This window comes from Micromonospora sp. CNZ286 (assembly GCF_014207755.1).
The window spans coordinates 56,137-110,508 of the sequence record NZ_JACHIZ010000001.1; the positions used below are offsets into that span (position 1 = coordinate 56,137).

Below are 54,372 nucleotides of genomic sequence, written 5' to 3' on the forward strand. Positions count from 1 at the left end.
CGGGCTGAACTGGAGGTTGTCCGCGCCGCTGACGTTGTAGACGACGGCGACCGGGCCGATGACCATCGGCAGGTTGAGCGCCTGGCCGCCGGTGCACTTGGCGTCGGCCTGCGGCTGCTCCTCCGGCTTGAGGGCGGAGTCCGAGCCGGCGAAGTCGGCGGTGCCGGCGATGAAGGCCTGGATGCCGGCGCCCGAGCCGCTCGGCTCGTAGTTGATCGTGGTGCCGGCGCACTTCTGCTGGTAAGCCTTGATCCACTCGGCCATGGCGTTCTTCTGGGCGGAGGAGCCCTGCGCGTTCAGCGTGCCCGTCGCGCAGTCCACCGCGGCGGCGGAACCGGAGGCGGAGGCACCGGCCGGCTCGTTGTTGTCCGAGCCGCAGGCGCTGAGACCGAGAACCGCGGTAAGAGCGAGACAGGCGATGGCGCCGTGCCGCTGGAGCTTCACTTGAGGGGTTTCCCTTCACGTCTTTGGTCAGGTCGCCCGGAGTGCCGGGGGCCGGCGCTGACCGGCTGACACGAAAGGTAGGAGGGCCAGGTGGACGGTTCGCCGGACGTAAGTGAACGCGCGGTGAACACGTTCAGCCGACGAGGTGGCCATACGCTGAGGAGGGGTTGTCCATTTCGTGAACTAGCAGCCCGCTATCGCCTTTGTGGCGAATTTCCGGGGCCGGCGAGCGCTCAGCCGAGCTGGTAGTTGACGTGCGCGGACCAGTGCGCGAAGCCCAGCCGCTCGTAGAGCGCCACAGCGGCGGTGTTGCTCTCGTCCACGTAGAGCATCACCCGGTCCAGCCCGCGCTCGTCGCGCAGGTGGGTCAGGCCCGCGGCGGTGAGCACCCGGCCCAGCCCGCCCCGGTGCGCGGACGGGTCGACGCCGAGCACGTAGACCTCGCCGATGCGGGCCGAGCCCTGCTGCTCGTGCACCTTGGTCCAGTGGAAGCCGAGCAGCCGCCCGGTGGCGGAGTCGACGGCGAGCAGGAATCCGGCCCTGTCGAACCACGGCTCGGCGATGCGGACGCGCAGGTCGTCGAGCGTCCACTTGCCCTGCTCCGGGTGCTGGGCGAAGGCGGCGTTGTTCACCGCCAGCCAGGCCTCGTCGTCCTCGCCGGGGCGGAACGCGCGCAGCGTCACACCCTCCGGTACGACCGGTGCCGGCAGCTCGGCGGTGAGCGGACGGCGCATCTGCCAGAGCACCCGCGCCCGGGAGAAGCCCAGGTCGACGGCCAGTGCGGCGGCCGACGGGTGGTCGCCGTGCGCCCAGGCGCGCAGCGGTCCGGACGCGGCGGCCACCACGCCACGGGCCAGCGCCCGGCCGGAGCCACGCCGCCGGTACGCCGGGTGCACGACCATCTCCACGCCGACTCCCTCGGCCGGGGCGGTGGTGTCGAGGTGCGCGTACCCGGTGAGGGTGCCCTCGGTGGTCCGGGCGGTGAGGTGCACGGCGGGCGCCTCGGGGTCGCGCAGCCGCAGCAGCACGTGCTCGTCGAGCGGGTCGGCGCCGTCGGCGTCACCGGCGGCGCGGGCCAGCGCCAGCACCTCGGCGACCTCGTCCGGCGTCAGCCGGTCCGCCCGGTCGATCCCGTCCGGCGTCAGCCGGTCCGCCCGGTCGATCCCGTCGGCCCCGGGACCACTCGTCGGCTCGGTGCTGCTCATCTGAGTCACGGTAGCGGCCGGCGGGCCGCGGTTCCCGTCGGACGACGACGGCGATCGGTGGCGCTCGTCACGGGCTGCCGACGGGCAGCGCCTCCAGCTCGAACCGGGCCAGCAGTTCGGGCAGGAGTTGCTGCAACGCGCTGACGGTGCCGGACCGGTCCCCGCCCGCGTCGTGCATGAGCACGATCGCGCCGGGCCCCATCTGCGAGCGGACCATCGCCTCGATGGTGGTGGCGTCCGGCGCCTTCCAGTCCGACGGGTCCACACTCCAGTGCAGCGGGGTGAGACTCAGGTCGGCGCAGGCCGACATGACGGACGGCGTCCAGGCCCCGCCGGGCTGGCGGTAGTACGCGATCCGCGCGTCGGGCGCGGCGGCCAGGATCGCGTCGTTCGTGCGCAGCAGGTCGGCCCGGATCGTCGCCGGGGATCGCTTGCCCAGGTTGACGTCGTGGTTCCAGGAGTGGTTGCACAGCGTGTGGCCCTCGGCCACGATCGACCGGACCAGGTCCGGGTGGGCCTCGACGTTCTCGCCGACGACGCAGAAGGTCGCCCGTACGCCGTACTGGGCCAGCAGTGCGAGTACCTGCGGTGTCCAGCGGGGGTCGGGGCCGTCGTCGAAGGTGAGCGCGACCTGGGACGAGCCGGTGGCGACCAGGGCGCCGTACGGGCCGTCGCCGCCGGGCTCGACCGGTGCGGCGTCCGGCGCGGCGTCGGGGCTCGGCCGTGGGCTGGCCGTGCCGCCCGGGAAGTCGGTGCTGGGTGGCTGCTCGCCGTAGCGCGGCCCGTTGAGCGTGGTGGCGACTCCGGCGGCCGACGGATGCGGGTCGGGCACCAGGCTGCGGCCCAGCGCGAACGCGGATCCGAGCAGGCCGGCCAGTACGACTGTCACGAGCCCGGCGGCGCGCAGCGTGGAGCCCCGCATCAGCGGCACCGGCCGTTCGTCGCCCCCGTGGTCACCGCACGCACCGTCGCCCCCTTAACCCGACAATTCCGGCAGCCAGAATATGGCTGACTGATCGGGCAAAAAGGGCATATAAGAAAAGTGCCCTCTAGCGGGGTGGGGCGTGGGCGGTCAGACCGGCAGCGGGGCGGGCTCCGGCTCCGGCAGCGAGCGCGACGGCGGGACGACGAACTTGTAGCCCACCTGGCGGACGGTTCCGATCATCGACTCGTACTCCGAGCCGAGCTTGGCGCGCAGCCGCCGCACGTGCACGTCCACCGTCCGGGTGCCGCCGAAGTAGTCGTAGCCCCAGACCTCGCGCAGCAACTGGTCCCGGGTGAACACCCGCCCCGGGTGCTGGGCCAGGAACTTCAACAGCTCGAACTCCTTGTACGTGAGGTCGAGCGGCCGGCCCTTCAGCTTGGCGGCGTACGTGTCCGGGTCGATGTTCAGCTCGCCGGCCCGGATCGAGCCGCCGGCGCCGGCGGTGGCGTTGCTGAGCCGGCCGACCGCGAGCCGCAGCCGGGCCTCCACCTCGGCCGGCCCGGCGCCGGCCAGGATCACGTCGTCGACGCCCCAGTCCGCGTTGAGCGCGATCAGCCCGGCCTCGGTGACGACCGCGACGAGCGGTACGCCGAGCCCGGTGGCGTGCAGCATCCGGCAGGTGGCCCGCGCCTCGCTCAGCTCGGAGCGGGCGTCCACCAGGACGGCGTCCGGGGTCGGGCCGGAGACCAGCGTGCGGACGTCGCGGGGTGCGGTGCGAACCGAGTGCGGCAGCAGGTCGAGTGCCGGCAACACCGCCGACGGCTCACCGGCCCGCGCGGTCACGAGCAGCAGGAGCTCCACGATCACCTCCGTCCCGGCGGCCTTCCGGCCGCGCGCGACCAGCGACACGCCCGGGTGCGGGCGGCACTGTGAACTTGCGTGGGTCCCGGCGTCGTCGACGGGCGGGTAACGGCCTGAGCGTAACCGATGGACCGGCCGTCACCTTCGCGCGATTTACCGTTTGCCCTTTCTGCCCTCGATCGCGGCGCAGGTTTTAACGTCGTCGAAACCGGGACCTCCGCCGAGCCGCCCGGGTCTGGCACGATCGGGGCGTGTTTCCCTCCACCTCGCGCGACACCGGTCGTGAACCGTGGGCCGACGACCCGTCCGCCGGGCCGTCCGGCCCCGCCCGTGGCTACCCGCCCGCCCCGCGTACCGGCCCCGCCGACGAGGAGGGCGAGCGGCCGGAGCGCAAGGGCCCGCGCCGGCTGCGCAAGGGCGGTCCCGGCCGGCGTCCCGACGACGAGTCCGACGAGGAGCCCGAGGAGGAGGTGCCTCCGGTCCCGGTCCGCCGCCCCCTGGCGCTCACCGTCGCCGGCTTCGCCGCGCTGCTCGGCGTCGGCCTGGTGCTCGGCGCGCAGACCTCGGGCCCCGGGCACCGGCTTCCGTTCGCGGCGATCATCTTCGGCGTCCAGCTCCTGTTCGTGCTGGCCTGGACGATGGCCATGCGACCGCCCGCACTGCTCGTCGTCGCGCTCGTCAGCGCCGCGACGGCGGTGATCGCCGACGTCGCCGCCGTGCAGTCGGACATCGCCGGCCTGGCCCCGCTCGGCTACGCCGCCGCAGCCGGGCTCCTGCTGGCCGTGCTGGGGCAGCTCGTGCGGCGGGTGGACCGGGTCCGGGTGACCGACTCGCTCGGCGGCACCCTGCTGATCGTCGTGGGCGTGGTCGCCTTCGCCACGCTCATCGTGCTCAGCCGGATCCCCAAGGGCACCCAGGCGATCACGGTCTGCCTCACCGCCGCCGGGGTGGCGCTGCTCGTCGCCCGGCTCACCGACGCGGTCGCGCCGTGGCCACGGCTCGCCCCGCAGGTGCCGCGCGGCGCGACGGGCGTGGTCGCCGGCGCCATGATCGGCACCCTCACCAGTGCCGTGCTCGGCAGCTACCTGGTCGGTTTCACCCCGACCAGCGCCGCCCTGGTCGGGGTGGTGAGCGCGGCCACCGCCGTCCTGGCCGACCTCGCGGTGGGGTACGCCGAGGCGGGCCGCCTGATGGCCGGCGAACCGCCGACGATGTGGGTGGCCCGGCACATGCAGGGACCGCTGGGCGGGTTCGCGCTGGCCGCGCCCGCCGCGTACGCCATGTGCGTGCTGTTCCTGTGACGCGGTTGGGGAGGATTCGCCTCGGGTAAGTACGGTTGCGCCGCGAGGCGCGGTGACGGCGGCGAGGACTGGAGGCGGCGTGGCAGAGGCGTATCCGGCGGAGGGCCGACCCCGGCGACGGGGCCGGAAGGTGCTGATCGGCTTCCTCGTCCTGCTGCTGGTGCTGGCCGGGCTGCTCGTGGTCGCCGACCGGGTGGCCGCCGGCGTGGCCGAGCGCGCCATCGCCGACCAGGTCCGGCAGGAGATCGCCAAGCAGGACGCGCAGTCCGCCGCGCCGCAGGTCGAGGTGGGTGGCTTCCCGTTCCTCACCCAGGTGCTCGACGGCCGGTACGAGCGCATCTCGATCCAGCTCACCGACGTGCGCGGCGACGTGCAGGGCGACGCGGTCGAGGTGCCGAAGCTCGACGTGGACGCGCGCAACGTGACCGCCTCGCTGGACACGCTGCGCTCCGGCCGGGGCGACGTGGTGGCCGAGAGCGTCGACGGGCGGGGCACCGTCACCTACGAGAGCCTGGCCAAGCTGCTGGACCGGCCCGGGCTGACGCTGGGCGAGCGCAACGGCAAGCTCGCCGTCACCGCGCCGGTGGACGTCCTCGGCATCAAGCTCACCGTCAACGGCACCGCCGACGTCACGGTGGCCGGCAACAAGGTGGCGCTGCGCTTCAACGACCTCACCGCCGAGGGCCTGCCGAACGTGCCGCTGGCGCGGGCCGCGCTGACCCGGTATGCGCAGGGCATCTCGATCGACGTGCCGCTGCCGGAGCTGCCGTTCCAGCTCAACCTGCGCAAGGTGGAGCCGAAGCCGGAGGGCCTGGTGGTCACGGCGGACGCGGCGAACGTGCCCATCAATTCAGCCGGCTGAAAGCCGCACACGGCCGGTCCGGGGAGCGGGCCTGCCGTCCCGGATGCTGGTCGGCCTGGTGGCAGCTGTCGCCTCGGCTGGTAATCTCCCTGCCCATGGGGACCCTCCTCACCAAACGGCGCGCGGTCGACCTGTGCCGCGTGGCCACCTGCCTGTGTCGCCCCGTCATCTGACGGCGGGGCTGTCTCCGGCCGCCTGAACGGCGGCCACCCAGGGTCCACGAACCTTTCCCGGTTCCCCCTCCTCAACGCCCGGCAGCGGCGCCGTCGCACGTACCCGTGATCCGTTCCTAGCTCAGGGTCCGCGTGTGGTGCGACAACCATCGACATCGATCTCCACGCGCAGGCTCACCAAACCATCCTCACCAGGGAGTGATCTGATGAGTCGCGACACCGCACTCGTCTCGGCCGAGTGGGCCGAGAAGAACCTCGGCGCCCCGGGCGTCGTCTTCGTCGAGGTCGACGAGGACACCTCGGCCTACGACACCGGGCACATCGCCGGCGCCGTCAAGCTCGACTGGCGCACCGACCTGCAGGACCAGGTCCGCCGGGACTTCGTCAACAAGAGCCAGTTCGAGGCGCTGCTGTCCGACCGGGGCATCGCCAACGACGACACCGTGATCCTGTACGGCGGCAACAACAACTGGTTCGCCGCGTACGCGTACTGGTACTTCAAGCTCTACGGCCACGGCGACGTGAAGCTGCTCGACGGCGGCCGCAAGAAGTGGGAGCTGGACGCCCGTCCGCTCGTCACCGACGTGGTGGAGCGGCCGAAGACGCAGTACGTCGCGCAGGAGCCGGACACCTCGATCCGCGCGTTCCGCGACGAGGTGGTCGACGCGATCGGCACCAAGAACCTGGTCGACGTGCGCAGCCCCGACGAGTTCGCCGGCCGGCTGCTCGCCCCCGCCCACCTGCCGCAGGAGCAGGCGCAGCGGGCCGGCCACATCCCGACCGCGATCAGCGTCCCGTGGTCCAAGGCGGCCAACGAGGACGGCACGTTCAAGTCCGACGACGAGCTGCGCAAGATCTACGCCGACGCCGGGCTGGACGACGGCAAGGAGACGATCGCGTACTGCCGGATCGGCGAGCGCTCCTCGCACAGCTGGTTCGTGCTCCAGGAGCTGCTCGGGCACCGCAACGTGAAGAACTACGACGGTTCCTGGACCGAGTACGGCTCGCTCGTCGGCGTGCCGGTGGCGCTCGGCGACGAGCCCGGGGAGGCCTGATGACCGCCGCCTCCGCCGCCTCGACGGCTGCCGCCGGCTGCGCCGCGCCGGACCAGTCCGCCCCCCTCCCGGCGAGCCTGGACCTGGAGAAGGAGACCGTCATCACCGGCCGCGTGCTGGCCGAGTCCGGTGAGGTCGTGCCGGGCGCGTACGTGCGCCTGCTCGACTCGACGGGCGAGTTCACCGCCGAGGTGGTGACGTCGGCGGCCGGACAGTTCCGGTTCTTCGCCGCGCCGGGCTCCTGGACTCTGCGCGCGCTGTCCCGCCACGGCAACGGCGACACCGCCGTGTCCGCGGCCCGCGGGATCAACGAGGTGACCGTCTCGGTCGCCGCCTGACCCACGCTCTGATCGTGGCCCGCCGCCCACCCGGGTGGCGGGCCACGAGCCGTTCCGGCGACTGTGCGGCTCGCCCGTGGCTGGCAGGCTGGACGGCGGTGCGCCCCGGACGCGCCGGAGGGGGATCAGGTGCTCGACGACGCCGCTGCCCACGCCCGCCGCTATCTGATCGACTTCATCGACGGCAACCGGGGCGAGGAGGTCGTCCGCGAACTCCAGCGCACCGACGCGTCCGGCCGGCGGCGCCCGTTCGACGTCTCGGTGGCCAGCCTCGACACCGATCTGTCGTTCCTCACCAAGCGGGCCACGCTCGTCACGGCCAAGCTGGTCCTGTCCCAGCCGGGCGGCGAGCACTGCTACCTCGCCCACCGGGAGATCTGCAAGGTGTGCGGCGAGGACCCGGACCGCTGCGGCCGGGACTGCCGGTACGGGGACATCCGGATCGACGAGCTCTTCGCCGAGTGCGACGACCTGGGCCGCCTCGGCGCGTACCTGCGGGACTGCGCGCCGCTGCTGGAGTTGGGCCAGCTCGTCTACTTCCCGCAGACCTTCCGCCGCAGCCACCTGGAGTCGCGCGCGCCGGACGCACAGTCCACCTCGTCGCTGTTCGACACATCAGGCCGGATCGAGCTGGGCGACAACCCGGACCGCACGCTCGACCTGATCGTCAAGGGGCATCGGGTCGTCGACGTGCCGAGCGGGGATCCGGTGAAGGCGCGGCTGGTCACCCCGCTGCTCCAGCTCGACCTGCCGATGCTGGAGGGCACGTCGCTGCGGGACTACTGCGCCATCCTGACCCAGGAGGGCGACGCGCTCGCCGCGACCCAGGCGTACCTGCGAGGCCGGATGCTGGAGGTCGACACCGACCCGGACCGCGCGCTGGTACAGCTCGTGAAGCTCGACGCGGAGATCCAGGAGGGGGTGCGGGCGGCCCGGGCCGAGGTCGCCCGGGTGGCCCGGCGCTCGGCCGTGCAGGCCACAGGGGCGGCGGTGGCGACTGTCGCGGCGACGCTGGTGGCGGTCGAGGGCACCCATCTGGCGCCGGTGCTCGGCATGCTGGGCGCGGGCGGGTTCTTCTCCGCCGTGCTCGCCGCCGACCAGTACGCCGACCGTCGCGGCGAGCTGCGACAGCGCCCCTTCTACCTGCTGTGGCTGCTGTCCCGCCGGTCGGAGCCGGTCTGAGCGAGGTGCCGAGGCGCGGCCGGGCGGCTCGCCCGTCCGTGACACCATGGCCGGGTGACTGCCGTCGAGACGGGCTACGCCCCGCCCACCCCGCCCGGCCGGCCCGGCCCCGGCGGCCGACGCCGGCTGCGCTGGCTGACGGTCGCCACCGTGGTGTGGGCCGTGCTGCTCGCGGGTCTGACCTGGTGGTCGGTGCGCACCGACGCGCCGACGGTGAAGGAGCAGCGGTCGCTGGACCAGGCCGGCCCGGTGGTGGACCGGGCGATCGGCGAGCTGACCGCCGCGGTCGGCGCCGCGGGCGTACCGGCGCTCCTGCCGGACCGGCTGGAGCGCGGCTGCCGGATCACGCCGATGGACGACGGCGCGACGCTGGAGCGCGGCGTCGAGGTGGCGATCGGCGGCGACGACGTACGCGAGGTGCTGCGCGGCATCGCCGACCGGCTGCCGTCGGGCTGGCGGGCCGGCGTGTCGACGCTCGACGGCGAACCGCTGCTGCGCGCCGACGCGGGCGATTTCGTCGCGGTCGAGGGCCGGGCCGGTGGCCCGGGCCGGGTGCTGCTCACCGCCGACACCGGTTGCCGCCCGGCGGGCTCCGGCTACCGGGCCCCGTCCGCCGACGCCGCCGCCGAGTCGGCCGTGCTGGCGTCGGCGCTGGGCCGGTGGGGCGGCGCGACCGGGCCGGTCCAGGTGCTGGCCGCGCCGTGCCCGGGTGGCGGGACCGCCCGCACGGCCCGGTCCGAGGCCGCAGTGCCGGCCGACCAGTCGCTGGCCGCCGCGTTCGGCGTCGGCGCCGCGCCGGTGGTGGACTCGGCCGACGCGTACGCACGCCCGGGCGACCCGGCGGTGCTGGCGCTGCGGGCCGGTGAGCGGGTCCGGGTGGCGGTCACCACGCCCTGCCGGGCCTGACGTCAGCCGCCGGGCAGGGTGAGCGCCGGTGGCGACGGCTGTTCCTCGTGCGGCTCCCGGCTGCGGCCCAGCGCGTCCACCCGGCCCCAGCGGCCCGGGATGTCGAGCAGTTCCACCCGGCCCATCCCGGGTGGCACGGCCGGGTCGATGATCAGGTGATCGCCCTGCGGTTCCAGTCCCAGGATCACCCGTAGCAGCAGCAGCGGCGTGCCGGCGGACCACGCCTGCGGGCTGCACGCCGTGGGGTACTCCACCGGGTAGTCGGTGAGGCCGCGCTCGTAGCCGGCGAACACCTCGGGCAGCCGCCCGCCGAAGTAGTGCGACGCGCTGAGCAGAGCGTCGCAGATCCGGCCGGCCTGCTGGCGGAAGCCGTACCGCCACAGGCCCCAGGCGATGATCGAGTTGTCGAACGGCCACACCGTTCCCACGTGGTAGCCGACCGGGTTGTACCGGCCCTGGTCGTCGGCGAGGGTCCGCACACCCCACCCGGAGAACAGGCGTGGGCCGAGCAGATGGGCGGCGACGGCGGGGGCGCGGGCCTCGTCGACGATGCCGCTCCACAGCAGGTGACCGATGTTGGAGGTGAGCGCGTCCACCTGGCGGCCCAGCGGGTCGAGCGCCAGCGCGTAGTACTCGCGGTCCGCGATCCAGAAGTCGCGGTTGAACCGTTCCTTCAGCGCCGCCGCCTCGTGTTCCAGCCGGTCGGCGTACGTCGGGTCGTTCCAGTACGTGCGGGCCAGACGGGCGCCGCGCAGCTTCGCGTCGTACGCGTACCCCTGGAGTTCGCACGTGGCCCGGGGGAACTCGGGCATCCGCCCGTCGGCGTAGGAGATGGCGTCCGGCGAGTCCTTCCAGCACTGGTTCGGCAGGCCGGTCTCCGGGTTCCGCGACATGTACCAGACGTAACCGGTGCCGAGCAGGTCGCCGTACGTGTCCAGCCAGGTCAGCGCCGCCCGCGTCTCGTGCTCCAGCTTGCGCACCAGGTCGGCGTCGCCGGTCCACCGCTCGTACTCGTCGAGCAGGATCACGAACAGCGCCGTGGTGTCGGCGGCGCCGTAGTACGGCGAGTGCGGCTGCTCCTCGAAGCCGGCGGTCTCGCCGTAGCGCAGCTCGTGCAGGATCTTGCCGGGCTCCTCGTCCCGGAAGTCGTCGACCCGGCTGCCCTGGAGTCCGGCGAGCATGACGATCGTGGGCTTGACCAGCTCGGGCAGGAACGGCAGCACCTGGAGCGAGGTGAAGATGCTGTCCCGGCCGAACAGTGTCATGAACCAGGGCAGGCCGGCGGCGAGCAGCCGGACGCCGAGCGTGATCGACTCGTACCGGAGGGCGGCCAGGTCGTTGAGGCTGCGCCGGTACGCCCCGGCCAGCGGCTCGCAGTCGCAGCCCAGCTTCGGCGCGCGGCTGATCAGCTCGCTCTGCTCCGCCTCGATGTCGGCCGCCGTGCGCTGGCCGCCCAGCGGCAGGATGGCCCGGATGTCCTCGCCCCGGGCGCCGTAGATGACCGTGTCGACGTGCAGCCGGTTGGTCCACTCGCCGTGCGGGCCGACCCGGACCCGGAACGTCATCCCGCTCTCGTCGACCTCGGCCGGCGCGCTGCTGGTCACCAGCGTCTCGCGGTGGAACGCCTGCCGGCGGTAGGTCAGCCGCAGCGCGTTCGTCTCCACCGTGGGCAGCGTGTGTCCCTTCTTGTCGCGCTGGTTCTTGATCTCCAGGAGGTCGGCGAAGTCGGACCCGATCTCCAGCCGGAGCCGGAACTCCGTCTCCTGCTCGGAGTGGTTGAGCAGGGTCAGTTCCTCGTCCAGGCTGCCGCCGATCGCGCGGCTGCGGATGACCGAGACCTTCGCGTCCAGGTAGTGCGTCGGCTCGCCGGGGACCAGGAAGAACCGCGTCTTGTACGACAGCGAGTCGTCGATGGAGAGCGCGTGCAGGGGTTCCCCGTCGAGGGTGAGGATCCAGGTGGACAGGAACCGGGTGTCGAAGGAGAACAGCCCGGTGGGGAAGTCGTACGACGGCTGGATGTTGCCGCGATCGTCGCTGACCAGGAACGTGTTGCCGTCGAGGATGCTGACCCGGTCCTTCACGCCAGCCGCCGGACGTGTTCGCGGGCGGCGTCCCGCGGATCCCGTACGTCGGGCCGGGCCGGCAGGAACCGGCGGAACGCCAGGAACAGCACGACGTGCCCGCTGAACGTGGCCTCGTTGCGCAGCACCGCGGCCATGCCGGCCTCCCGGCCGGTGACCAGTTTCTCGAACAGTTCGCTGGAGAGCGTGAGCACGCCGTCGGCCTGCCGCTGCTCCTCCTGGGTCACCTGGGCCGATCCGGGGGCCAGCGTCACGTACCAGTGTTCGGTGCGGTTGCCGTCGGCCAGGTCGATCTGGAGCGTGCCGCCGATCGGGCTGTTCAGCACTGACGCGGCGCGCGCCGGCAGCGACGCGAAGAACTGTCGGATGGCCTCACTCACGTTCACATGGTAGGCGCAATCCAGACATGTCGGGCCAGGATCGGCGCACCGGGCAGAGTGGACAGCCCGTGCGGGTTGCTCAGTAGACCAGCGCCTGCGCGCCGTCGGCCATCGCTTCCTCGACGAACACCGCGGCACCCGCGATGCGTACGCCGGGGATGACGTCGCCCGGGCCGATGTCCCGCCGGGCCGCGCACTGGGTGCAGGCGGTCACCCGGCCCGTGGTCAGGACCACGTGCAGCAGTTCGCCGAGCGGCGCGGAGTGCGGCAGCTCGAACGTCTCCGCCCGCCCGGGGAGCGCGAACCAGGTGGACTCGCCGGTGAGCCAGAGCGACACGTCCACCCCGGCCGCGGCTGCGGTGGAGGCGACTGTGAACGCCTGTGCGCAGCGTTCCGGGGAGTCCGCGCCGGCGGTGGCCTTGACGACGAGAGTGCGCGCCATGACGCCAGCATAGGATGGCCCGGATGGTTACCGAGATCGGGTTCGTCAGCCTGCTGGTCGCCGGCCTGGGCGCGCTCGCCGGTGGCCTGGTCTATGTCGCAGTGCGAATCGCTAGAGGTAAGTGGTGAATCTGTGAGTGAGAATCCGCTTCAGCCGCCGTGGTTGAACGCGCCGCCGGTCGACCCGTACCCGTACGAGGAGAGCCACGACCTGCGCGTCGGCCCGAAGCTGCACCCGAGCCTGGACGGCCTGCTGCCGTACATCGGGGTCTGGCGCGGCCGGGGCCGGGGTGGGTTCCCGACGATCGAGGACTTCGACTACGCGCAGGAGATCCGGATCAGCCACGACGGCCGGCCGTTCCTGTTCTACGAGTCCCGGGCGTGGATCCTGGACGAGCAGAGCCGCCCGGTCCGTCCCGCCGGCCGTGAGGTGGGCTGGTGGCGTCCGGTGCTCGACGGTGAGCGGGTGACCGACGAGCTGGAGGCGCTGATGACCACGCCGACCGGCGTGATGGAGCTGCACATCGGCAAGCGCAAGGGCACCCAGATCGAGTTCGCCACCGACGCGGTCGTGCGTACCGCCACGGCGAAGGAGGTCACCGCCGGTGCCCGGCTGTTCGGCATCGTCGAGGGCGCCCTGCTCTACGCGCAGGAGATGGCCGCCGTGGGCCACCCTCTGAGCCCGCACCTCTCCGCCCGCCTGACCCGGGTGGCCGGCTGACGTTCCCTTCCTCGCTCCGGCGATCATGAAGTTGGCGGCGATCCTTGCCCGATTTGTCGCCGCCAACTTCATGATCAACGGGGTGGGGGTGGGGGTGGGGGGAAGTCCAGGAGGGTCTGGATGGGCTGGGTTAGGGGGGAACTCGGGCGGGGGGTGCCGTTCAAGGCCGTGACCTCTGCCGGGCCGCGCAGCGAGCTGGTCAGCCAGATCGCCTCGGCCTCGTGCAGGTCGGCGACGGTGGGCAGGTGCTCGTCTGCGGTCAGGCCCAGCTCTCCGGCGCGTTCCAGCAGATGGCCGGCGGTCACGCCGGGCAGGATTCCGGTCGGTGCCGCCGGCACCGTGAGGAGACGGCCGCCACTCAGCCACACCACGTTCGCGGTGGGCCCCTCCAACACGTAGCCGTCGGTCGAGACCCAGAGCACGTCGTCCACGCCCGTCCGCTGCGCCCACCGCCGGGCGGCGGTGCTGAGCGCGTACGAGGTGGACTTCACGCCGCTCGGCAGCCACCCCAGTTCCGGGCGGGACCGGGCGGCCACCCCGAGCGGCAGCGTGGCCACAGTCACCCCGTCCCGCCGGGCCAGTCGGGCGGACGCAGGCACCTCGCCGAGCGTCGCGTACACCGTGGGCGGCCCACCGCCCTCCGGTCCCCGCGTACAGACCAGCCGCAACGCGCCCTCGGTCCGGGCGGGCCAGCCGGCGCACACCGCGTCCAGCAGCTCGACGAGCGCGGCATCAGGGGGCAGCGGCAGGTCGATCGCCGCCGCACCGGCCCGCAGCCGGGCCAGATGGGCGTCGCGCAGCCAGGGGCGGCCGTCGCGCAGGTGCAGCGTCTCGAACAGGCCGTCGCCGTGCAGGACGCCCCGGTCGTCGCCGCGCAGCACCGGCTCACCGGCCGGTACGAGCCCCCGGCCGAGCACCGCCACCCGTGTCGTACCCACTGGCGCAGCGTAGTGGCGTACCCCCGGCGGCGGACCGGCCGGCGCGGCGGCCGAACTATGATCGAAGGGTGTCCGAATCCTCCCTCGCGGAAATGCTCCGCTCGCGCGGGCTGCGGCTGACGGCGCAGCGGCAGCTGGTGCTCCAGGCCGTCCTGGATCTGGGGCACGCCACCCCGGAGCAGGTGCACACAGCGGTCCGCGAGGTCGCGGCCGGAGTCAACATCACCACCATCTACCGCACGCTGGAGCTGCTGGAACGGCTCGGCCTGGTGACGCACACGCACCTGTCGCACGGTTCGCCGACCTACCACGCGGCGGGTGAGCACCAGCACGTGCACCTGGTGTGCCGGGAGTGCGGGGCGATCGACGAGATCTCCCCGGAGATGCTCCGCCCGCTCGCCGACCAGCTGGACGAGCAGCGCGGGTTCAAGGTCGACATCGGGCATGTCGCGCTCTTCGGGGTCTGCGGCCGCTGCGCACAGAACGGGGAACGCACATGATCGACATCGCGGGCGCGGTGACCACCGACGCCATCGACGACCAGACCCGGGACCAGCCGGAACCGGCCCACCGGGCGGCGGGCGTCGGCCCGGTGGCCGCCCACTACGGCGACCCGATGCGCGAGCAGCGGCTCCTGGCCACCGGCGTGGGCCTGGTCGACCGCTCGCACCGGGGCGTGGTCGCGGTGCCCGGCGAGGAGCGGATCGGCTGGCTGCACACGCTCACCAGCCAGCACCTGGCCGCGCTGGCGCCGTGGCAGGGCACCGAACTGCTGGTGCTCTCCCCGCACGGGCACGTCGAGCAGCACGCGATGGTCGCCGACGACGGCGAGACCACCTGGCTCGACACCGAGCCGGGGATGACCGAGGGCCTCCTGTCATACCTGGAGAAGATGCGGTTCTTCAGCAAGGTCGACCCGCGCGACGCCACCGCCGACCACGCGCTGCTGTCGCTCGTCGGGCCGGAGGCGCCCGGCGCGCTCGACACGCTCGGCGTCACCGGGCTGGCCGCTCCCGACGTGGCAGCGGTGCCGGGTCCGAAGTTCCGTTCCGGCGAGCTGCCCGCGCGGCCGTCAGCGGTGTACGACGTCAAGCCGCTGCCGGTCGGCGGCTGGGCCCGGCGGGTGGCGCTCGGCGTCGACCTGCTCGTGCCGCGGGCGGCCATGGACGAGGTGGTGGCGGAGCTGCGCGGCGCCGGGGTGCCGGTGGCCGGGCTGTGGGCGTACGAGGCGATCCGGGTGGCCGCCAAGCAGGCCCGGGCCGGCGTGGACACCGACCACCGGACGATCCCGGCCGAGGTGGACCTGATCGCTCCGGCCGTGCACCTGGACAAGGGCTGCTACCGGGGGCAGGAGACGGTCGCCCGGGTGCACAACCTGGGCAAGCCGCCCCGCCGGCTCGTCCTGCTGCACCTGGACGGCGTGGCGAGCGACCAGCCGCCCGTCGCCGGTACGCCGGTGACGCTCGACGGCCGGACGGTCGGCTTCGTGGGCACCGCCGTGCAGCACTACGAGTTGGGTCAGGTGGCGCTCGCCGTGCTGAAGCGCAACACGCCCGACGACGCCCGACTGCTCGTGGGCGAGAGCGCCGCCGCCATCGACGTGTAAGGAAGGGCCCCCTATTAACGCCTCCGGTAGAGGAAAGGTCCCTTCTTAACGCCGCCTGCACCGGAAATCCTCCGGTCGACCCGGCGCCGGGCACCGGTCTAGGATCCGGGGCATGACGACAGGGACGTTGATCACGGTTGCCCCCACCGGCGCGGAGTCGGCGAAGGCGGAGGTGCCGGCGCTGCCGGTGACGCTCGACGAGCTGCTGCTGACGGCCAAGGAGTGCGAGGCGCTCGGCGCCGCCGTGATCCACGTCCACATCCGCGACGACGACGCACGGCCCACGCTCGACCAGGGGCGGCTGCGCGACACGGTGGCCGCGCTGCGGGAGAGCACCGACCTGATCGTGCAGCTCTCCTCCGGCGGCGCGGTGACCGACCCGGAGTCCGCCCGGCTCGCGGTGCTGGACGCCGCACCCGACATGGCCTCCTGCACCATGGGTACCGTCAACTTCGGCGACGACGTGTTCCTCAACCGGTGGGAGTTCATCGTCGACCTGCACACCCGGATGCAGGAGCGGGGCGTCGTCCCCGAGTACGAGATCTTCGACCTGGGCCACCTCACCGCCCTGCAGCGGCTGCTCGGCAAGTACGGCCTGCCGCACGGCGGGCACGTGCACGTCGACTTCGTGATGGGCGTACCGGGTGGCATGCCCGGCACCACGGCGACCCTTGTCGCGGCCCAGCAGATGCTGCGCGACCTGCCCGAGGGCACCACGTTCGCGGCCACCGGCATCGGGCGCAGCACCATCCCGGTGATGCTGGCCTCGCTGTCGGCCGGTGGTCACCTGCGGGTCGGCATGGAGGACACGGTCACGTACGCCAAGGGGCGCCCGGTGGAGTCCAACATGCAGCTCGTCGCGCGGGCGGTCGGCTTCGCCCAGCTCGCCCAGCGGCCCCCGCTGACCACCGCCGAGGCCCGTACGCTGCTCGGCGTCCCGGCTACCGTCCGGTAAGCGGCGCACCCCGCTCCGACCCCGTACCGCCCCGGTCGACGTCGCAGGTCACCCCGCCGCCGACCGGGTCCGTCCCCTCGGTACCGTCCATACCGTGGGAAAAACGTACGAGGGCGGCGTGCCGCTCGCCGAGGTGGTCCGGTCCGGCTTCGTGGAGGGCGTCCACCGGGGTTCCGTGGTGGTGCTCGACGCCGCCGGTGAGCCGGTCGTCGGGGCCGGTGACGTTGCCTCGCCGATCTTCCCCCGCTCGTCGAGCAAGCCGATGCAGGCGATCGGCATGCTCCGGGCCGGCCTCCCGCTCACCGACCCGGCCGACATCGCGCTCGTCGCGGCCAGCCACGCGGGCGAGGAGTTCCACGTCGAGCGGGCGACAGCGCTGCTGCGCGACGCCGGCCTGACCGAGGACGCGTTGCACTGCCCGCCGGACCTGCCGTTCGGCGAGGCCGCCCGGGAGGCGGTGCTGCGGGCCGGCGGCGGCCCGGCCCGGGTGCTGATGAACTGTTCCGGCAAGCACGCCGGCATGGTGCGCACCTGCCTGGCCGCGGGCTGGCCGCTGGACGGCTACTGGCGGCCCGAGCACCCGCTCCAGCAGTGCCTGACCGCCACGATCGAGGAGTTCACCGGCGAGCGGGCGGCGGCGGTCGGGGTGGACGGCTGCGGCGCACCGGTGCTCGCCGTCTCGCTGACCGGGCTGGCGCGGGCGTTCCTGCGGCTGGTCGAGGCCGAGCCGGGCACCGTCGAGCGGACGGTGGCGGACGCGATGCGGGCGTACCCGGAACTCGTCGGCGGCACCCAGGCGGAGGACACCCGGCTGATGCGCGGCGTACCCGGTCTGCTCGCCAAGATCGGCGCGGAGGGTGTGATCGCGGCGGCGATCCCGGAGGTCGGCGCCGTCGCCCTGAAGATCGACGACGGCGCCGCGAGGGCCCGCACACCCGTCCTGGTGTCGGCCCTGGCGCGCCTGGATGTGCGCGCCCCCATCCTCACCGAGTACGCCGAACCGCCCCTGCTCGGCGGCGGCCTCCCGGTAGGAGCCATCCGCCCCACCTGGTAACCCTTCCCCGCCCTCTACCCCCGGCGATCTTGCGCTTACTGCCCCGGCGAAATGCGCATTCCAGGCGTGCCGAGGGCCGCAAGTGCAAGATCAACGCGGCGAGGGGAGGGAGCCGGGGCGGTCAGGGGAGGAACGGCAGGAGGGCGGCGTTGGTTTCGGTGGGGCGCTCCAGGGGGAGCAGGTGGGCCGCGTCGGGGACGTCCGGCATGCGCACGCCGTGCGGGGCCTCGTCGGCGATGCGGTCGGCCAGGCGGCGGATGTCGGCCAGGTCGTCCGCGCCGGTGCCGACCAGTACCGGTACGCGCAGCTCGCCCAGCCGGTCGATCGCCGGCGGGTCCAGCTCGCCCACCTCGATCGCGCTCAGCGCCTGCTCGGCGGCGAGTGCCCGGCGGTCCATCTCCTCGGCGAACCGGATCAGCTCCGGGTCGACGTCCTCCGGGCGGCGGGTCGGGCCGACCACCCAGAACCGCACCTCGCCGGCGGCGGTGGCGGCGAAGTCCTCCGGGTCCACGTCGCCGACCAGCTCCTCCCAGAGCTGCTCGGTCTCCTCGGACCACTCGTTGCCGGAGACCGGAGCGCCGAAGAGCGCCAGCGCCGAGACCCGCTCCGGGTGGGCGAGCGCGGTGTCCACCGCGACCCGGCCGCCGAACGAGCAGCCGACGAGCGCGGCCCGCTCGACGCCCAGCGCGTCGAGCAGCCCGACCACGTCGTCGTGGTGGGCGAACGGCGTGGTCGGCAGCTCCGACTCGCCGTAGCCGCGCAGGTCCAGCGCGATCACCCGGTGGCGCTGCGCGAGCGCCGGGACCTGCCCGCGCCACATCCGCCGGTCGGCGATGCCGGCGTGCAGCAGCACCACGGCGGTTCCGGTGCCGCTCTCGTCGTACGCGAGCTGGGCACCGTTGATATCGATCTTGGTCACGGGGGAGAACGGTACGGACCGGACATCGCCTCCGCAACCCACCTTCGGTGACCCTGCTAACTCTGGCTAGCGTTTTGCTTGCAGGAGTTAGCGGCCCGAGCTAGCGTTGAGTCATGGCCACCAGCAAGGACCTTCCCGATGTCGGCGGGTTCATTCGCGACCTGCGGCGCAACGCGAAGATCTCACTGCGCCAGCTCGCCGAGCAGGCGGGCGTCAGCAATCCCTACCTGAGCCAGATCGAGCGCGGGCTGCGCAAGCCGAGTGCCGAGGTGCTCCAGCAGCTCGCCAGCGCACTTCGTGTCTCCACCCCGGCGATGTACCTGCGTGCCGGGCTGCTGGACGACAAGGAGGGCCAGGGCGTGCTCGCGGCGATCGCCGTCGACCCCGAGCTGACCATGGCCCAGAAGCAGTCGCTCACCCAGATCTACGAGACGTTCCGGCGCGAGAACGCCCGCCTGGCCGAGGCGACCGAGGCGGCCACGACGGCGGAGGCGGCCGAGAAGGCCGCCACGACGGAAACGGTCGCGACCGAGCCGGCCTCCGCGCCGGAGGCCCCGGCGACGGTGGCCGCGGCCGCGACCGGTCCGGTCACGCCGGAGGGCACGCCGACCGAGGCGGTCCTCGAATCGGTAGCCGTCACCGAAGCGGGTGCCGCGCCCGCCCCGACCACCGCGCCCGCCCCGACCACCGCCGCCCCGCAGGACACGACCGCCCGCCGGGCGGCCCGGAAGGCCGCCGGTGCGGCCGAAGAGGAGCAGTCATGACCACCCAGCCGAAGACCAACCGCATCCCCGCACCCCTCTACGCCGCCGCCGGCGCCGGTGAGCTGGCCCTGGAGCAGCTCCGCAAGCTGCCGACGGTGGTCAGCGGCCTCGGCACCCGGGTCGTCGCCGACCTCGGCGGCAAGGCCGTCGTCACCGGCTTCGAGCTGCGCCAGAAGGCCACCGAGACGCTGAAGACCGCCAACCAGACCGCAACCGGGCTGCGCGAGCGCGCCGTCGCCACCGACCTCGACCAGCTCCGCGAGGCCGCCAACCTGGAGAAGCTGCGCGAGGCGGCGAACCTGGAGAAGCTGCGCGAGGCGGCGAACCTGGACAAGCTGCGCGAGGCCGCCACCCGCAACGCCGCCGTCGTGGTGGCCGGGGCGCACGCCGCGCAGGAGCGCGCGCTGGCCGCGTACGCCGAGCTGGTCGCCCGGGGTGAGCGCGTCGTCGGCGCCGGCGTGCTGGAGGCCGCCGACACGGTGAACGCCGACATCGAGGCCACCGAGGCCACCGGCACCGAGGTGACCCCGAAGGCCGAGATCACCCCGAAGCCGGAGACCGCCGCCGCGACGACCGAGGTGCCCAGCCCGGCCGAGGTGGCCGAGGCGGTGGCCGCCAAGCCGGCCGCGGTGAAGCGCACCCGCGCCACCAAGGCGACCGCGACCAAGGCCGTCGCCAAGACGACCGCCACCAAGGCGACCAAGCCGGCCACCCCGTCGGCGAAGCTGCCGAAGGCCACGAAGCGGACCCGCCCGGCCGCCGAGTGACCTGATGCTCCACCGGACCCCGGACAACGTCTTGTCGGACGTTTCCGGGGTCTCGGCATAAGCTTGCCCCCATGGCCATCGCCGCGCCGATCTTCGCGTTCGCAGTCCAAGACGTGATCCAGCTGATCCTGCTCGTCTTCGCCCTGGTCGTACAGGGAGTGGCGCTGGTGCACGCGGTCACCCAGCGCGGCGACGGATTCGCCGCGCTCGGCACGCTGCCCAAGGGCGGCTGGGTCGCCATCCTGGCGGTCTGCCTGCTGCTGACCCTGCTCGGCTTCGGCCCGATCAGCCTGTTCGGACTGATCGGCATCGCTGCGGGTCTCATCTACCTGCTCGACGTGCGGCCCGGCCTGCGGGACCTGCACGACGGCCGAGGGTCCTGGTGAGAGGTTTCCGCTGGCCTCCGCCGCCGGACGGCGGTCCCCGCACCTGGGGGCCCGGCCCCGGCGCGCCCCGGACCGGGCGCCCCGCGCTGCCCGAGCCGGAGACGGAACTGGTCGCCACCCCGCACGGGGTGAGCCTGGAACGGCTGGTCACCGGCACCGGTGACCCGGTCACCGTGTTCGCGCACGGGCTGGGCAGCGGCATCGCCACCACCCGCCCGTTCGGCAGCGGCGTCACCGGGCGGCGCATCTTCTTCCAGTTCCGCGGGCACGGCCGCTCCGACTCGCCGCCCGGGCCGTGGAGCTACCTGGACCTCGCCCGTGACCTGCGGGCCGTCGCCGACCTGGGCGGCGCGACCCGGGCGTTCGGCGCCAGCCTCGGCGCGGGCGCGCTCTGCCGGCTGCTCGCCGAGAGCCCGGAACGCTTCGAGAGACTCGTCTTCTTCCTGCCCGCCGTGCTGGACACGCCGCGCGGCGAGGTGGCACGCGCCCGGCTCACCGGCCTGCTCGACGCGGTGGCCGAGGGCGACGCGTCGGCGCTGGCCGACGCGGTGTCGCTGGAGCTGCCGCCGTCGGTGCGCAACACCCCGGCCGGCTGGGCGTACCTGCGGCAGCGGCTCGACCAGCTGCTGCGCGACGGGCTCGCGCCGGGGCTGGCCGACCTGCCCGCCCAGGCCCCGCTCGACGACGCCGGGTCGCTCGCCGCGGTCACCGCGCCGGCGCTGGTCATCGCCGCCGCCGAGGACGACCTGCACCCGGTCGCCGTCGCCGAACGGCTCGCCGCCGCGCTCCCCAACGCCACACTGCACGTGTACGACCGGCCCGGCGTGCTCTGGACCGAGCGCGCCGACCTGCGAGAGCGCGTCTCGGAGTTCCTGAACGGGTAACGTCGCCGTCCATGGGAGTCACACACCACGGCCGTACGCACCGGCTCGACCTCGCCGACCCGACCCTGCGCGAGTGGACCTGCCGGGTGCTGGCGGCCGATCCCGAGCAGGGCATCGTGCTGGACCGGTCCGCGTTCTACCCGGGCGGCGGCGGGCAGCCGCCGGATCACGGGGTGCTTCTCTGGCAGGGCGTACAGACCCGGATCGTCGGCACCCGCAAGGGCGACGACCTCTGGCTGATCCCGGCCGAGGGTGACCCGGTGCCGCCGGTCGGCACCGAGGTCGCCGGCGCGGTCGAGGACACGCGCCGGACCATGCTGATGCGTACCCACTCCGGGCTGCACGTGCTCTGCGGCGTGGTGTTCCGCGACTTCGGCGCGCTCGTCACGGGCGGCAACATGGAGCCGGGCGAGGCGCGGATGGACTTCAACCTCCCCGAGGTGCCGCCGGACTTCAAGGCCCGCATCGAGGAGCTGGTGAACGCCGAGGTGGCCGCCGACCGGTCGGTGGCGGTGCGGGTGCTGCCTCGCGCCGAGGCGCTGGCCCTGCCGGACATCATCCGTACCCAGTCGAACCTGATCCCGCCGGAGGAGCAGGAGGTGCGGATCGTCGACATCGTCGGGCTGGACGTGCAGGCCGACGGCGGCACGCACGTGGCCTCCACCGCCCAGATCGGCAAGGTCCAGGTGGTCAAGGTGGAGAGCAAGGGACGGGCCAACCGCCGGGTACGCGTGCGCCTGGCGGACTGAGTCACCCGGGCGCGCGCCGGGACCGGAGGGCGCGCGCCTTCTGCCGGTTGCCGCAGCGTTCCATCGCACACCAGCGGCGCTGCCCCGGCCGGGAGGTGTCCACGAAGACCAGTTGGCAGTCGTGCGCGCCGCACTCCCGGATCCGGGCCGCGTACGGGCCGGTGAGCAGGTCGACCGCGTCCCGGGCGAATGTCGCGACCACTTGCGCGCCGGTCAGCGGCGTACGCCAGGACCGGCTGCCGTCGGGACCGGCCTGCGGGCTCAGCGGCAGCCCGGCCGCCGCGTCGTTCACCACGGCCAGGTCCGCGGCGGGCGGGGTCTCGTCGCGGGTACGCGCCTGCGTCACTCGCCAGAGCGCGTCGCGCAGCCGACGGGCGGCGGCCAGGTCGTCCGCGTCGACGGTGACGGTGGCGGGGTCCAGGCGCAGGCGGGACACGGCCAGCCAGCCCGCGAGGTCGTCCGGCCGGTGCAGCACCTCGTAGCGGGCGAACGCGCCCGGACCGCCGGTGGTCAGCAGCTCCAGGCAGAGCGCGCCCGGGTCGAAGCGGTATCGAGTGCCTTCGGGACTGATCAGGGTGAGTCCGCTTGCGCCGTCCGTCACGTAACCACTATAACTGGTTACACCAGCTGACCACGGAGGACACATGGCCCGGGACTGGAAACTCGTCATCGACTGTGCCGACCCGATCGGGCTGGCCCGCTTCTGGGCCGAGGCGCTCGGCTACCAGGTCGAGGACAACAGCGTGCTGATCGAGCGGCTGGCCGCCGCCGGTGCGGTGCCGCCGGAGGCGTACGTCGAGGTGGACGGCCGCAAGGCGTGGCGCGAGCTGGCGGCGGTACGCCACCCGGACGACCCGGTCGACCCGGCCAGCGGCACCGGGCTGGGCCGACGGTTCCTGTTCCAGGCCGTCCCCGAACCCAAGCGGGTGAAGAACCGCCTCCACGTCGACCTGCACGTCGGGCCGGAGGGGCGGGCGGCCGAGGTGAAGCGGCTGACCGCGCTCGGCGCGACGGTGCTGGCCGAGGTCGCCGACCGGGGCAGCGAGCACACCACGATGGCCGACCCGGAGGGCAACGAGTTCGACGTGCAGTGACCGCTCAGCGCGGCAGGTACGCCGCCCGGACGGCGAGCAGCCAGCGTTCCACTGTCTCCTCGTCCGGGCGCTCCGGCAGCGGCGAGCGGACCCGGTCGAACTCCGCCTCGGCTGCAGCCACCAGGGCCTGCGCCTCGCCCAGCGCGCCACCGGCGACCCGTTCGCCGAACGCGCGGAACCACTCCGGGTCGGCGAGGCGGATCTCCAGCACGCCTGTCGCGTACAGCGTCCGGCCCTGGTGCAGCAGCCGGGCCAGGTGCCGGGCGTGCTTCGCCGAGCGCCGCCGCCCACCGCTGTCCGCCGGGGCGGTGGCGAGCTTGCGGAACTGCTGCGAGGCGTACCCGAGGTAGGCGTCGCGGACCCGGGGCGCGCTGAGGAACGCCGACCGGATGGCGATCAGCTCCTCGCCGAACCCGGTACGGGTCTCGTAGCAGTCCTCGGGCAGCCACATCAGCTCGGTGGCGGTCGGGTTGCCGCTCAGCGCCAGCAGCGCGTACTTCCGCGCCTCGTGCAGCGTGACGTCCGGGTCGGTCGTCACCACCGACTCGCGGGGCGGGCGCAGACCGTGGAACGCGACTGTGGGCGCGGCGAACACGCCGATCCGGTCGGTGTCCGAGCCGGGACCGGCCAGCCCGTACGCGACCGAGCCGACGATCCCGGACAGCAGCAGGTGCATACCGGTGATGATCGCCCATCCGGATCGTCCGGGAAACCGGACTTCCGCTGTCAGGTATCTGTTGCACGGTTATCCCATGAACTCACCACTGACCGGAACTGTCGCGCTCGTCGCGGGCGCGACCCGGGGCGCCGGCCGGCAGATCGCCGTGCAGCTCGGCGCCGCCGGGGCCACCGTCTACGCCACCGGCCGCACCACCCGCGAGCGCCGCTCCGAGATGGACCGGCCGGAGACCATCGAGGAGACCGCCGAGCTGGTCACCGCCGCCGGAGGCACCGGGATCGCCGTCGCAGTCGACCACCTGGACCCCGAGCAGGTACGCGGCCTGGTCGAGCGGATCGACGCCGAGCAGGGCCGCCTGGACGTGCTCGTGAACGACGTCTGGGGCGCGGACCCGCTGATCACCTGGGAGAAGCCGGTCTGGGAGCAGCCGCTCGACGCCGGGTTCCGCACGCTGCGGCTGGCTGTCGACACGCACATCATCACCAGCCACTTCGCGCTGCCGCTGCTGATCCGCAACCCGGGCGGCCTGGTCGTCGAGGTCGGCGACGGCACCAAGGAGCACAACGACAGCGAGTACCGCCTGTCGGTCTTCTACGACCTGGCCAAGGTGTCGGTGAACCGGCTCGGCTTCAGCCAGGCGCACGAGCTGGCCCCGCACGGCTGCACCGCCGTCGCGCTCACACCCGGCTGGCTGCGCTCGGAGGCGATGCTCGAACACTACGGCGTCACCGAGGCGAACTGGCGCGACGCCGCGACTACCGAACCGCACTTCGTCATGTCGGAGACGCCGGCGTTCGTCGGGCGCGCGGTGGCCGCCCTGGCCGCCGACCCGGACCGGGCCCGCTGGAACGGTCGGTCGCTGGACAGCGGCGGCCTGTCCCAGGTGTACGGCTTCACCGACGTCGACGGCAGCCGCCCGCACTGGGCCCGCTACTACGAGGAGGTGGTCAAGCCTGGTAAGCCGGCCGACCCGGACGGTTACCGCTGACCGTCGGACGGCGGATCGGTGTAGAGCGCCGCCGCGCGGCGGGTCGCCTCGGCGAAGCGCGCCCGCAGCTGCGGCGGCGCCAGCACCTCCACCTCCGGACCGAGCGCCAGCAACTGGCCGTACGCGACGTCGACCGACTCGACGGGCAGCCGCAGCACCAGCCGCCCCTGCTCGTCCGGCGGCCCGGCCGCGTCCACCGCCTCGGTGTGGACGAACGGCGCGTCCACCAGGTGCCGCAGCGCCCGCAACCCGGCCGGGCCGAGCCGCACCGTCACCCGCTCCCGCAGCAGTTCGCGCAGGAACGCGCCCGCCTGCTCCCGCCAGTACGCCCCGAGGTCGAAGTCCTCGTCCCGGTCGAACCCGTCGGCGCCCACCTCGACCGCCACCACCCGGTCCACCCGGTACGTCCGCCAGCCGTCACCGACCCGGCCGACCAGGTACCAGACCCCGTTCTTCAGCACCAGCCCGTACGGTGCCAGCGTGCGGGTCACCTCCCGGTCCCCGCGCCGGTAGCGCAACTCCACCATCAGGTCCCGCCAGACCGCCCGGGCCAGCTCGGCGAGCGTCGGCGGCGGCGTGGTCTCCCGGAACCAGCCGGGCACGTCCAGGTGGAACCGCTGCCCGGTACGGGCGGGCGCGTCCCGCAGGCTCGGCGGCAGCGCGGCGAGCACCTTCAGCTCGGCGGCGGCCACCGAGTCGGCCAGTCCCATGTCCCCGGCCGGTCCGGGCAACCCGGCCAGGAACAGCGCCTCGGCCTCGTCCCGGCTCAACCCGGTCAGCCGGGTCCGGTAGCCGCCGAGCAGCCGGTAGCCGCCGGCCCGGCCGCGGTCCGCGTACACCGGGACACCGGCGGCGGAGAGCGCCAGCACGTCCCGGTAGACGGTCCGCTCGGACACCTCCAGCTCGCGGGCCAGCTCGGCGGCGGTCATCGTCTCCCGGGACTGGAGCAGCAGCACAAGCGAGATCAGCCGGGACGCACGCACAGGCCCATTGTGGTGCACCGGCAGATTAGGCTGTGCCGTCGTGAACGCCTCCCGTACGATCGCGCCCGTCACCGGCGCGGCCACCCGCTTCCTCGGCGGCGCCGGGCTGCTGCTGCGCGGCTTCGGCATGTACGTCCGCAGCCCGAAGCTGATGCTGCTCGGCGTGATCCCGGCGCTGATCACCGGCGCGCTCTACGTGGCCCTGTTCGCCACGCTGCTCTACTTCGTCGACGACCTGGCGGGCTGGCTCACCCCGTTCGCCGACGACTGGTCGTCGCCCTGGCGCGGGCTGCTGCGGGTCGCCGCCGGGCTGGCGGTGGTCGGGGTCGCCGGGCTGGTCGGGGTGCTCACGTTCACCGCCGTCACGCTCGTCATCGGCGACCCTTTCTACGAGGCGATCTCCGAGCGGGTCGAGGACCGCCTCGGCGGCACCCCCGGTGCGGTGGACGTGCCGTTCTGGTCCTCGCTGCGACGCAGCCTCGCCGACTCGCTGCGCCTGGTGGCGCTGTCCGCGCTGATCGGCGTACCCCTGTTCGCGGCCGGTTTCATCCCGGTGGTGGGACAGACGGTGGTCCCGGTGGTCGGCGCCCTGGTGGGTGGCTGGTTCCTGGCGCTGGAGCTGGTGGGCGCGCCGTTCTACCGGCGGGGGATGCGGCTGCCGGACCGGCGGGCGCGGCTGCGGGCCGACCGGCCGACAGCGCTCGGTTTCGGGGTGGCGGTCTTCCTGTGCTTCCTGATCCCGCTCGGCGCGGTGCTGGTCATGCCGGCCGCCGTCGCCGGGGCCGCGCTGCTGGCCCGCCGCTCGCTGGGCCAGGCCGTCGAGGAGAGCTGAGATGGACACCGTCCTGATCGAGGGGGACATCACCGCCCAGCAGGTCGACGCGATAGTCAACGCCGCCAACTCGTCGCTGCTCGGCGGCGGGGGAGTGGACGGCGCGATCCACCGGCGCGGCGGGCCGGCGATCCTGGAGGAGTGCCGGGCGTTGCGCGCCTCCCGCTACGGGCGCGGGCTGCCCACCGGCCAGGCGGTCGCCACCACCGCCGGCAACCTGCCCGCGCGCTGGGTGGTGCACACTGCCGGCCCGGTCTTCTCGCCGCGCGAGGACCGGTCCGCGCTGCTGCGCGACTGCTACGCCAACAGCCTGCGCGTCGCCGACGGGCTGGGCGCGACCCGGATCGCGTTCCCGCTGATCTCCGCCGGGATCTACGGCTGGCCGGTCGGGGACGCGGTGGCACAGGCGCTCAGCATGCTGCACGCGGCCACCCCGGAGCACGTCGCCGAGGCACGGCTGGTGCTGTTCGGCGCCGACACGTACGCCACAGCGGTGCGGGTGGCCGCCGGGCTCAGCTGAGTTTGCGCCGGCACGACCACTGGCTGTCCACCGGCCGGTAGCCGAGCCGCTCGTTCACCGCCAGCATCGGCGCGTTCGCCTCGTCGTTCGAGGTGTACGCGGTGCGTACCCCGCGCGCCGCGGCGGCGTGCAGCGCGGCCTGCTTGGCCAGCCGGGCCAGCCCGCGCCCCCGGTACGCGGGCAGCGTGCCGGTGAAGTCCGACCACATCCGGTCGCCGTCCCGCTTCACCAGGCTGAGTGCGACCAGTTCGCCGTCCACCTCGGCGAGCGTGCTCGCCTCCCGGTCCAGCCCCGGGTTGTCCCAGCACTCGTGCCGCCACAGGTCGAAGTCGAGCGAGTCCGTCGGCACGTCCCCCGGCTCGTCCCGGGACGACTCGGCGTCCACCCGGTGCACCAGGCGGGGGTCGAGCCCGGCGGCGGACACCAGCCGTACGCCCGGCGGCGCCTGCGGCATCGGCGGGGCGGTGCTCAGGTCCAGTGCCGAGTAGCGCAACTCCCGGCTTGGTGTGAAGCCGTGCCGCTGCGCGAACGGCAGCGACTCGGTACGCGCGTGGGTGAGCACCCGGGTGGACCCGAGCGTCCGCAGATGACCGAGCGCGGTGTCGAACAACGCGGTGCCGGTGCCCCGGCGGCGATGCTCCGGGTGCACGTGCAGCGTGGCGATCTCGCCCACGCCGGGCGTGGAGGTCTGCGTGTTGCGGTACGCCGACACCCAGCCCACGACCTGCCCGTCCGCCTCGGCGACCCAGGCCGCCCAGTCCTCGCCGGGCGGTGGTTCGGCGATCATGCGGCGGGTCGACTCGACGCCCCGCACCAGGTACGGGTAGACGAGCGCGCGCAACGCCACCACGGCGGGCGCGTCCTCGGCACGGGCGGGACGGATCAGGGCTCCACTCATCCGGCGGACCCTAGCCCCGCCGCCGCCCGCGCCGCGACCGGTTAACGCGCGGCGGGCGGTCGCCCGGCGGGCTGTTAAGAAGGGCCCCCTCCTCTACCTGAGGCGTTAAGAGGGGGCCCTTCCTTACGCGGACTCGCGTAGCACCAGCTCGGTCGGCAGCACCAGCGCCTGCTCGACCTCCTCGCCCGCGGCGATGCGCAGCAGTTGCCGGGTCATCGACCGGCCCAGCTCCACTATCGGCTGCCGCACGGTGGTCAGCGGCGGCTCGGTGTAGGCGGCCGTCTCGATGTCGTCGAACCCGATCACCGCCACGTCCTCGGGCACCCGCCGCCCGGCCTCCCGCAGCGTGCGCAGGGCGGCGTGCGCCATCAGGTCGGAGGCGGCGAACACGGCGTCCAGTTCCGGGTCGGCGGCGAGCAGTTCGCGCATCGCGGCGGTGCCGGACTCGCGGGTGAAGTCGCCGTACGCGACCAGCTCCGGCAGCCCGGCCTCGGTGATCGCGTTGCGGTAGCCGATCAGCCGTTCGATCCCGGCGACCATGTCCTGCGGTCCGGCGATGGTGGCGATGCGCCGCCGTCCGCTCGCGATCAGGTGCTCGACCGCGGTGCTCACGCCACCGGTGTGATCGACGTCCACGTACGGCACGTCGGCGCCGTCGAGCGGCCGGCCGCTGCACACCACCGGGATGCCGAGGCGGGCCAGCCGGCCGGGCAGCGGGTCCTCGCCGTGCAGCGAGGCGAACAGCACCCCGTCGACGTGCCGCCCGGTGGTGTACCGCTCGACCCGTTCGTGCCCGGCCGGCGAACCGGCGAGCATCAGCACGAGCTGCTTGTCCGCCGCCTCCAGCTCCTGTGCCGCGCCCCGGATGATGCCCGGGAACACCTGGTCGTCGGAGAAGACCCGGGTGGCCGCCTCGGGCATCACCAGCGCGACCGAGTCGGTCCGCTGGGTGACCAGGCTGCGGGCGGCGAGGTTCGGGACGTACCCGAGTTCCTCGACCGCCCGGCGTACCGCCTGCCGGATCGGCTCGGCGACTGTGGTCGAGCCGTTCACCACCCGGGAGACGGTGGCCCGGGACACGCCGGCCAGCCGGGCCACCGCCTCCAGGGTCGGTCGCTGTGCCGTCGTCATCCCCGTAACCACCACCTCGTCACAGCCCGTTCCGGGCGATCACCTCCTGGTACCAGCGGGCACTGCGCTTGGGTGTGCGCCGCTGGGTCAGGTAGTCGACGTGGACGATCCCGAACCGCTTCCGGTAACCCTCGGCCCATTCGAAGTTGTCCAGCACCGACCATACGAGATAACCACGCAGGTCCACGCCGCGGGCGATGGCTTCGTGCGCCGCGCGCAGGTGCCCGTCGAGGTAGGCGACCCGGTCGGCGTCGGCCACCCCGCCCTGCTCGTCGAGGTCGGTGTCGGGGAACGCCCCGCCGTTCTCGGTGATCATCAACGGTAGCCCGGGATAGTCGGCCGCGACGCGTTCCAGCAGCCGGGCCAGCCCGGCCGGCTCGATCGACCAGCCCATCTCGGTCAGCGGCCCGGCCGGCGGCAGGAACTCGACCGCCCCGGCGGTGCCCGGGTACGCGGCACCTCCCGTGCCGTCCGCCCGCCCGGCCACGTAGGTGGGCGCGTAGTAGTTCAGGCCGAGCAGGTCCAGCGGCGCGGCGATCAGCTTCTCGTCCCCGTCCCGGACGAAGTCCGGCGCGACGATCCGGCTGACGTGGGCCAGCACGTCCGCCGGGTAGCCGCCGCCGGTGAGCGGGTCCAGGAAGATCCGGTTGTGCAGGCCGTCGACCAGCCGGACCGCCTCGGCGTCAGCGGCGCTGCCCGCGTCCGCCGGTTGCACGTCGGCCAGGTTGAGCGTGATCCCGAGCGTCTCCGCGCCTGCCGCCCGCAGTGCCCGCGCCGCCAGGCCGTGGCCGAGCAGCAGATGGTGTACGGCCCGGAACGCGTCACCGGCGTCGCGGCGCCCCGGCGCGTGCACGCCCGAGCCGTACCCCAGGTAGGCCGAGCACCACGGCTCGTTGAGCGTGGTCCAGGTGCGGACCCGGTCCCCGAGGCGGCCGTGCACGGCGAGCGCGTACTCGGCGAAGTGCTCGGCGGTCTCCCGGACGGTCCAGCCGCCCCGGTCCTCCAGCGCCTGCGGCAGGTCCCAGTGGTAGAGCGTGACGATCGGGTCGAGGCCGGCGTCCAGCAGCGCGTCGGTCAGCCGGTCGTAGAAGTCGAGCCCGCGCGGCTCGACCGGGCCGGTGCCGTCCGGCCGCACGCGGGGCCAGGACACCGAGAACCGGTACGCCCGCAGCCCCAGGTCGGCCATCAGCGCGACGTCCTCGGCGTACCGGTGGTAGTGGTCGCAGGCCACGTCGCCGGTGTGGCCCTGAAACACCGCGCCCGGCGTACGGCTGAAGGTGTCCCAGATCGACGGGCCGCGACCGTCCTCGCGTGCGGCGCCCTCGATCTGGTACGCGGCGGTGGCCCCGCCCCAGACGAAGCCCTCCGGGAATCGGACGTTGCTCATGCCTTGACCGCACCTTCCATGATGCCGCCGATGATCTGGCGGCCGAAGACGACGAACACCAGCAGCAGCGGCAGCGTGGCGATCGCCGTGCCGGTGAACACCTGCGACATGTCCTGGTAGTACCCGTCGGAGAGGGCCCGCAGCGACAGCTGCACCGTCGGGTTCTCCGGGTCGTTCAGCACTGCGTACGGCCACAGGAAGTCGTTCCAGGTGGTCATGAACGTGAGCAGGCCGAGGACGGCGGCGGCCGGGCGCAGCGCGGGCAGCACCACGTTCCAGTAGATCCGCGCGGTGTTGCAGCCGTCCATCCGCGCCGCCTCGATCAGCTCGGTGCTGACCGCCTGGCCCGCGTACTGGCGCATCATGAACACGCCGAAGCCGGTCACCAGCGCCGGCACGATCACGGCGGGCAGCCGGTCGTTCCAGTTCAGCTTCGTCATCAGCAGGTAGAGCGGGATCACGCCGAGCTGGGTGGGGACCATCATGGTGGCGACGATGACCAGCAGCAGCGCGTTGCGCCCGCGGAAGCGCAGCTTGGCGAACGCGAACCCGGCCAGCGTGGAAAAGAACACCACCGAGATCGTGACGGTGGTGGCCACGATCGCCGAGTTGATCAGGCCGGTCAGGAAGTACGCGTCGGTGTTGTCGAACAGCCGGGCGATGTTGGCGCCGAGGTTGCCGCCGGGCGTGAGCGGCGGCGGCACCTGCCCCATCGTGTCGCTGGTCCGGCTGGCCACCACGAACATCCAGTAGATCGGGAAGATCGACAGGATGGCCGAGAGCGTCAGCGCCAGGTAGGTGAGCCGGCTTGCCGACCAGAGGCGGGTCATCGGGAGACCTCCTTGCGGGAGCCGCCGCCGAGCCGGCGCAGGAGCAGGACGTTGATCGCCGCGACCACAGCGATGAGCGCGAACAGCAGCCAGGCGACTGCCGAGCCGTAGCCGAAGTTGTAGTGCGGCGCGAAGGCGTTCTCGAACATGTACATGGTCACCGTCTGCGACTCCCGCAGCGGCCCGCCGCGGATCGCGTTGGTGCCGGAGTTGAACATCCGCGGCTCGGTGAAGAGCTGGAGGCCGCCGATGGTGGAGATGATGACCGCGAAGATGATCGTCGGCTTGAGCAGCGGCACCGTGATGGACCAGAACTGCCGGGCCCGGCCGGCGCCGTCGATCGCCGCCGACTCGTACAGGTCGCGGGGGATGGCCTGCATGGCGGCCAGGAAGATCAGCGCGTTGTAGCCGGTCCAGCGCCAGTCGACCATGGTGGAAATGGCGACCCAGGCGGCGAACCGGTTCGCCTTCCAGTCGATCGCGTTGATCCCGACGTGGTCGAGCAGCCAGTTGATCATGCCGAACTCGCGGCCGAACAGCACCGCGAACACGATCGCCACGGCGGCGGTCGACGTGACGTTCGGGATCAGCACCGCCATCCGCCAGGTGGTACGGGCGCGCAGCTGCCGGTTGAGCAGGTTGGCCAGCCAGAGCGCTGCGAGCAGCTGGGGGACCGTGGAGATCACGAAGATGCCCAGCGTGTTGACGACCGAGTGCCAGAAGTCCGAGTCGGCGAGCAGCTGGGTGTAGTTGTCGAAGCCGATGAACGGGTGCTCGGCGCCGAGCAGGTCCCAGTCGTGCAGCGAGACCCAGAACGTGTACGCCAGCGGGTACGCCCCGAAGACGCCGAACAGCAGGAAGAACGGGGCGATGAACAGGTACGGCGAGTACTTGGTGTCGATCCGGCTGAGCCGGTTGCCCAGGCCGGGACGGGTGGGGCGGGGTGCCGGTGCGACCGGCGGGCGGGCGTCGAGCTGGACGGCCATGACCCGGGACTCCTTTCCGCCGTGCGGGCGGCCCCCGTGGCCGGGTGGCCGCCCGCACGCGCTGCTCGGGTTACTTGGCGGCGGCCTTCTCGGCGTTGGCGACCGCGTCGGTCCAGCCCTGCTCCGGGGAGCGCTTGCCCAGCTCCACGCTGCGGACGGCGTTCTCGACCTCGGTGCGTACGGCCTGGTTCTTCGGTCCCATGTAGACCGGCTTCAGGCTCTTGGCGCCCTCGGCGAAGATCTTCCCGACCGGTGCCTCGGAGAAGTAGGCGTTCTTCGATTCGATGATCGCCGGATCCTCCAGCGCCTGCGGGGACGAGGGCAGCGGGCCCTTCGCCTTGAACGCGCCGATCTGACCCTTGGCGCTGGTCAGGAACTTGGCCAGTTCGATCGCCTCGGCCTGGTGCTTGCTCTGCTTCGGCACGGCGAGGAACGAGCCGCCCCAGTTGCCGCCGTTGCCGGGGATCTGGGCGATGTCCCACTTGCCCTTGGCGGCGGCGCCGGCGTTGCCCTCGATCACGCCGGTCATCCAGGCCGGGCAGGCGATGGTGGCGAACTTCGACTGCTTGAACGCCGACACCCACTCCTCGGACCAGGAGCCGTACTTGCCGGACAGCCCCGAGTCGATGATGTCCATCGTGGTGTCGTACGCCTGCTTCACCGCCGGGTTGCTGCCCACGACGAGGTTGTTGCCGGTGTCGTAGTAGCTGTAGCCGCTGCTGTTGCCGGCGGTCTGGAGCAGGATCGTGTTGAACGTGTTCGTCGCGGCGTCCAGGAACGAGGCGCCCGTCTTCTTCGCGGTGAACTGCTCGCCGACCTTGATGTAGTCCTGCCAGGTGGGCCAGAGCTTGGACACCGCGTCGCGGTCGGTGGGCAGGCCGGCCTTGGCGAACAGGTCCTTGCGGTAGCACATCGCCATGCCGCCGACGTCGGTGCCGAGGCCGATGAGCTGCTTGCCGTCGGCGGTGAGCCCCTGGTTCCACTTCCAGTCGAGGAAGTTGCCCTTCAGGTCGGCCGCGCCGTGGTCGAGCAGGTTGACGAAGTTCTGCGGGTTGGCCTTGTACTCGACGAGCAGGCCCTCCTCGATGGCCACCACGTCACCGGCGCCCTTGCCCGCGGCGAGCCACTGGGTGAGCTTCGGGGAGTACTCGTCGAGGTTGCCGCCGGTGCCCCGCTCGACGATCTTCACGTCGGGGTGGCTGGCCATGTACTCCTGGTAGAGGTCGGCGTAACCGAACTGGCCGAAGACGTCGACGGTGAGTGTTATCGGCCCGTCGGCGGCGGCATCGTCGCCGCCGCCGCAGGCGGTGGTGCCGAGCAGTGCGGTGGCGGCCACCAGGGCCACCGCCGCCAGGCGGCGGCGCGTGAAGGTGAGCATGCTGTCCTGACCTCTCGGGTCGTCGAAACGGGTGGTGGAAGGCGGTTCCGGAACTTAGAGAGCGCTCTCACGACAGCGTGGTGGAGGGTCGTGGACCTTGTCAAGAGAGCGCTCTCAGAGGTGTCCGAAAAGAAGGAGAGGGGCGACTGTCGCCCCTCTCCGTCCGGTGCCCGTCGTCAGCCGACCCGTAGGCCGCCCAGCAGGGAACGGTCGCCCGCCACGTCCAGCGCGTCGAAGCTGATCCGGCCCATCAGCGCCAGCAGCAGATCGCTCGCCGTGCCGGCCACCTGCGCCCGCGCGCGGTGGTCGTCGTGGTCGAGGATCGTCGCGGTGTCCAGCAGCGCGACCCCCTCACCCCGCAACCGCAGGTACCACTCCTGCGCGGCATCGGTCGCGTTCAGCTGCACCACGCCGCGCCACTGCCCGGCATGCATCCGCCGTCCCGCCGGCAGCCAGGTGTCCAGCACCTCGCTCACCCCGTCGGCCGCGAGCTTCGCCTCGATCGGATCACCCGCACCGATCGCGAGCTGGGCGTCCCAGCGGTGCACAGCCGTCTCGTGCGCCAGCCGGCGTGGCCAGAAGACCGCCTTCTTCGGCTGGGGCGCGAAGTTCCAGGCCGGCGCCTCCGGGTCCGTCGCCTCCAGCAGCGCGCTGATCCGCTCGTACTCCTGCGTGAACCACTGCGCCGCGGTCAGGCCCGCCGGCGGCTCCGGGTCGTGCCGCTCCGGGCGGGTCGCGATGCCCGCGGTCAGCACGGTGCCCGCCCAGGCGTACGCGCGGGTCAGGTGATGAGCGAGATCGGTGACGGTCCAGCCGGGACAGGACAGCACGGGTGTCTCGGGCGGCGCCTCAGCCACCGCCGCGGCGAAGGCGGGGCCCTCCGTGCGCAGCGCGCCGATCCAGAAGTCCTTCGTGTGGTGCAGTCTGCTCATCGCCATCCTCCCGGGGGTGACCGGGCCACCAGTGGGTGCTCCGGCTACCCCTCAGCCTAGGGTGAAAGGCGTGTCAGACGTCTACGCCGAACCGGCGACTGCCGGTGACCCGACCGATCCGGCCACCCTGGCGCGCTACACCACGCTCCGGCTCGGTGGCCCCGCCGGGCGGCTGGAGATCGCCGGCGACGCCGCCCAGATCGTACTGAAGGTGCAGGAAGCGGAAGCCCGGGAGCAGGCCGTGCTGGTGCTGGCGGGCGGTAGCAACGTCGTGATCGGCGACCAGGGCTTCCCCGGCACCGTCGTGCTCGTCCGCTCCCGGGGGTTCCGGACCGTCGCCGAGGACGGCGACACCGTCACGGTACGTGTCGAAGCCGGCGAGCCGTGGGACGACCTCGTCGCCGCCACCGTCGAGCGCGGCTGGTCCGGGCTGGAGTGCCTCTCCGGCATCCCCGGGTCGGCCGGCGCGACCCCGATCCAGAACGTCGGCGCGTACGGCCAGGAGGTCGCCGAGACGATCGTCGCAGTCGAGGCGTACGACCGGACGGAGCGCCGGGTGGTCCGGATCCCGGCGGCCGACTGCGGGTTCGTCTACCGGGGCAGCATCTTCAAGTACAGCGACCGCTGGGTGGTGCTCACCGTCGACTTCCGGCTCACCCGGTCCCCGCTGTCCGGCCCGGTCCGCTACGCCGAACTGGCCCGGGCGCTCGGCGTCGAGGTGGGCGACCGGGTGCCGCTCGCCGACGCCCGCGCCACCGTACGGAGACTGCGCGCCGGCAAGGGCATGGTGCTGGACGCGGCCGACCCGGACACCTGGTCGGTGGGCTCGTTCTTCACCAACCCGGTGCTGCCGGGCGAGGTGTTCGAGCAGGTACGGGAACGCGCTGCCGACCTGGGGGAGCCGCCGAACTGGCCGGGCGCCGACGGGGCGGTGAAGGTCAGCGCGGCGTGGCTGATCGACAAGGCCGGGTTCGGCAAGGGGTACGCGGGCCCGGAGGGCGTCGCCATCTCCAGCAAGCACACGCTGGCGCTCACGAACCGTTCCGGCACCGCCAGTACGGCCGCGCTGGTGGCGCTGGCCCGCGAGATCCGCGACGGCGTCCAGTCCCGCTTCGGCGTGACCCTCCACCCCGAGCCAGTCCTCATCAACTGCACCATCTGACCCCGCCTTCGCCCCTGCCCCGCCCCGCGCGCGTCCCACCCCGCGCCCCCGGCCCTCCGCCCCGCCCGCCTCACCCCCGCGATCTTGCACTCCCGGCCCTCGAGTCAGGCGTTTTGACCCGTTTTGCCTGGGCGGCAAGTGCAAGACGCTTCTATGTCTGTGGTGATCGGTTCGGCTGATTGCCGTTAGGGTTCGGCGTTGGTGATCACTTGGGTGGCTCTTCGTTGATCCGGCCGCCTGTGGTGTGGGTGTGCCTTGTGCAAGACCTGTCCCCGGGTGATCGTCGGCGCCGGCCCGGCCCACCCTGCTGGCCTGATCAGAAGCCTGCCCGTGCGAGCACACGTGGCCCATCACAGATTTGCCGCCGAGGTGATGTCTTCCCGAGCCGACGCCGACTGTCCCGGTCGTCGCTGGCAAAGGAGCAACAATCCGAGATGAGAAGGATCGTAGAACGGGTCGCGGATCGCTATGACGTGGTGGTGGGGGTCGATACTCACACCGATACGCATACCGCCGCCGTGGTGGACCGACTCGGTGGGGTGTTGGCGCAGGTCACGGTGTCCACTGACCCGGACGGGTTGAGCCGGTTGTTGGCCTTCGCCGTCGCGCACACCCCACCGCAGGGGCGCCGGTTGTGGGCGGTGGAGGGCACCCGGTCACACGGGCAAGGGCTGTGCCGGCTGCTGACCGCTGCTGACGAACCCGTCTGCGAGGCACCCAAGCCCCCCGCTGCGGCCCGTCGTCGGGGCGGCAAGTCCGACCAGCTGGACGCGGTCGCCGCCGCCCATACGGTGCTGGCGCTGCCCGCTGAGCGCATCGCCGTGCCCCGCAGCGACGGCCCACGCGAGGCCCTGCGTCTGCTGCTGATCTGCCGCCGGCACCACACCGATGCCCGCACCGCCGCGGTCAACCTGGTCAAAGCGTTGATCCTGACCGCTGACGACACTCTGCGCGAGGCGCTACGCGGGCTGTCCACCACCATCCAGATCGCCCGCCTGGCCGCCCTCGAACTGCCCGAAACCACCGCCCTGCCCTGCGAGGAACACACCCGCCGCCGCGAACTGGTCACCCTCGCCCGGCACATCCACATCCTCGACGCCACACTGGCCGACAACCACCAGCGCCTACGAGCCCTCGTCACCGAACTGTGCCCGCCCCTGCTCGACCAACCCGGAGTCGGACCCGTCACCGCCGCGATCGCCCTCACCGCCTGGTCCCACCCCGGCCGCGTCCGCTCAGAAGCCGCCTACGCCACCCTCGCCGGCGCCGCCCCCATCCCCGTGGCCAGCGGCCGCACCGACCGACACCGCCTCAACCGCGGCGGCGACAGAACCCTCAACAGCGCCCTGCACACCATCGCCCTGACCCGCCGACGCATCCACCCCGAAACACGCGACTACATCACCCGACGCCACGCCGAAGGCCGCACCACCAGAGAAATCCCCCGCTGCCTCAAGCGCTACATCGCCCGACAGCTCTACCGCACCATCACCACCCACCACCAAACCCCTTGACAACCCCACTCACAGATCAACGCGCCGGGAGGGGTTCGGCGGGGCTCGCCGAGGGCGGGGCTTCGCGGAAGGGCGGCTAGCTGCCAGCGGCCAGGGGGCGCGGCGGGCGATGAGCGCGGGTGCGGTGCGGTCAGCGGGGGGCTACGGCGGGCCAGGGAAGCGTCAGGTAGCCGTGGCGCCACGTGCGGGGGTTGCCCTGGACCGGCCAGCCTGACTCCTTCACCGCCTCGACCGTCCGCAGCCATCGTTGCCGAGGGCCGAACGGGGCGTAGCCGGCGGCCGAGCGCCACGCCTGTTCCAGCGCCTCGATCAGGTCGTGGACGCGTTCACCCGGAACGTTGCGGTGGATCAGCGCCTTCGGCAGCCGTTCGGCGAGCGTGGCAGGGCTCTCCAGCGTGGTCAGCTTCGCCGACAGCGTGAGCGTGCGCGGGCCGGTGGCGTCGAGCAGCACCCAGGAGCCGAGCCGCCCCAGCTCGTCGCAGGTGCCCTCGACCAGCAGCCCGCCCGGCGCGAGCCGCCCGGTGACGGTACGCCAGGCGTCGGCCACCTCGCTCTCGTCGTACTGGCGGAGCACGTTGAACGCCCGCACCAGCGCGGGACGCAGTCCGGCCAGCTCGAAGCCGCCCCTGGCGAACGTCAGCCCGGGTGGGTCGGCGGCGGGGCGGGCGGCGGCGACGCGTACCGGATCGATCTCCAGGCCGACCACCCGCACGTCGGCGCGGACGCCGGCCGCGAGACGGGCCCGCAGTTCGACGGGTGTGACCGGGGTGGCGCCGTAGCCCAGGTCCACCACGAGCGGGTCGGCGGCGGCTCGCAGCGCGTCGCCGCAGGTCTCGACGATCCAGTTGTCCACCCGCCGGAGCCGGTTGGGGTTCGTCGTGCCCCGGGTGGCCACGCCGAGCGGACGCTCCATTAGGACGTCCGGTGCACCTTGTGCTGCGCGGCCTGGGCCAGCGGGCGGACCACGAGCTGGTCGATGTTGACGTGGTGCGGGCGGGTCGCGCACCAGGCGACGCAGTCGGCCACGTCGTCCGCAACGAGCGGTTCGGCGACTCCGGCGTAGACCGCCTCGGCCCGGTCGGTGTCACCGCCGAAGCGCACCAGGCCGAACTCCTCGGTCTTCACCATGCCGGGGTCGATCTCGATCACCCGGACCGGGCGGCCGCACAGTTCGAGCCGGAGCGTGCCGGCGATGGCGGTCTGGGCGTGCTTGGCGGCCGTGTAGCCGCCGCCGCCCTCGTAGACCACGTGCCCGGCGGTGGAGCTGACGATCACGATCGTGCCGGCGCCGGAGCGCTCCAGCGCCGGGAGCAGCGCCTTCGTGACGCGTAGCGTGCCGAGCACGTTGACGTCGTACATCCATTGCCAGTCGCCCACGTCGGCCGTCTCGACCGGGTCCAGGCCGCGGGCGCCGCCGGCGTTGTTCACCAGCAGCGTGACCGGCCCGGGTGCGGCCTCGGCGGCGGCGGCCAGGCCGGCCACCGACTCGTCCGAGGTCACGTCGCAGGCCACCGCTGTCGCCGCGCCGCCGGCCGCCTCGATCTCCGCCACGAGCGCGGCCAGCCGGTCGGTACGCCGGGCGGCGGCCAGCACGTGGAATCCCTCGGCGGCGAGCCGGCGGGCGGTGGCCGCGCCGATCCCGCTGGACGCCCCGGTGACGATGGCGACTGAAGTCATCCGGTCATTGTCTCCCGTCGCCGGGCCGGGCGGCGGGATGAGGTCCGTCACGCCCGGGACCCGGCGGAAAGCATTTCCGTACCCCGATGGGGAAGATGACATCCGGCACACGGGTTGACCGAGAAGCGCCGGTCGTGCGGGACGGCATCAACCGTGACAGAGGGAGCGGACGTGGCGGATTTGCACACCGGTGTCGGTCGTCAGCGAGGTGCCCTTCCGTGGCCACGGCCCCGCCGTATCGCCACCCTGTCGGTGCACACGTCGCCGCTGCACCAGCCCGGCACGGGTGACGCGGGCGGCATGAACGTCTACATCCTGGAGGTTGCCCGGCGGCTGGCCGAGGCCGACGTCGAGGTGGAGATCTTCACCCGTGCCACCGCCGGTGACCTGCCCCCGGTGGTCGAGGTGGCGCCCGGCGTGTCCGTCCGGCACGTCACCGCCGGACCGCTGGAAGGGCTGACCAAGGAGGAACTGCCGGGTCAGCTCTGCGCCTTCACCGCCGGGGTGCTGCGTGCCGAGGCGGCCCGCCCGCCGGGCCACTACGACCTGATCCACTCGCACTACTGGCTCTCCGGTCAGGTCGGGTGGCTGGCCAAGGAGCGCTGGGGCGTACCGCTGGTGCACACCGCGCACACGCTCGCCAAGGTCAAGAACGCCCGCCTCGCCGTCGGAGACCGTCCCGAGCCGAAGGCCCGGGTGATCGGCGAGGAGCAGGTGGTCACCGAGGCGGACCGGCTGGTCGCCAACACCCGGGTCGAGGCTCGCGACCTGCTCGACCGGTACGCGGCCGAGCCGGACCGGGTGGCGGTCGTGGAGCCCGGCGTCGACCTGGACCGGTTCCGTCCCGCCGCGGGCGACCGGGACGCCGCGACCCGGGCCGCTCGCCGCCGGCTCGGCCTGCCGACCGACGGGTACGTGGTCGCGTTCGTCGGCCGGATCCAGCCGCTGAAGGCGCCGGACGTGCTGGTCCGCGCCGCCGCCGCGCTGCGCGAACGGGATCCGGCGCTGGCCGGCGAGCTGACCGTGGTGATCTGCGGCGGTCCGAGCGGCACCGGCCTGGACCGGCCCACCGCGCTGATCGAACTCGCGCACGCGCTCGGCATCGCCGACCGGGTGCGTTTCCTCCCGCCGCAGACCGGCGCCGACCTGCCCGCCCTCTACCGGGCCGCGGACCTGGTCGCGGTGCCGTCGCACAACGAGTCGTTCGGGCTGGTCGCGCTGGAGGCCCAGGCGTGCGGCACGCCGGTGCTGGCCGCCGCCGTGGGCGGCCTGGTGACCGCGGTACGCGACGGCGTCAGCGGCATGCTCATCGACGGGCACGACCCGGTCGACTGGGCCCGCGCGCTGGCCCGGCTGCTGCCCGATCCGGTACGCCGTGCCGCGCTGGGCCGCGGCGCCGAGCGGCACGCCCGGGACTTCTCCTGGCACCGCACCGCCTCCGGCCTGCTCGCGGTCTACGGGGAGGCGATCACCGAGCACCGGGCCCGGCTGGCGCGGCGGTGCGGCGACCCGGCCCTGCTGTGCTCCTGGTGATCCGCCACCCGGCGGCCCCGGTACGCCGGTCGTAGAGTGGGTGCGATGAGCCGCAGGAGTGAGGTCGCCGCGCTGATCGAGTCCGTCTGCGCGGAGCGTGAGCTGGAGTGGGAGTCCACCGGCGAGGCGTCGTACGCGGTGACGCTGCCCGGCACGCACAAGCTCAAGACGATCTGCAACCTGATCGTGGGTGAGCACGCGCTGCGGGTCGAGGCGTTCGTGATGCGGCAGCCCGACGAGCGCCGCGAGGAGCTGTGGGCCTGGCTGCTCCAGCGCAACGCCCGCATGTACGGCGTCTCGTTCTCCATCGACGCGGTCGGCGACGTCTACCTGACCGGGCGGGTCAACCTGGCCGGGATCGACGCCGACGAGCTGGACCGGCTGCTCGGTTCCGTGCTGACGTACGCCGACGAGTCGTTCGACAGCATGCTGGAGATCGGCTTCGGCACCGCCATCCGCCGGGAGTGGGAGTGGCGGGTCAAGCGCGGTGAGTCGACAGCCAACCTGGCCGCGTTCGCGCACCTCTTCGAGCCCTCCGCCACTGCCGGATCGTCCGCCGGAGGTTCGGAGCCCTCCTGACGGGTATGCCGCCCCGCGCGGTGGGGAGCACTGGGACCCACCGCGGGCCGAGGACGGACTGTCGAGGAGCGTGTCCCATGGCTCAGCGCAACAGCTCAGGTCGCGGCACGACTGCGACCCGGACCAAGCGGCAAACCGGCAATCAGACGCCGAACACCCCGAGGGTGTCGGAGTCGGCGATCTCCCGGATGAAGGTCGACGACCTCCGCAGCCAGCTCAAACGGCGCGGGGTCTCGGGGATCTCCGCGCTGCGGAAGCCGGAACTGGTGAAGACCCTGGCGCGGACCATGCGCGGGGAGGGCGGCGCCGCCCGGCGGAGCACCGGCCCGGCCGGCCGGCCGTCGGCGACCCGCAAGAGCACCGCCGCCAAGAAGACCACGGCGGCGAAGCGGACCACGTCGGCCCGCCGCAGCACCACGTCGCCGGCGAAGGCCGCGCCGGCCGCACGCGCCACCGGCGCCAGGGCCAAGGCGACGGGTACGCGCAAGGCGGCGCCCACCCGAGCGAAGGCGACCTCGTCCCGAGCGAAGGCGACCTCGTCCCGCGCGAAGACGGCCTCGTCCCGCGCGAAGGCGACGCCGGCTCGGGCCAAGGCCGCCCCGGCTCGCGCGAAGGCCGCCCCGGCTCGCGCGAAGGCCGCCCCGGCTCGCGCGAAGGCCGCCCCGGCTCGCGCGAAGGCGGCTCCGGCTCGGGCGAAGGCCGCTCCTTCGCGCGCCAAGGCGGCCCCGTCGCGGGCCAAGGCGGCGCCGGCTCGGAAGACGTCGTCCGCCCGGGCGCAGGCGGCGCCGACCCGTGGGCCGGCGTCCAGCCGGTCGATCGGATCGTCGCAGCTCATCACGTCCCTCGCGGACCGGCCGGAGCGTCCGGGCCGGAGCCTGGTCACCCGCAACCACGAGGTGATCCAGCGCTGGGCGAGGGCGCGGGGTGCGAAGCCCGCCACCATCGCGGGTACCGAGCGCGAGGGCCGGCCCGGGGTGCTGACGTTCAACATCCCCGGGTACCGGGAGAGCAGCCGGATCCGCGAGATCACCTGGGACGACTGGTTCCGCACGTTCGACCTGCGGCGGCTGAACCTGATCTACCAGGAGCAGATGCGGGACGGCCGGCAGAGCAACTTCTTCCGGACCGAGAACCCGAATCGCGAGGACGGCTGAGGTTTGCGGGAATGGCCGACGGGAACCCGGTGTTTGCCATTCCAGGGACGACAACACGGACAGCCGGGTTTCCGACACGGGCGCTGTGACGGGCAAGACAGCGATCTGGGTTGAATCCGGAATCCGGGCGAACTAACTTTATTGCACCGCGTCACGCTTGTTTACGTTCGGGGGAGCGGTGGATCGATCAGATCCGCGCAGGCGAGACGCGAAGATCGGGTGGAGCACGCCGTTGGGGGACGGTGCCACCCGTGGAACCGGCGGCGCGAGCGGGCGACGCTTACGGGGGTGAGTGTCGCCCGCCGCCGCCGGGCGTACGGTACGAGCGCCCATCTCGACGGGGGTCGAGGTGGGCGCTCTGCCGTTGTCTCCCCGAGCCCTCAGCAGCCCTCAGCGAACGGATTCGACCGGTTTCGCCGCCGCTGCCCGCAGCGCGGCGACCCGCCGTTCCCGGCGCGGTCCGGCGAGCAGGTGCCCGGCGGCGGCGAGCAGGCCGAGCGCGCCCACCACCAGCCAGTGCCGCTCGCCCAGGTGTTCCAGGCTGAGCCCGCCGAGCGCCGGCGCCACGAACGACGCGGCCGGGAACGTCAGGTAGAACACCGACTGGTAACGGGCGCGCAGATCGGGTGGCGCGAGGTCCGCGTTGATCTGCGCGTTCGGCGGCGCGGCGAGCATCTGCCCGACCGTCCAGACCACCGCCGCGCCGAGGTAGAGCGGCAGCCCGTCGGCCACTGTGAGCGCGCCGAACCCGAGCGCCATCAGGCCGGTGGAGACGGCCAGCACGCTCGACTTCCGGTACGGCTCGATGAGCCGGGGCACGAACAGCTGCCCGGCCACGATGAGCGCCCCGCCGAGCGCCACCACCAGCCCGTACGCCGACGGGCGCAGGCCGTCCTCGCGCATCGCCAGCGGCATGATCGTGGAGGTCTGCATGGTCAGCACGGCCAGCAGGAACGTCAGCCCGACGAACACCAGGAACGTGCGGTCGGTCAGCGCGGTGTGCAGCCCGGGACGGCGTCCCACCACCGCCCGTGGTGTGAGCGCCGGCCGCCGGGTGAGCGTCTCCGGCACCTTCAGCGCGATCACCACCGCCGCGGCCAGCGTGGCTCCGGCGTCGACCAGGAACAGCGCGGTGAAGCTCGCCTCGGCGAGGATGCCGGCCAGCAGCGAGGCCACCGCCATGCCCAGGTTGAACGCCCAGAACTGCAGGTTGAACGCGCGGGAGCGGCGCGCCTCGGGTACCACGTCCACGATGGCGGCCACGAACGCCGGGCTGGGCATCGAGTGCGCCACTCCGACCAGCGTGGCGAGTGCGGCGATCACCGCCAGGTGCGTGCTGAACGCCAGCGCCGCCATCAGCCCGGCGGCGGCGAGGTGGGCAGCGAGCAGCGTGGCCCGCCGTCCCCACCGGTCGGCCAGTACGCCGCCGAGCAGCGTCCCGGCCGCGCCGCCGATCCCGTACGCGCCGACCACCAGCCCGGCCAGCGACGGCGGGGCGCCCCGCGCGGCGGTCAGGTAGAGCGACAGGAACAGCAGCGCGAACGCGCCCGCCCGGTTGATCAGCAGACCGGACCAGAGGTACCAGAACGTGGCCGGTAGTCCGCCGGCCGTGTCGTCCCACCAGCGCCGCAGGCCGCGCACCCGTCCTCCAGGAAGGTTTCCTTACCGATTCCTTCCCGTACCGTATCCACCCGCCTCGGGGCGGCTGCGTCGGGGCGTACTCAGGAACCGGCCCGGACCGGCGCGGCGGGTGCGGTCGCCGCGGCCTCGCCCGCCTCGGGCGCCGGGGAGGCGGTGACGGTGACCGGCGTGACCGGCGTGCCCACGGCGCGCAGCGCGACCGCGCGGCGCTCCCGGGCCGGGCCGGAGATCAGGTGGGCGACCGCCGCCACGACGCCGATGCCCGCGCAGCCGAGCCAGAGCGTGCTGTTGCCGGCGTTCTCCCGGACCAGGCCGCCGAGAATCGGCGCGGCGGCGCCGGCGAGCTGCCAGGACAGCGAGAAGACGCCCTGGTAGCGGCCGCGCAGCGCGGCCGGGGACAGCTCCGCGATCAGGGTGGCGTTGGACGGCGAGTTGAGCATCTCGCCGACGGTCCAGATCAGCACGGTCAGGCCGTAGAGCCAGACCGTGTCGGCGAACGCGGTGAGCCCGAACCCGGCGCCCATCACCAGCGCCGCGAGGGCCAGCACGTGCGAGCGGCTGCGGCCCTTGATGAGCCGGGGTACGAACAGCTGGCCGACCACGATGAGCACGCCGTTCAGTGCGATCACCGAGCCGTACGTGGCCGGGCTGAGCCCGGAGTCGCCCATCGCGATCGGCAGCATCGAGATGTGCTGGAGGAACACCAGCGCGGCGAGCAGGTTGAGCGCGACGAAGCCGAGGAACACCCGGTCGGCGAGGATGGTGCGGAGTGCCCCCGCCGGCGCCGGCATCCCCTTGACCGGGAGAGCGGTGACCGGGCCGCGGGTCTCGCCGACCTTGGCGAAGATGATGAGCGCGGTCACCAGTGTGGTGGTCGCGTTCACCAGGAACAACAGCAGGTAGCTGCCCTGGGCGGCGAAGCCGGCGAGCACGGCGGCGCAGGCGAAGCCGAGGTTGATGGCCCAGTAGTTCAGCGAGAAGGCCCGCAGCCGGTCCTTGTCCGGCACGACGTCGACCATCATGGCGCCGAAGGCGGGGCGGGCCGCCTCGGCGAATGCGCCGAGCAGCAATGCGCCCACGGCGACCGCCCAGAGCGGGCGGGCGAAGCCGAGCGCGACCATCATGCCCGCCGCGCCGACGTGCGCGGTGAGCAGCGTGGGCCGCCGTCCCCAGCGGTCGGTCAGGGTGCCGCCGATGGTGGTGCCGACCGCGCCGCCGGCGCCCCAGAGGCCGATCACCAGTCCGGCCTGGGAAGCGGAGAAGCCGCGTTCCTGGGTCAGGTAGATGGCCAGGAAGATCAGGACGAACGAGCCGAGCCGGTTGATCAGCGTGCCGGCCCAGAGGTACCAGAACGTCCGTGGCAGGCCACCGGCTGTGTCCTGGAACCAGCCCCGTACCGTCCGCATCCCGACGCCCCCCGCTTGGTAATGACCGACCTCTTTGAGACGCCTTACAACCTAGTGCCGGGCCGGAGCCGTGGTCATCAGGTTTTCCACGTGGTGGTCGTCACCACAGGTCGCCGCGTGTCCGCCCGCGCCGTACGGCAGGATGATCGGCATGACTGCGAGCGAGGGGCCCACCGTCGGGACGCTGGTCCTGCTGCGGCACGGCGAGAGCGACTGGAACGCGAAGAACCTCTTCACCGGCTGGGTCGACGTCGACCTGACCACCAAGGGGGAGAGCGAGGCGCGGCGCGGCGGCGAGCTGCTGCGCGAGCACGACCTGCTGCCGGACGTGGTGCACACGAGCCTGATGCGCCGAGCCATCCGCACCGCCGAGCTGGCGCTGAACGCCGCCGACCGGCACTGGATCGCGGTACGCCGGTCGTGGCGGCTCAACGAACGCCACTACGGCGCCCTGCAGGGCAAGGACAAGAAGCAGACCCTCGACGAGTACGGCGAGGAGCAGTTCATGCTCTGGCGCCGCTCGTACGACACGCCGCCGCCGCCGATCGACGACGCGGACGAGTGGTCGCAGGTCGGCGACCCCCGGTACGCGCTGCTGCCGACCGAGCTGATGCCGCGCACCGAGTGCCTGAAGGACGTCGTCGACCGGATGCTGCCCTACTGGTACGACTCGATCGTGCCGGACATCCTGGCCGGCCGGACGGTGCTGGTGGCCGCGCACGGCAACTCGCTGCGCGCCCTGGTCAAGCACCTCGACCAGATCTCCGATGACGCGATCGCCAAGCTGAACATCCCCACCGGCATCCCGCTGCGCTACGACCTGGACGCCGACCTGCGCCCGCAGGTGCTCGGCGGGACGTACCTGGACCCGGACGCGGCGAAGGCTGCCGCCGCCGCGGTCGCCAACCAGGGCCGCTGAGCCTGGGTGTAAGGAAGGGCCCCTTTTTAACGTCTGCGGTAGAGGAAGGGCCCCTTGTTAACCCTCAGCGTTAATAAGGGGCCCTTCCTTGCACAGGGTCAGGCGGACGTGGAACCGGTGATCAGGTAGACCACGTGCTCGCCCGCGTTCACCGCGTGGTCGGCGAAACGCTCGTAGAAGCGACCCAGCAGCGTCGCGTCGATCGCCGTCTCCACCCCGTACGGCCAGTCGTCGCCGAGCAGCACGCCGAACAGGCTCTTGTGCAGGTCGTCCATCGCGTCGTCGTCGCTGTCCAGTTCGGCGGCCACGTCGGCGTCCGGCTTGGCCAGCACCGAGCCGATCTTCTCGGCCATCCGGTCGGCGATTCCGGCCATGTCGGTGAAGACCGGCCGCAACTCGGCCGGCACCGCCGGGGAGGGGTGGCGGCGCAGCGCCGTCTTCGCCACGTGGTCGGCCAGGTCGCCCATCCGTTCCAGATCGGCTGCCACGTGCAACGCGGTGATCATCGCCCGCAGGTCGGAGGCGACCGGCGCCTGCCGGGCCAGCAGGTCACAGACCCGCTCCTCCACGTGCCGGTAGAGGTCGTCGATCTCGGCGTCCCGCGCGATCACCGTCTCGGCGGCTGTCCGGTCGGCGGTGAGCAGCGCCTTGGTGGCCTGCCGCATGGCCGCGCGTACCGCCTCGGCCATGTCCACCAGCAACTGGCTGACAATCTGCAGGTCGGCCCGGAACTCGTCGCGCATCGTCACTTCCTGGGGTCGGTGGCCGCCACCCCCATGGGGTACGGCAGGAGCAGGTGCGCGCCCCACGCTAGGCCGAACGGTCGGCACCAGGGTGAACGCGGATGAACGACGCGGGGCCCACGGGTGAACTTTGCCGAAAGCGAGGGTGGTTCGTCCCTTTGTGCCCGATACCCGGGTTAACAATGACCCTACGATCGCCGGGTGGAATGGGCGGTGGCCGTCGTGGTGGCCGGAGCACTGGTGACCGGACTGGTCGCCGGGGCGCTGCTGTCCGGACCCGTTGACGAATGGCGGCGCCGCCGGGCGTCGCGGGGCGGCGGGCTCCTCCGTCGTGACGCAGGGAGGACGACCATTCCGGACGACCAGCAGGGGGGCCTATCCGGGCTCGGCCGCAAGACGATCGACTCGCTGCGCGCAGGCGTGGTGGTGCTCGGCCCGGACGACGTGCCGGTGCTGGTGAACCCCGCCGCCCGGGCGATGGGACTGCTCCGTACCGGGGCGACGCCGGGGTCGATCGCGGCGCACCCGTTGATCCGTACCCTCGCCGGGCAGGTCCGCCGCACGGGCGTGCGGCGCGAGATAGAGCTGGACCTGCCCCGGGGCCGCGACAGCGGCGGGGACAACCCGCTCGGCGTGCACCTGCGGGCGATGGGACTGGGCTCCGGCTACATCTCGATCGAGGCGGTCGACGTCACCGAGTCGCACCGTCTCGCGCGGGTACGCCGGGACTTCGTCGCGAACGTCAGCCACGAGCTGAAGACGCCGATCGGTGCGCTGCAACTGCTCGCCGAGGCGCTCGTCGACGCCACCGAACCGGCCGCCGACGGCGCGCCCGACCTGTCCGAGGACCTGGTCGCCGCGCGGCGGTTCGCCGAGCGGATCCAGCACGAGTCGACCCGGCTCGGCCGCCTCGTGCAGGAGCTGCTGGAACTGACCCGCCTCCAGGGCGCCGAACCGCAGCCCGCGCCCGAGCCGGTCTCGGTGGACTGGGTGCTCGCCGAGGTCGTCGACCGGACCCGCACCGCGGCCACCGCGCGCCGGGTGGAGATCGCCGTGGGTGGGCAGCGGGGCCTGACCGTGTACGGGAGTGACAGCCAACTCGCCACCGCTGTGGCGAACCTGGTGGAGAACGCGATCAACTACTCCGGCGAGGACACCACGGTCCGGGTGACAGTCACCGGCACCGAGGAGCACGTCGAGATCGCCGTGGCCGACCAGGGCATCGGAATCGCCCCGAACGAGGTCGACCGGATCTTCGAGCGCTTCTACCGGGCCGACCAGGCCCGCTCCCGGTCCACCGGTGGCACCGGCCTGGGCCTGGCCATCGTCAAACACATCGCCAGCAACCATGGCGGCCGGGTGGACGTGTCGAGCACCCTTGGTGGGGGGTCGACGTTCACTCTCCGGCTGCCCGCACGCCCCCCGGACGACCTGGAGGCGACACTCGCCTCCGCTGGGATCGAGGCCGGCCCGGCCGAGCTCCGGCAGGTCTGACCACAGGAAAGGAAACACCCGTTGAGCCGCGTACTGGTGGTCGAGGACGAGGAGTCGTTCTCCGACGCCCTGTCCTACATGCTCCGCAAGGAGGGGTTCGAGGTCTCCGTCGCCGCGACGGGCCCCGCCGCCCTCACCGAGTTCGACCGGACCGGCGCCGACATCGTGCTGCTCGACCTGATGCTGCCGGAGATGTCCGGTACCGAGGTCTGCCGGCAGCTCCGCCAGCGCTCGCACGTGCCGATCATCATGGTCACCGCGCGGGACAGCGAGATCGACAAGGTGGTCGGCCTGGAGATCGGCGCCGACGACTACGTGACCAAGCCGTACTCGCCGCGCGAACTGGTCGCCCGCATCCGGGCGGTGCTGCGCCGGCAGAGCGCCGAGTCGAACGAGACGGGCGCGCCGACGCTCGCCGCCGGCCCGGTCCGGATGGACATCGAACGGCACGTGGTGACGGTCGGCGGCGCCGGGGTGCAGCTCCCGCTCAAGGAGTTCGAGCTGCTGGAGCTGCTGCTGCGCAACGCCGGGCGGGTGCTCACCCGGGGTCAGTTGATCGACCGGGTCTGGGGTGCCGACTACGTGGGCGACACCAAGACGCTGGACGTGCACGTGAAGCGGCTGCGCTCCAAGATCGAGCCGGAGCCGTCCGCCCCGCGCTACATCGTCACGGTCCGGGGCCTGGGCTACAAGTTCGAGCCCTGATCCCCCCTCTCCCCGGCCGCCCTATCCCGCCACCTGTCGCCGATCTTGGAGTTGTGGCGCCACGACATGCCCGCTTTGGCGCGCTTCGCGAGGCACCACAACTCCAAGATCGCCGGGTCGGCGCGGGACAGTGGCCAGCTCCCGCCGATCCCCGGGCAGGACCCGCCCAAGCCCCCCGGGGCCCCACCCGCCGATCTTGCACTTAGGTACCCGGCAAACCGCGTGAATGGGACACCTGAAGGGCTCGAACTGCAAGATCGCGCAGGCGAGCCGCGCGGCGCTTCACTCCCGCCCCCGAGCCGGCCTCGGGGACGCGTCGATCATGAACTTGGCGGCGGTCGGTGTCCGTTTTGTCGCCGCTAACCTCATGATCGACGGTGGGGTCGAGCGCGTGAACCTCGTGTCGCGGTCGGGCGGCAGGGGGGCGGCTGCCGTGCGGGGTGCCCCCACCGGGCGATCATCGCGCTGGGCTCGGCGCCTGATCCCGACTCCCGGTGGAGTGGTGCTGGGGGTGCTGGGGGTGCAGGTGGTGCTGGTGGGAGGGTCCGGGGGGTGCGGCGAGGTGCGGGGCGCGGGAGTGTCGTGCCGGTTTGGGCGGGGGTGTTCGGTTCGGGGGTGGTGGGTGGCACTCTGGGGGTGGAATCGCTGGCGGGTGGGTGGCGTTGTATCCGGGTGAACGACCGAGCAAGGCTCGCCCCGCGAGCGGGGTGGTATCTGCAAGGCCTCGGAGTCACCCCGGGCCGCTGGTCGTTGAGTACGGTTCCGGCGACGTGAGCCGCGGGGAATCATCCTGGCCGGCTGGTCGTTGAACACGGTTCCGACGACGTGAACCCCCGCGCCTGCTCTCCGGAGGCGTGTGGTGCCCCCGGGAATGGTGGCGGGTGGCGGGTCGTTGAACATGCTTCCGGCGCCGCGACGAGGCACCCCCGACCCTCGCGAGCAGCCGATCCCCCCAGTCTTTTGAGCGCCTGACGGTGCTCGCACCCGCGCCGGCCCCCCTGTCGGTGTGGGCGTCGATCCCCCGAATGGAGCCCTCCATGAACACGATCCTGGCTAAGAGCATTCTGGGTGTTGCTGGTCTGGCTTTCACCGGTGGCGTGTTCGCCGGTCCGGTGGCTGCGCACGCGGCGGACACCACCCACACCAAGCCGGTCAGTGTGAGTGTGCAGGGTGACAAGCTGATCCCGCACGGTGTGCAGGGTGAGCAGTCGCGCATCGACCTCAACGACGAGCAGACCGCCAACGTCAAGGCCATCATCGCCGCCACCAAGAAGGCCGGCATGGACGAGCGTGCCGCCGTCGTGTCCATCGCCACGGCGTTGCAGGAGTCGAAGCTGGAGAACCTCGGCCACCTCGGTGACCGTAACGACCACGACTCGCAGGGCCTGTTCCAGCAGCGCCCGTCCAGCGGTTGGGGCACGGTCGAGCAGATCACCGACCCCGAGTACTCCACGACGGCGTTCCTGAAGGGTCTGAAGCAGGTCGACGGCTGGCAGGACATGCCCCTGACCAAGGCCGCCCAGACCGTCCAGGTGTCGGCCTACCCCGACCACTACGCCCAGTGGGAGCAGCAGGCCGCCGACCTCGTCGCCCAGCACTGGAACAGCTAAGACGAACAAGTAAGAAACAGCGAAGGCCGGCACCCCGAACCAACGGGGTGCCGGCCTTCACTCGCTTGCGGGGTGCGGGGCGATCTGACCCTGGCGCTGCCGGGCGGCGCAGAGTTCGGCCAGCTTCGCGTACGCGGGCGCACCGATCAGCGCGGTCAGCTCCGGCCCGTACGAGACGTACATCGGCTCGGCGCCGACGTGCGCGTCGGTGGAGGACGTGCACCACCAGTCGAGGTCGTGCCCGCCGGCGCCCCAGCCGCGCCTGTCGAACTCGGCCAGCGTGGAGATCAGCACCTTGGTGTTGTCCGGCCGATTGTGCCACTCCTGGTCGCGGCGTACCGGCAACTGCCAGCAGACGTCCGGCTTGTACTCCAGCGGGTGCACGCCGTCGCGCAGCGCCTGGGCGTGCAGTGCGCAGCCGCCCCCACCGGGGAAGTCGGCGTCGTTGAGGAACACGCACGGGGCGTCCACGTCGCGGGTGGCGGTACGCCGGGCCGGCGTCTTGCCGTCGACGGTGTCGTTCTCGGTCCAGTTCTTGAAGCCGCGCCGGAAGTGCTGCCACGTCTCCGGCGTCAGCCGCTTCACCGCTGCCCGGACCCGCTTCTCGTCGTCGGAGTCGGTGAAGAACGCGCCGTGCGAGCAGCACCCGTCGGCGGCGCGTCCGGCGATGATGCCGTGGCAGCCCTGACCGAAGATGCACGTCCAGCGGGACAGCAACCAGGTCAGGTCGGCGCGGACGACGTGCTTCGCGTCGGCCGGGTCGACGAACTCGATCCACTCCCGGGGGAAGTCCAGCCCGACCTCGCGGCTGCGCGGGTCCTCGGGGTCGTCCACCAGCACGTGAAGCTCGATCTGCCCTGTCACTCGGACCAGCGTACGCGCGGTGACCCCGCCCGGCCGCCGAGCCGACGAAACGTGTTGGCCCTAGGGTCTTCCCCATGCGACTGGGTGTCCTCGACGTCGGTTCCAACACGGTGCACCTGCTGGTGGTCGACGCCCACCACGGCGCGCATCCCTGGCCGGCGCACTCGGAGAAGGTGGTGCTGCGGCTGGCCGAGCAGATCGGGCCGGACGGCGCGCTCACCGACGGCGGCGCGGACGGCCTGGTCAAGGCGGTCGGCATGGCCCGGGCGGCGGCTGACGGGCTGGGCGCCGAGGATCTGCTGGCGTTCGCGACGAGCGCGGTCCGCGACGCCACGAACGCCGCCGACGTGCTGGCGCGCGTCCGCGACGAGACGGGCGTACGCCTGGAGGTGCTCTCCGGCGCGGACGAGGCGCGGATGACGTTCCTGGCGGTGCGGCGGTGGTTCGGCTGGTCCGCGGGGCGGCTGCTGGCGATGGACATCGGCGGCGGCTCGCTGGAGCTGGCCGCCGGCATCGACGAGCACCCGGACGTGGCGATCTCGCTGCCGCTCGGCGCGGGGCGGCTCAGCCGGGAGCGGCTCGCCGTCGATCCGGCCGGCACGGCGCCGCCGTCGGCCGAGGCCGTGGAGGAACTGCGGGCGTACGTGAACGCGCAGCTCGACCCGGTGGTGGAGCAGTTGACAGCGGTGGGCTGGGAGCGTCCGGTGGCCACCTCGAAGACGTTCCGCACGCTGGCCCGGCTGGCCGGCGCCGCGCCTTCGGGTGCGGGTCTGTGGGCGCGCCGCAGCCTGACCCGTACCGGCCTGCGGCAGGTGCTGGGGTTCATCAGGCACATCCCGCCGGCCCAGTTGCCCGAGCTGGAGGGGGTGAGCGCGCAGCGGGCCCACCAGCTCCTCGCGGGCGCGGTGGTGGCGGAGGCGGTGATGCGGCGCCTCGACGTGGACTGCGTGGACATCTGCCCGTGGGCGCTGCGGGAGGGCGTCATCCTTCGCCGGCTGGATCAGCTCGCGCCGATGTGACAGTACGAGCGCTCTGGGATGCTTTGCGGTTGCTCGTCCCGATGCTCGCTGGCGGTTGGAGCTACCCTCGGAGGTGTGACTTACCGCGTTCCGGTGCTCCTGTCCACGTCCTCGGTCTTTCCCGAACGGACCGCGGCGGCGTTCCAGCTCGCCGCCGAGCTCGGCTACGACGGCATCGAGGTGATGGTCTGGACCGACCCGGTCAGCCAGGACGCGGGCGCGCTGCGCGGCCTCGCCGAGCACTACGGCGTCCCGGTGCTGTCGGTCCACGCCCCGTGCCTGCTCGTCACCCAGCGGGTGTGGAGCCCCGACCCGTGGGAGCGGCTGCGCAAGGCCGCCGAGCTGGCCGAGACGCTGGAGGCGCCCACTGTCGTGGTGCATCCGCCGTTCACCTGGCAGCGTGACTACGCGCGCACCTTCGCCGACGGGCTCGACACGATCGCCGGGCAGTTCGGCGGCCTGCACTTCGGGGTGGAGAACATGTATCCGGTGCGGATGGCCGGGCGGCAGTTCGTCCCGTACGCGCCGGGCTGGGATCCGACCGAGATCGGGTACGCCTCGTACACGCTGGATCTGTCGCACTGCGCGGCCTCGCACACCGACGCGATGGCGATGGCCGACCGGATGGGTTCCGGGCTGGCGCACGTGCACCTCGGCGACGGCACCGGCGAGGGGCGCGACGAGCACCTGGTGCCCGGTCGCGGCGGTCAGCCCTGCGCGGAGATGCTCCGCTCGCTGGCCGGGCGGGGGTTCACCGGCTCGGTGGCGGTGGAGGTGACCACCCGGGGCGCGAAGAGCCGCGCGGTCCGCGAGGCGGACCTGCGGGAGTCGCTGGAGTTCGCCCGGGCCAACCTGACCGCGCCGTCGCCGGTCGACGTCTGACCGGCACGCGCCGCCCCGGCCGCCGTTCGAGCAAGGGCGGCCGGAGCGCTGCGGAGGTCAGCTCACCGGGGACAGCGGCTGCGCCGGGACGGCCTGCTCGCCGACCGCGGCCCGCTTGCGGGCCCGATGCGCTGCCACGTGGGAGCGGGTGGCGCAGCGCTCGGAGCAGAACCGCCGGCAGCAGTTGGACGAGGTGTCCAGGTAGACGTTGCCGCAGCGGTCGTCGGCGCAGACCCCGAAGCGGGCGCTGCCGTACTCGCACAGCCACACCGACAGGCCCCAGACCGCGCCGGCCAGGTATTCGGAGGAGACCGACGCGCCCCGGCTGGTCACGTGCATGTGCCAGTCGGAGGAGTCGTGCCCGGAGATGCGCGGCTGCACCGGGAACGCCTCCAGCATCGCGTTCAGTTCGGAGACCGCGTCGGCGTCCCGGCCCGAGGTGCCGTACTCGAAGACGTCCCGGAGGCGCTTCTGCGCCCGCCGGAAGATCGCCAGGTCCCGTTCCGCGACCTCGTCGCGCATCCAGCCCTGCTCGTCCGAGAAGACGGCCCGCAGGCCGTCCAGGTCGTCCAGCCGGGCGTTGACGAGCTCGACCCCGGTCCGGGCGTACGCGTCGAAGTTCACGACACCAACGGTAGACGACTCAGAGCACACGCGGTGCGTCGATGTAGTGGGGCAGGAACCGCGCGTAACCGTCAGTGATGAGGCTCTCGCTCTCACGGACCCCGGCACCGGCCGACTCGCCGTCCACGATCCAGCTCCCGAGCACCGTCCGGTTGCCCTCGAACTCGGGCAACGCGCGGAACTCCTGGAAGCAGAAGCCCTCGTCGCCGTAGATCCCCGGGTTGGTGATCTCCGTGTCGCCGGTCACGATGCGTACCGAGCCGCCCTCGCGGCCGAGCAGCGGCTTGGCCACGTACTCGGTCATGCCGCGC

Annotated in this window: 60 protein-coding genes (2 of these 60 cut by a window edge); 33 read left to right on the plus strand and 27 right to left on the minus strand. The window is 72.7% G+C overall.

The features are described from left to right. The 4 genes from pstS to FHX31_RS00275 all read right to left on the minus strand — a co-directional run. A protein-coding gene (gene pstS, locus FHX31_RS00260) for a phosphate ABC transporter substrate-binding protein PstS (protein WP_013288826.1) crosses the window boundary here: on the minus strand, positions 1-444 show its 5' portion. It extends 660 nt beyond the left edge of the window; only the first 444 of its 1,104 coding nucleotides appear in the window; it begins with the start codon at positions 442-444; its stop codon lies beyond the left edge, outside the window. Positions 445-677: 233 nt separating this feature from the next. Further along, the gene (gene mshD, locus FHX31_RS00265) at positions 678-1,649 is read right to left on the minus strand and encodes a mycothiol synthase (RefSeq protein WP_123110807.1); all 972 of its coding nucleotides are present in this window, start codon (positions 1,647-1,649) and stop codon (positions 678-680) included. A 67-nt stretch (positions 1,650-1,716) separates the two neighbouring features. Next, a complete protein-coding gene (locus FHX31_RS00270) occupies positions 1,717-2,571 on the minus strand; it encodes a polysaccharide deacetylase family protein (protein ID WP_184977726.1) in 855 nt (284 codons plus the stop codon). Positions 2,572-2,721: 150 nt separating this feature from the next. After that, the gene (locus FHX31_RS00275) at positions 2,722-3,441 is read right to left on the minus strand and encodes a winged helix-turn-helix transcriptional regulator (RefSeq protein ID WP_176739763.1); all 720 of its coding nucleotides are present in this window, start codon (positions 3,439-3,441) and stop codon (positions 2,722-2,724) included. A gap of 245 nt (positions 3,442-3,686) precedes the next feature. On the opposite strand from FHX31_RS00275, the gene FHX31_RS00280 reads away from it, so the two are divergent. The 7 genes from FHX31_RS00280 to FHX31_RS00305 all read left to right on the plus strand — a co-directional run bounded on the left by FHX31_RS00280 (position 3,687) and on the right by FHX31_RS00305 (position 9,252). Next, positions 3,687-4,736 (plus strand): hypothetical protein, encoded by a 1,050-nt coding sequence (locus tag FHX31_RS00280; RefSeq protein WP_013288822.1) that lies wholly within the window; start codon positions 3,687-3,689, stop codon positions 4,734-4,736. Positions 4,737-4,815: 79 nt separating this feature from the next. Next, positions 4,816-5,598, plus strand: coding sequence for an LmeA family phospholipid-binding protein (locus tag FHX31_RS00285; protein ID WP_013288821.1), 783 nt, complete (start codon positions 4,816-4,818; stop codon positions 5,596-5,598). Positions 5,599-5,693: 95 nt separating this feature from the next. Further along, positions 5,694-5,771: an Ms5788A family Cys-rich leader peptide gene (locus FHX31_RS32490; RefSeq protein WP_311202345.1), complete on the plus strand. Its 78-nt coding sequence runs from the start codon at positions 5,694-5,696 to the stop codon at positions 5,769-5,771. 206 nt (positions 5,772-5,977) lie between these two features. Further along, a complete protein-coding gene (locus FHX31_RS00290) occupies positions 5,978-6,826 on the plus strand; it encodes a sulfurtransferase (RefSeq protein WP_013475105.1) in 849 nt (282 codons plus the stop codon). Then, the gene (locus FHX31_RS00295) at positions 6,826-7,164 is read left to right on the plus strand and encodes a DUF1416 domain-containing protein (protein ID WP_013288819.1); all 339 of its coding nucleotides are present in this window, start codon (positions 6,826-6,828) and stop codon (positions 7,162-7,164) included. Before FHX31_RS00290 ends, FHX31_RS00295 begins: the two co-directional genes overlap by 1 nt. A 129-nt stretch (positions 7,165-7,293) precedes the next feature. Next, entirely contained in the window at positions 7,294-8,346 is a 1,053-nt protein-coding gene (locus FHX31_RS00300; RefSeq protein WP_013475106.1) for a hypothetical protein, read from the plus strand. A gap of 54 nt (positions 8,347-8,400) precedes the next feature. Then, a complete protein-coding gene (locus tag FHX31_RS00305) occupies positions 8,401-9,252 on the plus strand; it encodes a hypothetical protein (protein ID WP_013475107.1) in 852 nt (283 codons plus the stop codon). A gap of 2 nt (positions 9,253-9,254) precedes the next feature. Here FHX31_RS00305 and FHX31_RS00310 read toward each other — a convergent pair whose 3' ends face one another. The 3 genes from FHX31_RS00310 to FHX31_RS00320 form a co-directional block, all read right to left on the minus strand. Next, on the minus strand, positions 9,255-11,333 hold the full coding sequence (locus tag FHX31_RS00310) for an amylo-alpha-1,6-glucosidase (RefSeq protein ID WP_184974501.1): 2,079 nt from the start codon (positions 11,331-11,333) through the stop codon (positions 9,255-9,257). Beyond that, on the minus strand, positions 11,330-11,719 hold the full coding sequence (locus FHX31_RS00315; RefSeq protein ID WP_121686555.1) for an SCP2 sterol-binding domain-containing protein: 390 nt from the start codon (positions 11,717-11,719) through the stop codon (positions 11,330-11,332). Before FHX31_RS00315 ends, FHX31_RS00310 begins: the two co-directional genes overlap by 4 nt. A gap of 73 nt (positions 11,720-11,792) precedes the next feature. Beyond that, a complete protein-coding gene (locus FHX31_RS00320) occupies positions 11,793-12,155 on the minus strand; it encodes a DsrE family protein (RefSeq protein WP_184974504.1) in 363 nt (120 codons plus the stop codon). 23 nt (positions 12,156-12,178) lie between these two features. Between FHX31_RS00320 and mtfM the strand changes: the two genes are divergently transcribed. Continuing rightward, positions 12,179-12,283 (plus strand): small membrane protein MtfM, encoded by a 105-nt coding sequence (mtfM, locus tag FHX31_RS32495; protein WP_013288813.1) that lies wholly within the window; start codon positions 12,179-12,181, stop codon positions 12,281-12,283. Beyond that, on the plus strand, positions 12,249-12,875 hold the full coding sequence (locus tag FHX31_RS00325; protein ID WP_049794848.1) for a heme-binding beta-barrel domain-containing protein: 627 nt from the start codon (positions 12,249-12,251) through the stop codon (positions 12,873-12,875). Before mtfM ends, FHX31_RS00325 begins: the two co-directional genes overlap by 35 nt. Positions 12,876-12,949: 74 nt before the next feature. Here FHX31_RS00325 and FHX31_RS00330 read toward each other — a convergent pair whose 3' ends face one another. Beyond that, complete coding sequence (locus FHX31_RS00330; protein ID WP_184974508.1) at positions 12,950-13,813, minus strand: aminotransferase class IV; 864 nt, start codon at positions 13,811-13,813, stop codon at positions 12,950-12,952. A 92-nt stretch (positions 13,814-13,905) separates the two neighbouring features. Between FHX31_RS00330 and FHX31_RS00335 the strand changes: the two genes are divergently transcribed. The 4 genes from FHX31_RS00335 to FHX31_RS00350 all read left to right on the plus strand — a co-directional run bounded on the left by FHX31_RS00335 (position 13,906) and on the right by FHX31_RS00350 (position 17,428). Beyond that, positions 13,906-14,313 carry a Fur family transcriptional regulator gene (locus FHX31_RS00335; RefSeq protein ID WP_082171454.1) on the plus strand — a complete coding sequence of 136 codons (408 nt, stop codon included), beginning with the start codon at positions 13,906-13,908 and terminating at the stop codon, positions 14,311-14,313. Continuing rightward, on the plus strand, positions 14,310-15,419 hold the full coding sequence (ygfZ, locus tag FHX31_RS00340) for a CAF17-like 4Fe-4S cluster assembly/insertion protein YgfZ (RefSeq protein WP_091330706.1): 1,110 nt from the start codon (positions 14,310-14,312) through the stop codon (positions 15,417-15,419). The genes FHX31_RS00335 and ygfZ overlap by 4 nt, the downstream gene beginning before the upstream one ends. Before the next feature lie 112 nt (positions 15,420-15,531). Continuing rightward, entirely contained in the window at positions 15,532-16,374 is an 843-nt protein-coding gene (locus tag FHX31_RS00345; RefSeq protein ID WP_013475115.1) for a beta-keto acid cleavage family enzyme, read from the plus strand. A 94-nt stretch (positions 16,375-16,468) separates the two neighbouring features. Continuing rightward, positions 16,469-17,428 carry an asparaginase gene (locus FHX31_RS00350; protein ID WP_184974511.1) on the plus strand — a complete coding sequence of 320 codons (960 nt, stop codon included), beginning with the start codon at positions 16,469-16,471 and terminating at the stop codon, positions 17,426-17,428. A 121-nt stretch (positions 17,429-17,549) separates the two neighbouring features. Here the strand turns inward: FHX31_RS00350 and FHX31_RS00355 are convergent, their stop codons facing one another. Beyond that, the gene (locus FHX31_RS00355; protein ID WP_387030056.1) at positions 17,550-18,347 is read right to left on the minus strand and encodes an alpha/beta fold hydrolase; all 798 of its coding nucleotides are present in this window, start codon (positions 18,345-18,347) and stop codon (positions 17,550-17,552) included. A gap of 113 nt (positions 18,348-18,460) precedes the next feature. On the opposite strand from FHX31_RS00355, the gene FHX31_RS00360 reads away from it, so the two are divergent. From FHX31_RS00360 to FHX31_RS00380, 5 genes are all read left to right on the plus strand, one after another. Beyond that, on the plus strand, positions 18,461-19,111 hold the full coding sequence (locus FHX31_RS00360) for a helix-turn-helix domain-containing protein (protein ID WP_013288805.1): 651 nt from the start codon (positions 18,461-18,463) through the stop codon (positions 19,109-19,111). After that, positions 19,108-19,878, plus strand: a complete 771-nt coding sequence (locus FHX31_RS00365) for a hypothetical protein (RefSeq protein ID WP_091330709.1) — start codon at positions 19,108-19,110, stop codon at positions 19,876-19,878. Before FHX31_RS00360 ends, FHX31_RS00365 begins: the two co-directional genes overlap by 4 nt. Before the next feature lie 71 nt (positions 19,879-19,949). Beyond that, entirely contained in the window at positions 19,950-20,264 is a 315-nt protein-coding gene (locus tag FHX31_RS00370; RefSeq protein ID WP_013288803.1) for a DUF2516 family protein, read from the plus strand. Next, on the plus strand, positions 20,261-21,148 hold the full coding sequence (locus FHX31_RS00375) for an alpha/beta fold hydrolase (RefSeq protein ID WP_013288802.1): 888 nt from the start codon (positions 20,261-20,263) through the stop codon (positions 21,146-21,148). The genes FHX31_RS00370 and FHX31_RS00375 overlap by 4 nt, the downstream gene beginning before the upstream one ends. Positions 21,149-21,159: 11 nt before the next feature. Continuing rightward, the gene (locus FHX31_RS00380) at positions 21,160-21,897 is read left to right on the plus strand and encodes an alanyl-tRNA editing protein (RefSeq protein ID WP_013288801.1); all 738 of its coding nucleotides are present in this window, start codon (positions 21,160-21,162) and stop codon (positions 21,895-21,897) included. Position 21,898: 1 nt separating this feature from the next. Here FHX31_RS00380 and FHX31_RS00385 read toward each other — a convergent pair whose 3' ends face one another. Beyond that, positions 21,899-22,498 carry a CGNR zinc finger domain-containing protein gene (locus FHX31_RS00385; protein ID WP_013288800.1) on the minus strand — a complete coding sequence of 200 codons (600 nt, stop codon included), beginning with the start codon at positions 22,496-22,498 and terminating at the stop codon, positions 21,899-21,901. A gap of 43 nt (positions 22,499-22,541) precedes the next feature. Between FHX31_RS00385 and FHX31_RS00390 the strand changes: the two genes are divergently transcribed. Continuing rightward, positions 22,542-22,991 (plus strand): VOC family protein, encoded by a 450-nt coding sequence (locus FHX31_RS00390; RefSeq protein WP_013288799.1) that lies wholly within the window; start codon positions 22,542-22,544, stop codon positions 22,989-22,991. 4 nt (positions 22,992-22,995) lie between these two features. On the opposite strand, the gene FHX31_RS00395 is transcribed toward FHX31_RS00390, so the two are convergent. After that, on the minus strand, positions 22,996-23,667 hold the full coding sequence (locus FHX31_RS00395; protein ID WP_030272171.1) for a nucleotidyltransferase domain-containing protein: 672 nt from the start codon (positions 23,665-23,667) through the stop codon (positions 22,996-22,998). Between the two features lie 76 nt (positions 23,668-23,743). Here FHX31_RS00395 and FHX31_RS00400 point away from each other — a divergent pair, with 76 nt between their 5' ends. Next, positions 23,744-24,658, plus strand: a complete 915-nt coding sequence (locus FHX31_RS00400; protein ID WP_047893047.1) for an SDR family oxidoreductase — start codon at positions 23,744-23,746, stop codon at positions 24,656-24,658. Here FHX31_RS00400 and FHX31_RS00405 read toward each other — a convergent pair. Next, the gene (locus FHX31_RS00405) at positions 24,649-25,641 is read right to left on the minus strand and encodes a helix-turn-helix transcriptional regulator (RefSeq protein WP_184974518.1); all 993 of its coding nucleotides are present in this window, start codon (positions 25,639-25,641) and stop codon (positions 24,649-24,651) included. The genes FHX31_RS00400 and FHX31_RS00405 overlap by 10 nt on opposite strands. Before the next feature lie 40 nt (positions 25,642-25,681). Between FHX31_RS00405 and FHX31_RS00410 the strand changes: the two genes are divergently transcribed. Continuing rightward, on the plus strand, positions 25,682-26,473 hold the full coding sequence (locus FHX31_RS00410) for an EI24 domain-containing protein (protein WP_013475126.1): 792 nt from the start codon (positions 25,682-25,684) through the stop codon (positions 26,471-26,473). A gap of 1 nt (position 26,474) precedes the next feature. Further along, on the plus strand, positions 26,475-26,993 hold the full coding sequence (locus tag FHX31_RS00415) for an O-acetyl-ADP-ribose deacetylase (RefSeq protein ID WP_184974521.1): 519 nt from the start codon (positions 26,475-26,477) through the stop codon (positions 26,991-26,993). Here FHX31_RS00415 and FHX31_RS00420 read toward each other — a convergent pair. The 7 genes from FHX31_RS00420 to FHX31_RS00450 all read right to left on the minus strand — a co-directional run bounded on the left by FHX31_RS00420 (position 26,986) and on the right by FHX31_RS00450 (position 34,535). Continuing rightward, a complete protein-coding gene (locus FHX31_RS00420; RefSeq protein ID WP_091330713.1) occupies positions 26,986-27,891 on the minus strand; it encodes a GNAT family N-acetyltransferase in 906 nt (301 codons plus the stop codon). The two genes, FHX31_RS00415 and FHX31_RS00420, sit on opposite strands and share 8 nt — an antisense overlap. Before the next feature lie 123 nt (positions 27,892-28,014). Beyond that, positions 28,015-29,022: a LacI family DNA-binding transcriptional regulator gene (locus tag FHX31_RS00425; protein WP_091330714.1), complete on the minus strand. Its 1,008-nt coding sequence runs from the start codon at positions 29,020-29,022 to the stop codon at positions 28,015-28,017. 19 nt (positions 29,023-29,041) lie between these two features. Next, positions 29,042-30,409, minus strand: coding sequence for a GH1 family beta-glucosidase (locus FHX31_RS00430; protein WP_013288791.1), 1,368 nt, complete (start codon positions 30,407-30,409; stop codon positions 29,042-29,044). Further along, the gene (locus tag FHX31_RS00435; RefSeq protein WP_013288790.1) at positions 30,406-31,239 is read right to left on the minus strand and encodes a carbohydrate ABC transporter permease; all 834 of its coding nucleotides are present in this window, start codon (positions 31,237-31,239) and stop codon (positions 30,406-30,408) included. Before FHX31_RS00435 ends, FHX31_RS00430 begins: the two co-directional genes overlap by 4 nt. Beyond that, positions 31,236-32,225, minus strand: coding sequence for a carbohydrate ABC transporter permease (locus FHX31_RS00440; RefSeq protein WP_013288789.1), 990 nt, complete (start codon positions 32,223-32,225; stop codon positions 31,236-31,238). The genes FHX31_RS00435 and FHX31_RS00440 overlap by 4 nt, the downstream gene beginning before the upstream one ends. Positions 32,226-32,295: 70 nt before the next feature. Beyond that, the gene (locus FHX31_RS00445; protein WP_184974525.1) at positions 32,296-33,603 is read right to left on the minus strand and encodes an extracellular solute-binding protein; all 1,308 of its coding nucleotides are present in this window, start codon (positions 33,601-33,603) and stop codon (positions 32,296-32,298) included. A gap of 176 nt (positions 33,604-33,779) precedes the next feature. Then, positions 33,780-34,535, minus strand: coding sequence for a maleylpyruvate isomerase family mycothiol-dependent enzyme (locus FHX31_RS00450; RefSeq protein WP_013475131.1), 756 nt, complete (start codon positions 34,533-34,535; stop codon positions 33,780-33,782). A gap of 70 nt (positions 34,536-34,605) precedes the next feature. On the opposite strand from FHX31_RS00450, the gene FHX31_RS00455 reads away from it, so the two are divergent. Next, on the plus strand, positions 34,606-35,697 hold the full coding sequence (locus FHX31_RS00455) for a UDP-N-acetylmuramate dehydrogenase (protein WP_184974529.1): 1,092 nt from the start codon (positions 34,606-34,608) through the stop codon (positions 35,695-35,697). A gap of 434 nt (positions 35,698-36,131) precedes the next feature. Then, the gene (locus tag FHX31_RS00460) at positions 36,132-37,211 is read left to right on the plus strand and encodes an IS110 family RNA-guided transposase (RefSeq protein ID WP_184974532.1); all 1,080 of its coding nucleotides are present in this window, start codon (positions 36,132-36,134) and stop codon (positions 37,209-37,211) included. Between the two features lie 130 nt (positions 37,212-37,341). Here FHX31_RS00460 and FHX31_RS00465 read toward each other — a convergent pair whose 3' ends face one another. Together FHX31_RS00465 and FHX31_RS00470 are read right to left on the minus strand one after the other, a co-directional pair. Next, positions 37,342-38,124 carry a class I SAM-dependent methyltransferase gene (locus FHX31_RS00465; RefSeq protein WP_184974537.1) on the minus strand — a complete coding sequence of 261 codons (783 nt, stop codon included), beginning with the start codon at positions 38,122-38,124 and terminating at the stop codon, positions 37,342-37,344. Continuing rightward, complete coding sequence (locus FHX31_RS00470) at positions 38,124-38,888, minus strand: SDR family NAD(P)-dependent oxidoreductase (RefSeq protein ID WP_013288784.1); 765 nt, start codon at positions 38,886-38,888, stop codon at positions 38,124-38,126. The genes FHX31_RS00465 and FHX31_RS00470 overlap by 1 nt, the downstream gene beginning before the upstream one ends. A gap of 171 nt (positions 38,889-39,059) precedes the next feature. On the opposite strand from FHX31_RS00470, the gene mshA reads away from it, so the two are divergent. From mshA to FHX31_RS00485, 3 genes are all read left to right on the plus strand, one after another. Further along, positions 39,060-40,421, plus strand: a complete 1,362-nt coding sequence (gene mshA, locus FHX31_RS00475) for a D-inositol-3-phosphate glycosyltransferase (RefSeq protein ID WP_013288783.1) — start codon at positions 39,060-39,062, stop codon at positions 40,419-40,421. Positions 40,422-40,466: 45 nt separating this feature from the next. After that, positions 40,467-41,000 carry a type III secretion system chaperone family protein gene (locus FHX31_RS00480; protein ID WP_091330720.1) on the plus strand — a complete coding sequence of 178 codons (534 nt, stop codon included), beginning with the start codon at positions 40,467-40,469 and terminating at the stop codon, positions 40,998-41,000. A 188-nt stretch (positions 41,001-41,188) separates the two neighbouring features. Further along, complete coding sequence (locus FHX31_RS00485; RefSeq protein ID WP_486481643.1) at positions 41,189-42,154, plus strand: hypothetical protein; 966 nt, start codon at positions 41,189-41,191, stop codon at positions 42,152-42,154. 390 nt (positions 42,155-42,544) lie between these two features. On the opposite strand, the gene FHX31_RS00490 is transcribed toward FHX31_RS00485, so the two are convergent. Together FHX31_RS00490 and FHX31_RS00495 are read right to left on the minus strand one after the other, a co-directional pair. Next, positions 42,545-43,795 carry an MFS transporter gene (locus FHX31_RS00490; protein ID WP_013288780.1) on the minus strand — a complete coding sequence of 417 codons (1,251 nt, stop codon included), beginning with the start codon at positions 43,793-43,795 and terminating at the stop codon, positions 42,545-42,547. A gap of 80 nt (positions 43,796-43,875) precedes the next feature. Then, a complete protein-coding gene (locus tag FHX31_RS00495) occupies positions 43,876-45,201 on the minus strand; it encodes an MDR family MFS transporter (protein WP_184974543.1) in 1,326 nt (441 codons plus the stop codon). Positions 45,202-45,352: 151 nt separating this feature from the next. Between FHX31_RS00495 and FHX31_RS00500 the strand changes: the two genes are divergently transcribed. Further along, positions 45,353-46,120, plus strand: a complete 768-nt coding sequence (locus FHX31_RS00500; RefSeq protein ID WP_184974545.1) for a phosphoglyceromutase — start codon at positions 45,353-45,355, stop codon at positions 46,118-46,120. Positions 46,121-46,218: 98 nt separating this feature from the next. On the opposite strand, the gene phoU is transcribed toward FHX31_RS00500, so the two are convergent. Beyond that, positions 46,219-46,863: a phosphate signaling complex protein PhoU gene (phoU, locus tag FHX31_RS00505; protein ID WP_013288777.1), complete on the minus strand. Its 645-nt coding sequence runs from the start codon at positions 46,861-46,863 to the stop codon at positions 46,219-46,221. Between the two features lie 201 nt (positions 46,864-47,064). On the opposite strand from phoU, the gene FHX31_RS00510 reads away from it, so the two are divergent. The 3 genes from FHX31_RS00510 (at position 47,065) to FHX31_RS00520 (ending at position 50,672) form a co-directional block, all read left to right on the plus strand. After that, the gene (locus FHX31_RS00510; RefSeq protein ID WP_244879688.1) at positions 47,065-48,357 is read left to right on the plus strand and encodes a sensor histidine kinase; all 1,293 of its coding nucleotides are present in this window, start codon (positions 47,065-47,067) and stop codon (positions 48,355-48,357) included. 21 nt (positions 48,358-48,378) lie between these two features. Further along, positions 48,379-49,062 (plus strand): response regulator transcription factor, encoded by a 684-nt coding sequence (locus tag FHX31_RS00515; protein ID WP_030272198.1) that lies wholly within the window; start codon positions 48,379-48,381, stop codon positions 49,060-49,062. Between the two features lie 1,037 nt (positions 49,063-50,099). Beyond that, positions 50,100-50,672, plus strand: a complete 573-nt coding sequence (locus tag FHX31_RS00520) for a hypothetical protein (RefSeq protein ID WP_151014403.1) — start codon at positions 50,100-50,102, stop codon at positions 50,670-50,672. Positions 50,673-50,729: 57 nt separating this feature from the next. On the opposite strand, the gene FHX31_RS00525 is transcribed toward FHX31_RS00520, so the two are convergent. Beyond that, a complete protein-coding gene (locus FHX31_RS00525) occupies positions 50,730-51,536 on the minus strand; it encodes a DUF3109 family protein (protein ID WP_184974548.1) in 807 nt (268 codons plus the stop codon). 74 nt (positions 51,537-51,610) lie between these two features. On the opposite strand from FHX31_RS00525, the gene FHX31_RS00530 reads away from it, so the two are divergent. After that, entirely contained in the window at positions 51,611-52,555 is a 945-nt protein-coding gene (locus FHX31_RS00530; protein WP_013475139.1) for a Ppx/GppA phosphatase family protein, read from the plus strand. A gap of 75 nt (positions 52,556-52,630) precedes the next feature. Continuing rightward, positions 52,631-53,437 carry a sugar phosphate isomerase/epimerase family protein gene (locus FHX31_RS00535; protein ID WP_013288771.1) on the plus strand — a complete coding sequence of 269 codons (807 nt, stop codon included), beginning with the start codon at positions 52,631-52,633 and terminating at the stop codon, positions 53,435-53,437. 57 nt (positions 53,438-53,494) lie between these two features. On the opposite strand, the gene FHX31_RS00540 is transcribed toward FHX31_RS00535, so the two are convergent. Both FHX31_RS00540 and FHX31_RS00545 read right to left on the minus strand, forming a co-directional pair. Next, positions 53,495-54,061, minus strand: a complete 567-nt coding sequence (locus tag FHX31_RS00540) for a CGNR zinc finger domain-containing protein (RefSeq protein WP_013288770.1) — start codon at positions 54,059-54,061, stop codon at positions 53,495-53,497. Positions 54,062-54,080: 19 nt separating this feature from the next. Then, positions 54,081-54,372, minus strand: partial view of a glutathionylspermidine synthase family protein gene (locus FHX31_RS00545; protein ID WP_013288769.1) — the 3' portion only. It continues 875 nt past the right edge of the window; the window shows 292 of its 1,167 coding nt (coding positions 876-1,167); its start codon lies beyond the right edge, outside the window; it ends in the stop codon at positions 54,081-54,083.

What these genes read in the sequence shown, in the direction of transcription:
- FHX31_RS00450 (WP_013475131.1), bottom strand. Translation starts at nt 34,535, where the DNA reads ATGAGCAGACTGCACCACACGAAGGACTTCTGGATCGGCGCGCTGCGC.
- FHX31_RS00460 (WP_184974532.1), top strand. Translation starts at nt 36,132, where the DNA reads ATGAGAAGGATCGTAGAACGGGTCGCGGATCGCTATGACGTGGTGGTG.
- FHX31_RS00465 (WP_184974537.1), bottom strand. Translation starts at nt 38,124, where the DNA reads ATGGAGCGTCCGCTCGGCGTGGCCACCCGGGGCACGACGAACCCCAAC.
- FHX31_RS00530 (WP_013475139.1), top strand. Translation starts at nt 51,611, where the DNA reads ATGCGACTGGGTGTCCTCGACGTCGGTTCCAACACGGTGCACCTGCTG.
- ygfZ (WP_091330706.1), top strand. Translation starts at nt 14,310, where the DNA reads ATGATCGACATCGCGGGCGCGGTGACCACCGACGCCATCGACGACCAG.
- FHX31_RS00495 (WP_184974543.1), bottom strand. Translation starts at nt 45,201, where the DNA reads ATGCGGACGGTACGGGGCTGGTTCCAGGACACAGCCGGTGGCCTGCCA.
- FHX31_RS00420 (WP_091330713.1), bottom strand. Translation starts at nt 27,891, where the DNA reads ATGAGTGGAGCCCTGATCCGTCCCGCCCGTGCCGAGGACGCGCCCGCC.
- FHX31_RS00435 (WP_013288790.1), bottom strand. Translation starts at nt 31,239, where the DNA reads ATGACCCGCCTCTGGTCGGCAAGCCGGCTCACCTACCTGGCGCTGACG.
- FHX31_RS00335 (WP_082171454.1), top strand. Translation starts at nt 13,906, where the DNA reads ATGCTCCGCTCGCGCGGGCTGCGGCTGACGGCGCAGCGGCAGCTGGTG.
- FHX31_RS00345 (WP_013475115.1), top strand. Translation starts at nt 15,532, where the DNA reads ATGACGACAGGGACGTTGATCACGGTTGCCCCCACCGGCGCGGAGTCG.
- FHX31_RS00395 (WP_030272171.1), bottom strand. Translation starts at nt 23,667, where the DNA reads ATGCACCTGCTGCTGTCCGGGATCGTCGGCTCGGTCGCGTACGGGCTG.
- FHX31_RS00390 (WP_013288799.1), top strand. Translation starts at nt 22,542, where the DNA reads ATGGCCCGGGACTGGAAACTCGTCATCGACTGTGCCGACCCGATCGGG.
- FHX31_RS00380 (WP_013288801.1), top strand. Translation starts at nt 21,160, where the DNA reads ATGGGAGTCACACACCACGGCCGTACGCACCGGCTCGACCTCGCCGAC.
- FHX31_RS00270 (WP_184977726.1), bottom strand. Translation starts at nt 2,571, where the DNA reads ATGCGGGGCTCCACGCTGCGCGCCGCCGGGCTCGTGACAGTCGTACTG.
- FHX31_RS00470 (WP_013288784.1), bottom strand. Translation starts at nt 38,888, where the DNA reads ATGACTTCAGTCGCCATCGTCACCGGGGCGTCCAGCGGGATCGGCGCG.
- FHX31_RS32490 (WP_311202345.1), top strand. Translation starts at nt 5,694, where the DNA reads ATGGGGACCCTCCTCACCAAACGGCGCGCGGTCGACCTGTGCCGCGTG.
- FHX31_RS00415 (WP_184974521.1), top strand. Translation starts at nt 26,475, where the DNA reads ATGGACACCGTCCTGATCGAGGGGGACATCACCGCCCAGCAGGTCGAC.
- FHX31_RS00290 (WP_013475105.1), top strand. Translation starts at nt 5,978, where the DNA reads ATGAGTCGCGACACCGCACTCGTCTCGGCCGAGTGGGCCGAGAAGAAC.
- phoU (WP_013288777.1), bottom strand. Translation starts at nt 46,863, where the DNA reads ATGCGCGACGAGTTCCGGGCCGACCTGCAGATTGTCAGCCAGTTGCTG.
- FHX31_RS00400 (WP_047893047.1), top strand. Translation starts at nt 23,744, where the DNA reads ATGAACTCACCACTGACCGGAACTGTCGCGCTCGTCGCGGGCGCGACC.
- FHX31_RS00445 (WP_184974525.1), bottom strand. Translation starts at nt 33,603, where the DNA reads ATGCTCACCTTCACGCGCCGCCGCCTGGCGGCGGTGGCCCTGGTGGCC.
- FHX31_RS00430 (WP_013288791.1), bottom strand. Translation starts at nt 30,409, where the DNA reads ATGAGCAACGTCCGATTCCCGGAGGGCTTCGTCTGGGGCGGGGCCACC.
- FHX31_RS00325 (WP_049794848.1), top strand. Translation starts at nt 12,249, where the DNA reads ATGTCGCAGTGCGAATCGCTAGAGGTAAGTGGTGAATCTGTGAGTGAG.
- FHX31_RS00320 (WP_184974504.1), bottom strand. Translation starts at nt 12,155, where the DNA reads ATGGCGCGCACTCTCGTCGTCAAGGCCACCGCCGGCGCGGACTCCCCG.
- FHX31_RS00425 (WP_091330714.1), bottom strand. Translation starts at nt 29,022, where the DNA reads ATGACGACGGCACAGCGACCGACCCTGGAGGCGGTGGCCCGGCTGGCC.
- FHX31_RS00485 (WP_486481643.1), top strand. Translation starts at nt 41,189, where the DNA reads ATGAAGGTCGACGACCTCCGCAGCCAGCTCAAACGGCGCGGGGTCTCG.
- FHX31_RS00295 (WP_013288819.1), top strand. Translation starts at nt 6,826, where the DNA reads ATGACCGCCGCCTCCGCCGCCTCGACGGCTGCCGCCGGCTGCGCCGCG.
- FHX31_RS00365 (WP_091330709.1), top strand. Translation starts at nt 19,108, where the DNA reads ATGACCACCCAGCCGAAGACCAACCGCATCCCCGCACCCCTCTACGCC.
- FHX31_RS00520 (WP_151014403.1), top strand. Translation starts at nt 50,100, where the DNA reads ATGAACACGATCCTGGCTAAGAGCATTCTGGGTGTTGCTGGTCTGGCT.
- FHX31_RS00440 (WP_013288789.1), bottom strand. Translation starts at nt 32,225, where the DNA reads ATGGCCGTCCAGCTCGACGCCCGCCCGCCGGTCGCACCGGCACCCCGC.
- mtfM (WP_013288813.1), top strand. Translation starts at nt 12,179, where the DNA reads ATGGTTACCGAGATCGGGTTCGTCAGCCTGCTGGTCGCCGGCCTGGGC.
- FHX31_RS00480 (WP_091330720.1), top strand. Translation starts at nt 40,467, where the DNA reads ATGAGCCGCAGGAGTGAGGTCGCCGCGCTGATCGAGTCCGTCTGCGCG.
- FHX31_RS00500 (WP_184974545.1), top strand. Translation starts at nt 45,353, where the DNA reads ATGACTGCGAGCGAGGGGCCCACCGTCGGGACGCTGGTCCTGCTGCGG.
- mshD (WP_123110807.1), bottom strand. Translation starts at nt 1,649, where the DNA reads ATGAGCAGCACCGAGCCGACGAGTGGTCCCGGGGCCGACGGGATCGAC.
- FHX31_RS00370 (WP_013288803.1), top strand. Translation starts at nt 19,950, where the DNA reads ATGGCCATCGCCGCGCCGATCTTCGCGTTCGCAGTCCAAGACGTGATC.
- FHX31_RS00360 (WP_013288805.1), top strand. Translation starts at nt 18,461, where the DNA reads ATGGCCACCAGCAAGGACCTTCCCGATGTCGGCGGGTTCATTCGCGAC.